The sequence below is a fragment of the Ectothiorhodospiraceae bacterium 2226 genome (genome assembly GCA_013348725.1).
In the GTDB taxonomy this organism is placed as follows: Bacteria; Pseudomonadota; Gammaproteobacteria.
This window is the reverse complement of sequence record CP054689.1, coordinates 1-56,761: the sequence shown is the minus strand read 5'-3', so window position 1 is coordinate 56,761 and position 56,761 is coordinate 1. Positions and strand designations below refer to the sequence as shown.

Annotated in this window: 53 protein-coding genes and 1 tRNA gene (1 of these 54 cut by a window edge); 39 read left to right on the top strand and 15 right to left on the bottom strand. The window is 68.8% G+C overall.

The features are described from left to right. The 9 genes from HUS23_00270 to HUS23_00230 form a co-directional block, all read left to right on the top strand. Positions 1-99, top strand: the end of a protein-coding gene (locus HUS23_00270; GenBank protein QKT02387.1) for an ABC transporter substrate-binding protein. It extends 1,191 nt beyond the left edge of the window; only the last 99 of its 1,290 coding nucleotides appear in the window; its start codon lies beyond the left edge, outside the window; it ends in the stop codon at positions 97-99. 44 nt (positions 100-143) lie between these two features. Next, entirely contained in the window at positions 144-1,058 is a 915-nt protein-coding gene (gene ntrB, locus HUS23_00265; GenBank protein QKT04903.1) for a nitrate ABC transporter permease, read from the top strand. Between the two features lie 25 nt (positions 1,059-1,083). Further along, positions 1,084-1,884 (top strand): ABC transporter ATP-binding protein, encoded by an 801-nt coding sequence (locus HUS23_00260; GenBank protein QKT02386.1) that lies wholly within the window; start codon positions 1,084-1,086, stop codon positions 1,882-1,884. Next, positions 1,881-4,343 carry an NAD(P)/FAD-dependent oxidoreductase gene (locus HUS23_00255; GenBank protein ID QKT02385.1) on the top strand — a complete coding sequence of 821 codons (2,463 nt, stop codon included), beginning with the start codon at positions 1,881-1,883 and terminating at the stop codon, positions 4,341-4,343. Before HUS23_00260 ends, HUS23_00255 begins: the two co-directional genes overlap by 4 nt. Beyond that, positions 4,340-4,672: a nitrite reductase small subunit NirD gene (gene nirD / locus HUS23_00250; GenBank protein QKT02384.1), complete on the top strand. Its 333-nt coding sequence runs from the start codon at positions 4,340-4,342 to the stop codon at positions 4,670-4,672. The genes HUS23_00255 and nirD overlap by 4 nt, the downstream gene beginning before the upstream one ends. Continuing rightward, complete coding sequence (locus HUS23_00245) at positions 4,669-7,332, top strand: molybdopterin-dependent oxidoreductase (protein ID QKT02383.1); 2,664 nt, start codon at positions 4,669-4,671, stop codon at positions 7,330-7,332. Before nirD ends, HUS23_00245 begins: the two co-directional genes overlap by 4 nt. Before the next feature lie 31 nt (positions 7,333-7,363). Further along, positions 7,364-8,779 carry a uroporphyrinogen-III C-methyltransferase gene (gene cobA, locus HUS23_00240; protein ID QKT02382.1) on the top strand — a complete coding sequence of 472 codons (1,416 nt, stop codon included), beginning with the start codon at positions 7,364-7,366 and terminating at the stop codon, positions 8,777-8,779. A 392-nt stretch (positions 8,780-9,171) separates the two neighbouring features. Then, positions 9,172-9,651, top strand: coding sequence for a hypothetical protein (locus HUS23_00235; protein QKT02381.1), 480 nt, complete (start codon positions 9,172-9,174; stop codon positions 9,649-9,651). A gap of 103 nt (positions 9,652-9,754) precedes the next feature. Continuing rightward, entirely contained in the window at positions 9,755-10,618 is an 864-nt protein-coding gene (locus HUS23_00230) for a dienelactone hydrolase family protein (GenBank protein QKT04902.1), read from the top strand. Positions 10,619-10,653: 35 nt separating this feature from the next. On the opposite strand, the gene HUS23_00225 is transcribed toward HUS23_00230, so the two are convergent. Beyond that, on the bottom strand, positions 10,654-11,649 hold the full coding sequence (locus tag HUS23_00225) for a zinc-dependent alcohol dehydrogenase family protein (GenBank protein QKT02380.1): 996 nt from the start codon (positions 11,647-11,649) through the stop codon (positions 10,654-10,656). A gap of 102 nt (positions 11,650-11,751) precedes the next feature. Between HUS23_00225 and HUS23_00220 the strand changes: the two genes are divergently transcribed. The 6 genes from HUS23_00220 to HUS23_00195 all read left to right on the top strand — a co-directional run bounded on the left by HUS23_00220 (position 11,752) and on the right by HUS23_00195 (position 15,598). Continuing rightward, positions 11,752-12,225, top strand: coding sequence for a CYTH domain-containing protein (locus tag HUS23_00220; GenBank protein ID QKT04901.1), 474 nt, complete (start codon positions 11,752-11,754; stop codon positions 12,223-12,225). Positions 12,226-12,236: 11 nt separating this feature from the next. Then, the gene (locus HUS23_00215) at positions 12,237-12,707 is read left to right on the top strand and encodes a L,D-transpeptidase (protein ID QKT04900.1); all 471 of its coding nucleotides are present in this window, start codon (positions 12,237-12,239) and stop codon (positions 12,705-12,707) included. Positions 12,708-12,718: 11 nt separating this feature from the next. After that, positions 12,719-13,726: a beta-N-acetylhexosaminidase gene (gene nagZ, locus HUS23_00210; protein ID QKT02379.1), complete on the top strand. Its 1,008-nt coding sequence runs from the start codon at positions 12,719-12,721 to the stop codon at positions 13,724-13,726. A gap of 183 nt (positions 13,727-13,909) precedes the next feature. Beyond that, complete coding sequence (locus tag HUS23_00205; GenBank protein ID QKT02378.1) at positions 13,910-14,278, top strand: DsrE family protein; 369 nt, start codon at positions 13,910-13,912, stop codon at positions 14,276-14,278. Between the two features lie 10 nt (positions 14,279-14,288). Continuing rightward, entirely contained in the window at positions 14,289-14,846 is a 558-nt protein-coding gene (locus tag HUS23_00200) for a hypoxanthine-guanine phosphoribosyltransferase (GenBank protein ID QKT02377.1), read from the top strand. Then, the gene (locus tag HUS23_00195; protein QKT02376.1) at positions 14,843-15,598 is read left to right on the top strand and encodes an S-methyl-5'-thioinosine phosphorylase; all 756 of its coding nucleotides are present in this window, start codon (positions 14,843-14,845) and stop codon (positions 15,596-15,598) included. The genes HUS23_00200 and HUS23_00195 overlap by 4 nt, the downstream gene beginning before the upstream one ends. Before the next feature lie 34 nt (positions 15,599-15,632). Here HUS23_00195 and HUS23_00190 read toward each other — a convergent pair whose 3' ends face one another. Next, positions 15,633-16,331: a peptidoglycan binding protein CsiV gene (locus HUS23_00190; protein QKT02375.1), complete on the bottom strand. Its 699-nt coding sequence runs from the start codon at positions 16,329-16,331 to the stop codon at positions 15,633-15,635. Positions 16,332-16,449: 118 nt separating this feature from the next. Further along, entirely contained in the window at positions 16,450-19,917 is a 3,468-nt protein-coding gene (mfd, locus tag HUS23_00185) for a transcription-repair coupling factor (GenBank protein QKT02374.1), read from the bottom strand. Between the two features lie 459 nt (positions 19,918-20,376). Here mfd and HUS23_00180 point away from each other — a divergent pair, with 459 nt between their 5' ends. Further along, the gene (locus HUS23_00180; GenBank protein ID QKT02373.1) at positions 20,377-20,856 is read left to right on the top strand and encodes an EF-hand domain-containing protein; all 480 of its coding nucleotides are present in this window, start codon (positions 20,377-20,379) and stop codon (positions 20,854-20,856) included. A gap of 150 nt (positions 20,857-21,006) precedes the next feature. Here the strand turns inward: HUS23_00180 and hflD are convergent, their stop codons facing one another. The 5 genes from hflD to HUS23_00155 form a co-directional block, all read right to left on the bottom strand. Next, the gene (gene hflD / locus HUS23_00175; GenBank protein QKT02372.1) at positions 21,007-21,639 is read right to left on the bottom strand and encodes a high frequency lysogenization protein HflD; all 633 of its coding nucleotides are present in this window, start codon (positions 21,637-21,639) and stop codon (positions 21,007-21,009) included. 115 nt (positions 21,640-21,754) lie between these two features. Next, positions 21,755-22,027, bottom strand: coding sequence for a hypothetical protein (locus HUS23_00170; GenBank protein ID QKT02371.1), 273 nt, complete (start codon positions 22,025-22,027; stop codon positions 21,755-21,757). Positions 22,028-22,132: 105 nt separating this feature from the next. Beyond that, complete coding sequence (gene mnmA / locus HUS23_00165; GenBank protein QKT02370.1) at positions 22,133-23,245, bottom strand: tRNA 2-thiouridine(34) synthase MnmA; 1,113 nt, start codon at positions 23,243-23,245, stop codon at positions 22,133-22,135. After that, positions 23,238-23,684 (bottom strand): NUDIX hydrolase, encoded by a 447-nt coding sequence (locus HUS23_00160; protein QKT02369.1) that lies wholly within the window; start codon positions 23,682-23,684, stop codon positions 23,238-23,240. The genes mnmA and HUS23_00160 overlap by 8 nt, the downstream gene beginning before the upstream one ends. After that, positions 23,587-24,237: a pseudouridine synthase gene (locus HUS23_00155; GenBank protein ID QKT02368.1), complete on the bottom strand. Its 651-nt coding sequence runs from the start codon at positions 24,235-24,237 to the stop codon at positions 23,587-23,589. The genes HUS23_00160 and HUS23_00155 overlap by 98 nt, the downstream gene beginning before the upstream one ends. Before the next feature lie 74 nt (positions 24,238-24,311). Between HUS23_00155 and HUS23_00150 the strand changes: the two genes are divergently transcribed. The 4 genes from HUS23_00150 to clpA all read left to right on the top strand — a co-directional run bounded on the left by HUS23_00150 (position 24,312) and on the right by clpA (position 29,549). Next, entirely contained in the window at positions 24,312-25,433 is a 1,122-nt protein-coding gene (locus HUS23_00150) for a site-2 protease family protein (GenBank protein QKT02367.1), read from the top strand. 106 nt (positions 25,434-25,539) lie between these two features. Then, positions 25,540-26,790 (top strand): NADP-dependent isocitrate dehydrogenase, encoded by a 1,251-nt coding sequence (gene icd, locus HUS23_00145; protein ID QKT02366.1) that lies wholly within the window; start codon positions 25,540-25,542, stop codon positions 26,788-26,790. Between the two features lie 147 nt (positions 26,791-26,937). Further along, entirely contained in the window at positions 26,938-27,261 is a 324-nt protein-coding gene (gene clpS, locus HUS23_00140) for an ATP-dependent Clp protease adapter ClpS (GenBank protein ID QKT02365.1), read from the top strand. Positions 27,262-27,290: 29 nt separating this feature from the next. Then, entirely contained in the window at positions 27,291-29,549 is a 2,259-nt protein-coding gene (clpA, locus tag HUS23_00135; protein ID QKT02364.1) for an ATP-dependent Clp protease ATP-binding subunit ClpA, read from the top strand. Between the two features lie 57 nt (positions 29,550-29,606). On the opposite strand, the gene infA is transcribed toward clpA, so the two are convergent. The 5 genes from infA to trxB form a co-directional block, all read right to left on the bottom strand. Next, on the bottom strand, positions 29,607-29,828 hold the full coding sequence (infA, locus tag HUS23_00130) for a translation initiation factor IF-1 (protein QKT02363.1): 222 nt from the start codon (positions 29,826-29,828) through the stop codon (positions 29,607-29,609). 190 nt (positions 29,829-30,018) lie between these two features. Continuing rightward, positions 30,019-30,747 (bottom strand): arginyltransferase, encoded by a 729-nt coding sequence (locus tag HUS23_00125; GenBank protein ID QKT02362.1) that lies wholly within the window; start codon positions 30,745-30,747, stop codon positions 30,019-30,021. Further along, positions 30,744-31,469: a leucyl/phenylalanyl-tRNA--protein transferase gene (locus HUS23_00120; GenBank protein QKT02361.1), complete on the bottom strand. Its 726-nt coding sequence runs from the start codon at positions 31,467-31,469 to the stop codon at positions 30,744-30,746. Before HUS23_00120 ends, HUS23_00125 begins: the two co-directional genes overlap by 4 nt. Positions 31,470-31,471: 2 nt before the next feature. Further along, positions 31,472-32,614 carry an N-acetyltransferase gene (locus HUS23_00115; protein ID QKT02360.1) on the bottom strand — a complete coding sequence of 381 codons (1,143 nt, stop codon included), beginning with the start codon at positions 32,612-32,614 and terminating at the stop codon, positions 31,472-31,474. Positions 32,615-32,645: 31 nt separating this feature from the next. Beyond that, positions 32,646-33,668: a thioredoxin-disulfide reductase gene (trxB, locus tag HUS23_00110; protein ID QKT02359.1), complete on the bottom strand. Its 1,023-nt coding sequence runs from the start codon at positions 33,666-33,668 to the stop codon at positions 32,646-32,648. Positions 33,669-33,750: 82 nt separating this feature from the next. On the opposite strand from trxB, the gene ald reads away from it, so the two are divergent. The 7 genes from ald to serS all read left to right on the top strand — a co-directional run bounded on the left by ald (position 33,751) and on the right by serS (position 41,175). Beyond that, positions 33,751-34,809: an alanine dehydrogenase gene (gene ald, locus HUS23_00105; protein ID QKT02358.1), complete on the top strand. Its 1,059-nt coding sequence runs from the start codon at positions 33,751-33,753 to the stop codon at positions 34,807-34,809. Between the two features lie 84 nt (positions 34,810-34,893). Beyond that, positions 34,894-37,200, top strand: a complete 2,307-nt coding sequence (locus HUS23_00100; protein ID QKT02357.1) for a DNA translocase FtsK 4TM domain-containing protein — start codon at positions 34,894-34,896, stop codon at positions 37,198-37,200. A gap of 7 nt (positions 37,201-37,207) precedes the next feature. Continuing rightward, a complete protein-coding gene (gene lolA / locus HUS23_00095; GenBank protein QKT02356.1) occupies positions 37,208-37,843 on the top strand; it encodes an outer membrane lipoprotein chaperone LolA in 636 nt (211 codons plus the stop codon). A gap of 8 nt (positions 37,844-37,851) precedes the next feature. Beyond that, complete coding sequence (locus tag HUS23_00090) at positions 37,852-39,177, top strand: replication-associated recombination protein A (GenBank protein QKT02355.1); 1,326 nt, start codon at positions 37,852-37,854, stop codon at positions 39,175-39,177. A gap of 12 nt (positions 39,178-39,189) precedes the next feature. Continuing rightward, the gene (gene crcB, locus HUS23_00085) at positions 39,190-39,561 is read left to right on the top strand and encodes a fluoride efflux transporter CrcB (protein ID QKT02354.1); all 372 of its coding nucleotides are present in this window, start codon (positions 39,190-39,192) and stop codon (positions 39,559-39,561) included. Further along, complete coding sequence (locus HUS23_00080) at positions 39,558-39,860, top strand: DUF190 domain-containing protein (protein QKT02353.1); 303 nt, start codon at positions 39,558-39,560, stop codon at positions 39,858-39,860. The genes crcB and HUS23_00080 overlap by 4 nt, the downstream gene beginning before the upstream one ends. A 46-nt stretch (positions 39,861-39,906) precedes the next feature. Next, the gene (gene serS, locus HUS23_00075; GenBank protein ID QKT02352.1) at positions 39,907-41,175 is read left to right on the top strand and encodes a serine--tRNA ligase; all 1,269 of its coding nucleotides are present in this window, start codon (positions 39,907-39,909) and stop codon (positions 41,173-41,175) included. A 104-nt stretch (positions 41,176-41,279) separates the two neighbouring features. Here serS and HUS23_00070 read toward each other — a convergent pair whose 3' ends face one another. Then, a complete protein-coding gene (locus HUS23_00070; GenBank protein QKT04899.1) occupies positions 41,280-41,930 on the bottom strand; it encodes a Bax inhibitor-1/YccA family protein in 651 nt (216 codons plus the stop codon). Between the two features lie 184 nt (positions 41,931-42,114). On the opposite strand from HUS23_00070, the gene HUS23_00065 reads away from it, so the two are divergent. The 12 genes from HUS23_00065 (at position 42,115) to HUS23_00010 (ending at position 56,159) form a co-directional block, all read left to right on the top strand. Then, positions 42,115-42,204 (top strand) — tRNA-Ser (locus tag HUS23_00065). A gap of 810 nt (positions 42,205-43,014) precedes the next feature. After that, positions 43,015-43,689 (top strand): ribonuclease HII, encoded by a 675-nt coding sequence (gene rnhB, locus HUS23_00060; protein ID QKT02351.1) that lies wholly within the window; start codon positions 43,015-43,017, stop codon positions 43,687-43,689. Between the two features lie 14 nt (positions 43,690-43,703). Next, on the top strand, positions 43,704-47,213 hold the full coding sequence (dnaE, locus tag HUS23_00055) for a DNA polymerase III subunit alpha (GenBank protein ID QKT04898.1): 3,510 nt from the start codon (positions 43,704-43,706) through the stop codon (positions 47,211-47,213). A gap of 65 nt (positions 47,214-47,278) precedes the next feature. Then, positions 47,279-48,238, top strand: a complete 960-nt coding sequence (gene accA, locus HUS23_00050) for an acetyl-CoA carboxylase carboxyl transferase subunit alpha (GenBank protein ID QKT02350.1) — start codon at positions 47,279-47,281, stop codon at positions 48,236-48,238. A 22-nt stretch (positions 48,239-48,260) separates the two neighbouring features. Beyond that, positions 48,261-49,619 (top strand): tRNA lysidine(34) synthetase TilS, encoded by a 1,359-nt coding sequence (tilS, locus tag HUS23_00045; protein ID QKT04897.1) that lies wholly within the window; start codon positions 48,261-48,263, stop codon positions 49,617-49,619. 88 nt (positions 49,620-49,707) lie between these two features. Then, positions 49,708-51,384: a CTP synthase gene (locus HUS23_00040; protein ID QKT02349.1), complete on the top strand. Its 1,677-nt coding sequence runs from the start codon at positions 49,708-49,710 to the stop codon at positions 51,382-51,384. A 15-nt stretch (positions 51,385-51,399) separates the two neighbouring features. Next, positions 51,400-52,233, top strand: coding sequence for a 3-deoxy-8-phosphooctulonate synthase (kdsA, locus tag HUS23_00035; protein QKT02348.1), 834 nt, complete (start codon positions 51,400-51,402; stop codon positions 52,231-52,233). Between the two features lie 105 nt (positions 52,234-52,338). Further along, the gene (gene eno / locus HUS23_00030) at positions 52,339-53,619 is read left to right on the top strand and encodes a phosphopyruvate hydratase (protein ID QKT04896.1); all 1,281 of its coding nucleotides are present in this window, start codon (positions 52,339-52,341) and stop codon (positions 53,617-53,619) included. 75 nt (positions 53,620-53,694) lie between these two features. Next, positions 53,695-53,967, top strand: coding sequence for a cell division protein FtsB (gene ftsB / locus HUS23_00025; GenBank protein QKT02347.1), 273 nt, complete (start codon positions 53,695-53,697; stop codon positions 53,965-53,967). Further along, complete coding sequence (ispD, locus tag HUS23_00020) at positions 53,964-54,674, top strand: 2-C-methyl-D-erythritol 4-phosphate cytidylyltransferase (GenBank protein QKT02346.1); 711 nt, start codon at positions 53,964-53,966, stop codon at positions 54,672-54,674. The genes ftsB and ispD overlap by 4 nt, the downstream gene beginning before the upstream one ends. Next, entirely contained in the window at positions 54,671-55,147 is a 477-nt protein-coding gene (gene ispF / locus HUS23_00015) for a 2-C-methyl-D-erythritol 2,4-cyclodiphosphate synthase (GenBank protein QKT02345.1), read from the top strand. Before ispD ends, ispF begins: the two co-directional genes overlap by 4 nt. Next, positions 55,140-56,159 carry a tRNA pseudouridine(13) synthase TruD gene (locus HUS23_00010; GenBank protein ID QKT02344.1) on the top strand — a complete coding sequence of 340 codons (1,020 nt, stop codon included), beginning with the start codon at positions 55,140-55,142 and terminating at the stop codon, positions 56,157-56,159. The genes ispF and HUS23_00010 overlap by 8 nt, the downstream gene beginning before the upstream one ends. A gap of 50 nt (positions 56,160-56,209) precedes the next feature. Here the strand turns inward: HUS23_00010 and HUS23_00005 are convergent, their stop codons facing one another. After that, the gene (locus HUS23_00005) at positions 56,210-56,761 is read right to left on the bottom strand and encodes a Smr/MutS family protein (protein QKT02343.1); all 552 of its coding nucleotides are present in this window, start codon (positions 56,759-56,761) and stop codon (positions 56,210-56,212) included.

Here is a 56,761-nt window from a genome sequence, read left to right as displayed (position 1 = left end):
TCGCGCGGCACCGAGACCTTCTTCGACGGCAAGACCTTCGATCCGGACAACCCCCAGGCGTATCTGGACAGCCTGGCGATCAAGCGGATCGCGTCATGACCCGCCCCGCGCCGTCCGTCGCCCAGCCGACCGAGGAGCCCACCATGTCCGCTACGGCCTCCACCGTCACCCCCTCGCGTCCCGAGCGTGGCCGCGCGCCGCAGGCGCCGGCCATTGCCGCGGCGCCGGCTGCCGCCGCGGGTGCGCCGCCCCCGCCACCGAGCCGCTGGCGGCAGCGCCTGCGCCATCTGGCCGGCACCATGCTCCCGCCGCTCATCGTGACCGCCGTTTTTTTGCTCATGTGGGAGATGCTCGCATCCTCCCCGGGGGCCACGTTACCGCCCCCGTCACTCGTCGTGACGGATACCTGGGAGTTGATCGTCAATCCGTTCTATGACCACGGCGGCAACGATGTCGGCATGGCGTGGCAGCTCTTGGCGAGCCTGGAGCGCGTCGCCTACGGCTACCTGCTGGCGGTGGTCGCGGGCATCGCGCTCGGTGTCCTGGTGGGGCAGTCGACCTGGGCGATGCGCGGGCTCGACCCGATCTTCCAGGTGCTGCGCACCGTGCCGCCCCTGGCCTGGTTGCCGATCTCGCTGGCCGCGTTTCAGGACAGCAATCCCTCCGCCATCTTCGTCATTTTCATCACCGCGATCTGGCCGATCATCATCAACACCTCGGTCGGTATCCGCAACATCTCCCAGGACTACGTCAACGTCGCCCGGGTGCTGCGCCTCAACGGCGTGGAGTACTTCACCCGCATCATGCTGCCGGCCGCCGCGCCCTACATCTTCTCGGGGCTGCGCATCGGCATCGGCCTCGCCTGGCTGGCGATCGTGGCGGCGGAAATGCTGATCGGCGGGGTCGGCATCGGCTTCTTCATCTGGGATGCGTGGAACGCCTCGATGCTCAGCGACATCGTGCTCGCGCTGATCTACGTGGGCCTGGTGGGCTTCATCCTCGACCGCCTGGTGGCCCTGGCCGGCAAGTGGGTCACCCACGGCACCCAACAAGGCTGACTGATACCGCACAAGGAGGCACATCATGACCAGCTATCTCTCCATCGAGAACGTGCACAAGCGTTTCGGCGCCGGCGCCGCGGCCACCGAGGTGCTGCGCGAGGTAAACCTACAGGTCGATCGCGGCGAGGTGATCGCCATCATCGGCCACTCCGGCTGCGGCAAATCCACCGTGCTGAACATCGTGGCAGGGCTGCTGGAGACCACCAGCGGCGCGGTGATCCTGGACGGCAAGGAGGTGAGTAGGCCCGGCCCGGACCGCAGCGTGGTGTTCCAGAATCACTCGCTGCTGCCATGGCTGACCGTGCGCGACAACGTGGCGCTGGCGGTGAACAAGACCTTCCGTGGCACCAAGTCGGCGGCCGAACGTCGCGAGTGGGTGGTGCACCACCTGGAGATGGTCGGCATGGGGCACGCGCTCGACAAGCGCCCCGACGAGATCTCCGGCGGCATGAAACAGCGCGTGGGGATCGCGCGCGCGCTGGCGATGCAGCCCAAGGTCCTGCTGATGGACGAGCCGTTCGGCGCGCTGGACGCGCTCACGCGCGCGCACCTGCAGGACGAGGTGATGCGCATCCAGACGCAGCTCGGCAACACCGTGCTGATGGTGACGCACGACGTGGACGAGGCGGTGCTGCTCTCCGACCGCATCGTCATGATGACCAACGGCCCGGCCGCCACCATCGGCGAGGTGCTGCAGATCGAGTTGCCGCGCCCGCGCGAGCGCCTCGCGATGGCCGACAACCCCCAGTACAACCACTACCGCAGCGAGGTGCTCCGCTTTTTGCACGAGCGCCATCGCAACCCGGCAGCGGAGGCGGCGTGATGAGCAGCGAACGCAAACCCCGTCTGGTGCTGGTCGGCAACGGCATGGCCGGCATGCGCACCATCGAAGAACTGATCGCGCGCGCGCCGGATGCATACGACATCACCGTCATCGGCGCCGAGCCGCACGTCAACTACAACCGCATCCTGCTCTCGCCGGTGCTGGCGGGCGAGAAATCGCTGGACCAGATCGAACTCAACAGCGAGGCCTGGTACGCCGAGCACGGCGTGCGCTTGCGCAAGGGCGTGCGTGTCGAACAGCTCGATCTTGGCGCGCGCCGTTGCACTCTGGCGGACGGCAGCAGCGAGGCCTACGACCGCTTGCTGCTCGCCACGGGCTCCGAGCCCTTCATCCTCCCGGTGCCCGGCGTCGAACTCGAGGGCGTGGTGAGCTTTCGCGACATCGCCGACGTGCAGGCGATGCAGCGGGCGGCGCGCCGCGGCGGCCGTGCCGTGGTGATCGGCGGCGGCCTGCTCGGCCTGGAGGCCGCGCACGGGCTCGCGCGTCAGGGTATGGACGTGACGGTGGTGCACATCGGCGCGACGCTGATGGAACGTCAGCTCGACGCCGCCGCCGGCGCGCTGCTGCACCGACACCTCGAGCAGAACGGGTTGCGCTTCGCGCTGGAGGCGCGTACCACGGCGCTGCTGGGTGAGGGCCCAGGTGAAAGTCGGGTGCGCGCCGTCGCGTTGGAGGATGGGCGTGAGCTGCCGGCCGACCTGGTGGTGATGGCCGTCGGCATACGACCCAACGCCGCGCTGGCGCACAGCGCCGGGCTCGCCTGCGAGCGCGGTGTGCTGGTGGACGATCAGCTGCGCACCTCGGCACCGGATGTCTACGCCGTCGGCGAGTGCGTACAGCACCGCGGCATCAGCTACGGCTTGGTCGCGCCGCTGTTCGAGCAGGCCAAGGTCTGCGCGGCGCAGTTGGCCGGCGAGGTGCAGGCGCGCTACGAGGGCTCGGCGACCGCCACCCGCCTCAAGGTCACCGGGGTGGATCTGTTCTCGGCGGGCGAATTCGAGCCCGCGGCGGGTGACGAGACCATCGTGCTGCAGGACCCGGGCCGCGGTATCTACAAGAAGCTGGTGCTGCGCGACAACCGGCTGCGCGGCGCCGTGTTGTACGGCGACGCGGGGGACGGCCCCTGGTACTTCCGCCTGTTGCGCGAGGCGACCGACCTCGCGCCGCTGCGCGCCACGCTCGCCTTCGGTCCCACCGAACCGGCGGGCGAGGGCGGCGGCGTGGCGGCCTTGCCGGACGATGCCGAGATCTGCGGCTGCAACGGCGTGTGCAAGGGCACCATCGTGGCCGCCATTCAAGCCGGCAAGCTGGACAGCCTGGAGGCGGTGCGCGCGCATACTAAGGCCTCGTCGTCGTGCGGGTCCTGTACCGGACAGGTGCAGGAACTGCTCGCGAGCGTCACCGGGCGGGCGCAGGAGGTGGTGGCCGACCCGCCGCTCTGCGCCTGCACCGACCTTGGCCACGACGCGGTGCGCGAGCAGATCGCCGCGCAGGGCCTCAACAGCATCCGCGCGGTGATGGACGCGCTCGGTTGGCGCAGCGAAGACGGCTGCCACCGCTGCCGTCCGGCGCTCAACTACTACCTGCTGGTGGCGTGGCCCGAGAGCTACACCGACGATGCCCAATCGCGCTTCATCAATGAGCGCGCACACGCCAACATCCAAAAGGACGGCACCTATTCGGTCGTGCCGCGCATGTGGGGCGGCATCACCACGCCGGCCGAGCTGCGCGCTATCGCCGACGTCGCCGAGCGCTTCAAGGTGCCCACCGTGAAGGTGACCGGCGGCCAGCGCATCGACCTGCTCGGGGTGCACAAGCACGACCTGCCCGCGGTGTGGGACGAACTCGGCCGCGCCGGGCTCGTTTCGGGACACGCCTACGGCAAGGCGCTGCGCACCGTGAAGACCTGCGTGGGCTCCGAATGGTGCCGCTTCGGCACCCAGGACTCGACCGGCATGGGCATCGCCCTGGAGCGCATGACCTGGGGCAGCTGGACCCCGCACAAGGTCAAACTCGCCGTCTCCGGCTGCCCGCGCAACTGCGCCGAGGCGACCATCAAGGACTTCGGCGTCATCGCGGTGGACTCGGGCTGGGAGCTGCACGTCGGCGGCAACGGCGGCATCAAGCTGCGCGGCACCGAGCTGCTGTGCAAGGTCGCCACGCCCGCCGAGGTGCTCGAGTACGCCGGCGCCTTCCTGCAGATGTACCGCGAGCAGGCGCGTTACCTCGAGCGCACCGCGCACTGGATCGAGCGCAACGGGCTCGCCGCCGTGAAGGCGGCGGTGGTCGACGACCCCGCCCAGCGCAAGCGCTACTACGAGCGATTCCTGCGCGCGCAACGCTACGCGCAGAAAGACCCCTGGCAAGAGCGTGTGCAGGATGCCGCGCGCCGGGAATTCACCCCCCTCGAACCGTTGGACATGGAGGAACGCGTATGAGCTGGCATTGTTTGGGTGATGTGGCGGAGATCCCGCAGCTGGGCGCCCGGGTAGTGCGCACCCCGGCGGCGGATGTGGCCGTGTTTCGCACCGCGAGCGACGAGGTGTTCGCGCTGTTGGACCGTTGTCCGCACAAGGGCGGGCCACTGTCGCAAGGCATGGTGCACGGGCGCACGGTGACCTGTCCCTTGCACAACTGGGGCATCGATCTGGCCACCGGGCAGGCGGTCGCCCCGGACAAGGGCTGTGCCGCGCGCGTGCCGGTGCGGGTGGAACAGGGCCGGGTGTGGCTCGACCTCGCCGGCCTGTTGCACAAGGCCAGCGCATGAGCGAGGTGCGCACCACCTGCCCGTACTGCGGCGTGGGTTGCGGCCTGGTCGCGCAGCGGGGGCCCGAGGGGCTCGCGCTGCGCGGCGATGCCGCGCATCCGGCCAACGCCGGGCGGCTGTGCGGCAAGGGCCAGGCCCTCGGCGACACCCTCGGCTTGCAGGAGCGCTTGTTGTATCCGACCCTGCACGGCGAACGCGTCGGCTGGGAGGCGGCGCTCGACGCCGTGGCGGCGGGCCTGCGCGACACCGCCGCGCGGCACGGCCCCGACGCGGTCGGGTTTTATGTCTCCGGTCAGTTGCTGACCGAGGATTACTACGTCGCCAACAAGCTGATGAAAGGCTTCATCGGCTCGGCCAATATCGACACCAACTCGCGCCTGTGCATGGCGGCGGCCGTGGCGGGCCAGACGCGCGCCTTCGGCGAGGACGTGGTGCCGGTGTCCTACCGCGATGTGGAACAGGCGGAGCTGGTGCTGATCGTCGGCTCCAACCTCGCCTGGTGCCACCCGGTGGTGCATCAACGGCTGCTGCAGGCGCGCGCCGAGCGCGGCGGTGGCCCCGAAGTGTGGGTGATCGATCCGCGTCGCACGGCCACCGTGGAGGAGGCGGACGGGCACCTCGCGTTGCGCCCCGACAGCGACGCGGTGCTGTTCAACGGCCTGCTGGTCTACCTGCATGCGCACGGGCATCTCGACGCGCGCTATATCGCGGCGCACACGCGCGACTTCGAGCACGCGCTGGCGGCGGCGCGCGAGGAGGCGCCCGACGTCGCCGCGGTGGCGGCCGCCACCGGCCTCGGCACCGACCAGGTCATCGATTTCTACCGGCGCTTTGCGCGCACCCGGCGCACCGTGACGCTGTACTCGCAAGGCATCAACCAGTCGGCGCGCGGGGCCGACCGCGTCAACGCCATCATCAACTGCCACCTCGCCACCGGGCGCCTCGGGCGCGCCGGGGCGGGGCCGTTCTCCATCACCGGCCAGCCCAACGCCATGGGCGGGCGCGAAGTCGGCGGCCTCGCCACGCAGCTCGCCGGCCACCGCGACTTCTCGCCCGCGGCGCGCGCCGAGGTGCAGCGCCTGTGGCGGGCGCCGCGTGTGGCCGAGCGCCCGGGCTTGAAGGCGGTGGACCTGTTCGAGGCGGTCGCCGACGGTCGGGTGCGGGCGCTGTGGATCATGGGCACCAATCCGCTGGTCTCCATGCCGGATACGGCGCGCGTGCGCCGGGCGCTGCGCGCTTGCCCGCTGGTGGTCGTCTCCGAGGTCAGCCGACGCAGCGAAGCGCTGCGCTACGCACACGTGGCGCTGCCGGCGCTGGCCTGGGGGGAGAAGGACGGTACGGTGACCAACTCCGAACGCTGCATCTCGCGCCAGCGGGCATTCCTACCGGCGCCCGGCGAGGCGCGGCCCGACTGGTGGGCGCTGGCGCGTGTCGGCCAGCGGCTCGGCTATCACGACGCCTTTCCCTACACGCGCCCGGCGCAGATCTTCCGCGAGCATGCGCGCCTCAGCGGCGCGCCGGGCCGCCTGTTCGACATACGCCCCTTCGCGCGACTCAGCGATGCCGACTACGAGCAGTTGGCGCCCACGCGTTGGCCGCTGAGCACCGGCGGCGCCCCGTTCGCGCAGGGGCAGTTCCCGACCGCCGACGGGCGCGCGCGCTTCGTGCCGGTGGCGACCGATGCGCCCGCACGGCTCCCATTGCATAGCACCGAAGTGGTGCTCAACACCGGCCGCACGCGCGACCACTGGCATACCCTCACGCGCACCGCGCTGTGCGCCCGCCTGAGCGCTCACCAGCTGGAACCGCGGATGAGCGTGCATCCCGACGATGCGGCGCGGGGGCGCCTCGCCGAAGGCGACTTGGCACGCCTATGCGGACCCGCCGGCTCGGTGGTCGCGCGCGTGGCGGTCGCCGATGCCGTGCCGCCCGGCACGGTGTTCCTGCCGATGCACTGGAGCGCGCCCTGGGGGAACGTCGGCGCGGTGAATGCGGCGGTGGCCGCCGTGGTGGATCCGGTCTCCGGGCAACCGGCGCTCAAGCACGCGCGGGTGCGGCTCGAGCGCGTCGCCGCGCGGTGGCACGGGTTCGCGCTCGCCACCGAACCACTGGTGTTCCCCGACGGCGTGTACTGGGCGGCGAGTCGGCTGCGCGCGGGCTATCGCTACGAGCTCGCCGGCACCGCCGCCGAGGGCGCGTGGGAGGCGTTCGCGCAGGCCCTGGTGGCGCCGCACACCGACCAGCGCTGGTTGAGCTATCGCGATGCGCAGGGCGAGCGTTGGGTGTGTCTCGAACGCGGTCGGGTGCGCTTGGTGTTGTGCGTCGATGCCCGCTGGGACGTCCTGCCGGCGCGGGCGTGGCTCGCGCAGCAGCTCGGCGCCCCGGTGGCGCCGGAGGCGGCGCTGCGGCTGTTGGGCGCGGCGGCGGGCGATGCGCGCTGGCAGGGGGCCTTGGTGTGTGCGTGCGCCGGCGTGCACGCGGGCGCGATCGCGCAGGCGCTGCAGGCCGGTGCGTGCGACCTCGCGGCCCTGGCGGCACGCACCGGCGCGGGCGGCGCCTGCGGGACCTGCCGGGGCGAGCTGGTGCGCCTGCTGCGCAGCCACGCGCGGGCGGAGGAAGGGGCGGCCGCGCTGGATGCGGCCGCGGTGGCGCCGGTCTAGTGCTGCGACCGGCTCGGAGCGAGGGGGAGACATGGATTACCTGCCGTTGTATGTCGATGTGAAAGGCGCACCCTGCCTGGTGGTGGGGGGCGGCACCGTCGCGGCCCGCAAGGCGGAGCGGCTGCTCGCCGCCGGCGCGCGGCTCACCGTGATCGCGCCGGGACTGGGCGAGGACTTGGCGGCGTGTGCGCAGCGCGGCGCGTTGGTGCACGTCGCGCGCGGGTTTCGCGATGCCGACGTGCACGGCTATCGGCTGGTGATCGCCGCCACCGATCAGCCGCTGTTGAACCGGCATATCGCGCGCCTGAGCGCCGAGGCCGGGGTGTGGGCCAACGCGGTGGACGACGGGCCGGCGAGCGCCTTCGTCATGCCGGCCTTGGTCGAGCGCGGCCCGCTGGTGGTGGCGGTGTCGAGCGGCGGCGCTTCGCCGGTACTCGCGCGGCGCACGCGGCTCGCCATCGAGCGGCTGCTGCCGCCGCGCTACGGGCGCCTCGCGGCCCTGGCCGCGCGCTACCGCGCCCACGTGAAGGCCGTACTGCCCGCACCCCTGCGCCGCCGCTTCTGGGAGCGCGTGTTCGACAGCCCCGTAGTGGAGCACGTACTCGCGGGCCGCGACGCCGACGCCGAGGGCGCGCTCGAGGCGTTGCTGCGCGACCAGGAACCGGCGCGCGGCGAGGTGTACCTGGTCGGGGCCGGGCCGGGCGACCCGGAGCTGCTGACGCTGCGCGCGCTGCGCCTCATGCAACAGGCCGACGTGGTGTTGTACGACCGGCTGGTGAGCGCCGAGGTGCTCGACCTGGTTCGCCGCGACGCTGAACGCGTGTATGTGGGCAAGCGCACCGGCGGGCGCGGGATGAGCCAGGCGGCAATCAACGCGCGCATGATCGAACTGGCGCAGGCGGGCAAGCGCGTGCTGCGCCTGAAGAGTGGCGACCCCTTCGTGTTCGGGCGCGGCGGCGAGGAGATGGAGGCCCTGGTGCAGGCCGCGACCCCGTTTCAGGTGGTGCCCGGTATCACCGCCGCCAACGGCTGTGGGGCGCTGGCCGGGATCCCGCTCACTCACCGGGGCAGCGCCCAAGCCTGCACCTTCGTCACGGCGCACGGCCGTAACGGGGAGTTGAATCTCGATTGGCGCGCGCTGGCACAGCGTGGCCAGACCCTGGTGGTGTACATGGGCCGCCCGGTGCTGGGGACGCTATGCACGCAGCTCGTCGCGCACGGTCTGTCCGCGTCGACCCCCGCGGCCTTGATCGCCGACGGCACGCGCCCCACGCAGACCGTGATCACCGCCCCGTTGGTCGAATTGCCGCAGCTCGCGCAGCGCCTCGATGCCGACGCACCGGTGTTGCTGGTGGTGGGGGAGGTGGTCCGCTTGCGTGAGGCGCTGAATGCTCGGGCGACGGACGGCGCCGCGCGCGATCCGGTACGCGCGGTCGGCACGCTGTGAGCGTCGCGTCCGACATCCATGCCTGCATTCAGGCCCTGGGCCGCGGCAAGCGCGGGGTCCGTGGTCTTAGCGCGGCGGAGGCCGAGGCCGCGATGGGCGCGTTACCGGCGGGTGAGGCATCGCCGGCGGCTTGCGCCACCTGAAACCGGCGCGTGTGGAGGTTGGCGCCCTGCGTCGGCTCTGGCCGGGAGCGGGATCCTACGGGGAGGCTGCGGTGGTCGGCACGGCGGCCATCGCCTTGCGCGCTGGGGCGCGCGGCGAGCCCGATCGATGCCCTGGCGCTGGCGCACCGTTGGTGGCGCGCACGCGCGCGAACCTGGTAACGCGCGCGGTGGAGCCGCCCTCGCGCCGTGTGCTAGCGTGTGCCTTTGTCCTCGCTGGAATCGCCGCGCGTGCCTCGCTCCTTTATCTGGCTGTTCGGGCTGTTGATCGTGCTCATGCTGGGCGGCCTGCTGGGTGCCTGGTGGCTGCGTGAGCAAGTGCCCGTGCACGGCAAGCCGCTGGTCGAGGTCGAACCCGTCACGGCCGAGGCGTGCGACCTGCACCGCGGGCCCTGCCGGAGCGCGGTCGACGGCGGCAGCGTGACGCTCACCCTGGCCCCGCGCCCCATCCGTGCCCTGCAGCCGCTCGACATCGACGTGCAGGTGGAGGGTGTGCCGGTGCAGGCGGCGGCGGTCTCGTTCAGTGGCGTGGACATGTACATGGGGCACAACCGGGTGCGCCTGCAATCCCTGGGGGCGGGCCGGTATGTCGGGGAGGGGACGCTGCCGGTGTGCGTCACGGGCCGCATGACCTGGAGCGCCGAACTCATCCTCGAGGGGCCGGACGCGGTGCGCGTGGTCCCGTTCCACTTCGACGTCGAGGGCCGCTGAGCGCGCGCGCGCTTCGCCGTCGGGTGGTACGGCTTGTTCGGTCGCGGGCGAGCACCCACAATGGGTTGCAGGTCCCACTGTTCAAAGAGGCGCCAGCATGCATATGCGTTATTTCTGGATCCCCTGTCTGGCCTTGCTGCTGCTCGCGCCCGTCGCCGCGGCGGCCGAGAAGGGCGGCGACCCTTGGTGGCTGGACAGCGCATGGTGGTACGAAGGACAACTGCCGCAGCCGCAGAACCACAGGGTCACGCAGGAATGGTCCAGCTATACCCACGAGGACGTGGAGGTGCCGACCCTGATTGTGCGCCCCGAGGGCGAGGAGCCGTTCCCGGGGGTGGTGTGGGTGCACGGCCGGCGCGGGCTGGACGACCTGGCGCAGATGCAGGTCCAGCGCCTGGCGGCGCGCGGCTTCACGGTGGTGGCGCCGGATCTGTACTCGGGGCGTTTCATTGCCGCCATGCCCATCGAGCACGATTACCAGTTGGAGGAAGATCTGGCCGCGGCGGTGGACTTCGCGCTCGAGCTGGAGGCCGTGCAGGGACCGGAGGTGTGTTTCGTGTCCATCACCCGCGGCGGCTATTACACGCTCAAGGCGGCGGTTACGCACGAGCGTCAACACAACGGTGTGGGCTGCATGGTGGCCTTTTATCCGCACCTGCAGGATCCCAACGCGCCCGAGCCGATGCAGGTCTACCGGCATGCGCCCGAGATCGGCGAGCTCACCATTCCCTTCCTGGTGTTCGTGGGCGAGCACGAACAGTATCAGCGCAAGCGCTCGATCGAGATGTCGGTGACCACCCTGGAGGCCGCCGGTCGGCCGGTGCGCCTGGTGGAGTACCCGGGCGTGGGCCGCGCCTTCGATTTTCGCGCGCCGCCCACCCGCACCTTCGCCGATGACCTGGCGTCGCGCGACGCGATCGTGCGTACTGCGGACTTCCTTCGCGAGCACCTCACGCAAGGCGACTGATCCCCGGGCAGGGCTCGTCGCAACACGCGGCGGGCTCAGTCGTCCATCAGCAGAGCGAGCTTGCCGAGGTGGCCGCGTTCGATGCGCCGATGGGCCTCGGCTGCCTCGCCGAGCGGCAGCGTGGCGCCGAGGTGGATGCGCAGTTGGCCGGTATCGAACAGGCGCGCGCACTGCTCGAGGATGCGGGCCTGATAGGCCCGCGCGGCCTCCATCTGGTAGTACATGGGCGTGAGCATGAGCTCGTAGCTCACGCGCAGATTGCGCAGGCGCGCTTCTTTCCAGTCCATCTCGGCCGGTTGGAGCAGGGTCACCACGTCGCCGTAGACCTTGACCGCCGCCATCGTGGCCGCGAAGGTGGCCCCGCCCACCGTGTCGAGCGCAAGGTCGACCCCCTGGTCGTTCGTCCAGGCGCGCGCGCTCTGCACGAAGTCCTCGTGCTTGTAATGGATGACGTGCTCCGCGCCCCATCGGTGCGCGAGGTCGGCCTTTTCCTCGTTGCCGACCGTGGTGGCGACGGCGGCGCCCGCCACACGGGCGAGTTGGATCGCCACGTGGCCGACGCCGCCGGCGCCGCCGTGGATCAATACGCGCATACCCTCGCCGATGCGGCCGCGGTCGTGCAGCGATTCCCAGGCCGTGATCGCCACCAGCGGCGCCACCGCCGCTTCGGCGAAACTCAGTGAGACCGGCTTGATGGCCGCATGGCGCTCGTCCAGCACCACGTACTCGGCGTAGGTGCCTTGTTCGTCGCCGATGCCGCCGGCGCAGAAATAGACTTCGTCGCCCACGCGAAAGCGCGCGACCTGCGGGCCGCAGGCCTCGACGACGCCGCTGCCGTCGCAGCCGAGCACGGCGGGCATGCGGTCGGGGAAGTAGGTGCCGCGGCTGCGTAGCTTGGTATCGACCGGGTTGGTGCCGGCCGCGCGCAGGCGCACCAGGATTTGGTTGGGGCGCTGGATGTGGGGCTTGGGCAGGGTGCGCGGCTGCAACACCTCCGGCCCGCCCGCCGTGGTCATGACGATCGCCTTCATGTCTGCCTCCGAAGCCTGCGCAAAACGCGCGCCCGGCACGGGTGTGCCGAGGGGATGTTGGTATCATATTACGCTTTGGCGACGTGAACGTGGGTGGCCGAGGTGGCGGTCGAGATCGAACGAAAATTCCTGGTGCGCGACGAGCGCTGGCGCGCGGGCGCCGACGCCGGCGCGGCGTATCGCCAGGGCTATCTGTGCGAACCGGGCAGGGCCTCGGTGCGGGTGCGCATCGCGGGCGAGTCCGCCAATCTCAATATCAAGAGCGCGCAGCTCGGCGTGCGGCGCAGCGAGTTCGAGTATCCGATCCCCGTGGACGAGGCGCAGGCCTTGCTCGCGCTGTGCGAAGGCGCGCTAATCGAGAAACGCCGCTACCACGTGCGCCACGGCGCGCATCTGTGGGAGATCGACGTGTTCGAGGGCGATAACGCCGGCCTGGTGGTGGCGGAGATCGAGCTGCAACACGAGGACGAGCCCTTCGAGCATCCGCCCTGGCTGGGCGAGGAGGTCTCGCACGATGCACGTTATTACAATGTGTGTCTGGTGACGCATCCGTACAAGGACTGGAGCGCAGGGTGAGCGCGCGCCGCATCCATGTCGACCTCGCTGCGCAGCGCCTGGTTTGCCGGCAGGGCGATGAGGTGCTGCTCGATGTGCGTGTGGCCACCGCGCGCAACGGGGCGGGCGAGACTTTTGGCAGCGAGCGTACCCCGCGCGGGCGGCACGTGATACGCGCCAAGATCGGCGCCGGCTGCGCGCCGAACACCGTGTTCGTCGGACGCCGCCCCACCGGAGAGGTGTACAGCCCGGCGCTCGGTGCAGCCCACCCGGGCCGCGATTGGATCCTCACGCGCATCCTGTGGCTGAGCGGGCTGGAGCCGGGGCGCAATCGGCTCGGGCGCGTGGACACCATGCGCCGCTATGTGTACATCCACGGGTGCCCGGATGAGCACCCGATGGGCGTGCCTTCGTCGCACGGGTGCGTGAAGATGCGCAACGAGGACGTGATGCGCCTGTTCGACTTGGTGCCCGTCGGCACCGAGGTCTTGATCGAAGCGTGATGGGAGAGGCAATGCTGGGACCGGTAATGGTGGATGTGGAGGGCCTCGCGCTCAGCGACGAGGACGTGGAGCTGCTGCGTCACCCGGCGGTCGGCGGCGTGATCCTGTTCGCGCGCAACTACCAGTCGCCGGCCCAGGTGCGCGAGCTGGTGACGGCCATCCATGGCGTGCGCAACCCGGCCTTGTTGGTGGCGGTGGACCAGGAGGGGGGGCGCATCCAGCGCTTCCAGGAGGGCTTCACGCGCCTGCCGGCCGCGCGCCGCGCCGGCGAGCGTTACGACCGCGACCCGGCCGAGGGCCTGGCGCTCGCCGAGGCGCTCGGCTGGATGATTGGCGCGGAGCTGCGCGCCGTGGGCGTGGACTTCAGCTTCGCGCCGGTGCTGGACCTCGACCGCGGCATCAGCGACGTCATCGGCGACCGCGCCTTCCATGCCCAGCCGGAAACGGTGGCGCAGCTCGCGGAGGCCTGCATCCGCGGCCTGCAGCGGGCCGGCACCATCGCGGTCGGCAAGCACTTTCCCGGCCATGGCGGCGTGGCGGCCGATTCGCACTTGGCGATCCCGGTCGACACGCGCCCGTTCGATGAGATTGCGCAGGCGGACCTGATTCCCTTTCAGCGCCTGGCGGGCGCCCTCGCCGGGGTGATGCCCGCGCACGTGGTCTATTCACAGGCCGCGCCTGAAGCGGCGGGCTTCTCGCCGTTCTGGCTGCAGGAGGTGTTGCGCGGGCGCCTCGGCTTCGACGGCGTGGTGTTCAGCGACGACTTGAACATGGAGGGGGCCCGTGTCGCGGGCGGCTATCTCGATAGCGCGCGGGCGGCGCTCGCCGCCGGGTGCGACATGGTGTTGGTGTGCAACAACCGGCCCGCCGCCGTCGAGGTGGTGGAGGGGCTGGGCGGGCGCTCCGATGGAGCGCTCAGCAAGCGCCTGGAGCGCCTGCATGGTGCGGGGCCGGAGCTCGAACTGGCCGACCTGCGCGCGGCAGAAAGCTGGTACGCGGCGGCCGAGGCGTTGGCCTGAGGTCTCCGGCGCGATGCGTTGGCGCGTGCCCGGCAATGCCACGTCGGAGGGTGTGTCTGGCTTTATTACCGTATTTTAAAATGATGATCTTGGCGCCGACGGCCGGCAGGCCTATAATCGACCGCTTTCAGCGGCCCAGCGCGCGGCCACCCCGCATCTAATACCCAAACCTGGAGACGAAAGATGGCTGATAAGCTGATGATTGTGATGGTGAACACGGACCCCAAGAACGGTTCCGAGCTGGGTGCGCCGTTCTTCCAGGCGACGGTTGCCGCGGCGATGGAATTCGATGTCGAAGTGATCATGACCGGCCGCGCCGGTGAGCTCGCCAAGAAGGGCGTGGCCGAGAACCTGTTCGTGCAAGAAGGCAGCCCGAAGAGCGTGTACGACTTCATCAAGGACGCGCACGAAGCCGGCGTGGTGTTCAAGGTCTGCACCCCGACCTTGGATCTGTGGGGCGACGACCTGATCCCCGAGATCGACGAGACCGTCGGCGGCGCGTACGTCATCAGCCAGGCGATGGACGACGACACGGTGACCTTCACCTACTAAGTCGTTCGGCATGGCAGTCAGCGCACAGCAGGCGTGGGCGGTCTACGAGGCCGCCGACTGTCTCTACGAGCAGGCGCAGGTCGAGCGCGCGTTCGACCGTCTGGCGGCGGAAATCACCGCTCGTCTCGGAGAGCGGGATCCACTGATACTGTGCGTCATGGCCGGCGGCGTAATTCCCGCCGGCCATCTTCTTACCCGCCTGCACTTCCCGTTGCAGGTCGACTATATCCACGCCACGCGCTACGGCCACCGCACCCGCGGCGGCGAGTTGGACTGGCGCGTGCGTCCCACGAATTCGCTGCAGGATCGGGTGGTGCTGGTGGTGGATGACATCCACGACGCGGGCATCACCCTGGCGGCTATCCTGGAGGCCTGCGAGCGCGCCGGCGCGCGCGAAGTCTACAGCGCCGTGCTGATCAACAAGCGACGCGAGGGCAAGCACCCGCGCGCCGCCGACTTCGTCGGCCTGGAAACCGAGGATCGCTATTTGTTCGGCTACGGCATGGATTACAAGGGCTACCTGCGCAACGTGCCGGGCATTTATGCCGTACACGAGGACCACGAATGAGCAAGGACGAACGGCCGGAACTCGCCATCATCGGCGGCACGGGACTGACCTCGATCAACGCGTTGGAGATCACCCGGCGAGAGATGATCCACACCCCATACGGCGAACCGTCCGGCCCGGTCACGCACGGCACGCTGTGCGGCCGCAATGTGGTATTCCTCGCGCGCCACGGTTACGGCCATACCATCCCGCCGCACAAGATCAACTACCGCGCCAACATCTGGGCCCTCAAGGAGACCGGCGTGGGCAACGTGCTGGCGGTCAACGCGGTGGGCGGCATTCGCGCGGACATGGTGCCCGGTACGCTGGTGTTTCCCGATCAGATCATTGACTACACCTGGTCGCGGGTGCAGACCTATTTCGACGAGGGCCTGACCTCGGTCACGCACATCGACTTCACGCAGCCTTACTGCGAGGCCCTGCGGCGCCAGCTGGTCGCGGCCGCGCAGGCGGCGGAGCTCGCGGTGGTGGAGGGAGGCACCTATGGCGCTACGCAGGGGCCGCGCCTCGAAACCGCCGCTGAGATCGTGCGCCTGGAACGTAACGGTTGCGACATGGTCGGCATGACGGGCATGCCGGAAGCGGCGCTCGCACGCGAATTGAACCTCTGCTATGCGTCCTGTGCCGTGGTCGCCAACTGGGCGGCCGGCAAGGGGGAGGGGGAGATCACCATGGAAGAGATCGACCGCTACCTGAAGCGCGGCATGGAAGAGGTCCGCAGCCTGCTCGGCGCACTTATTCCTCGCATGTGAGGCGGCGTCGTGCCGCGCGTGTGACTGCGGTTGCTTAGCTGCGCGGCGGCGTGTAGCGCTGCACGCTGACGATGACCCCGAACAAGGGGTGATCGAGATAGTGAATCTCGCCGCTGCGCATCCGCCGCGACTCGATCATGCGGAACGCGGCGAGGCTGGGGGTGAGTTCTTCCTCGTCCTGCTCGAACACGGCCGCTTGCGGGCGCGGCTGCGGGCGGTAATAGAGCAGGTCGGCTTCGATGTGCAAGAAGCGCGACAGCACCAGGCGCAGCACGCCCTCGACATCCGCTTCCCCGGTCGCCAGCCCCGCCTCGTGGCGCAACAGCCGATCCGCCAACAGCGCTTCCCCGCCGCGCGGGGCCAGCCGCACAGCGACCGCTTCCTCGGCGTCCAGCCCGGGTTGGCGCCACGCCAGGTGGCGTAGCACGTTGTAGGCCGGCGAGGCCCCCAGACCACGGGCGGCCTCGGCGAGGCGCAGTTCACCTTCCGGCAGGAGACGGAACGGCACTTGCGCCAGCGAGCCCCGGAACGGGGGCAGCAGCGGAGTCGCGGCGTCCACCGCCGGCACCGAGTCGAGCGGCGGCCAGACCTCGCCGGGCGCCTGAGCCCCGACGGTGCGCTCGAACACGATGACCTCGACGGTGTACCAGGTCGGTGACTGCTGTGCCATCAGGCCCGGCGCCATCAGCAGTAGTACCAAGCCCACCAGCATCCGCCCCATTGATCGCTTCACGCTTGCCTCCTCTCGCTGCAGCGGACTATACCACGCGGTCCCGGCCCGGCGCCGCGACAGGCGTCCGCAAAGGCGCCCGCGCGGGCCCAGCGGGAGCGGGCCGTTCTTCACCCGCTCGTCAGGCCGCATCGCGCGCGCCCAGGGTCTGAAGGAGGTCGTCCAGCGCGCGAATACGCGCCTCGGCATCGGGCAGCGGCGCCACCAGGCGGAGCTTGTTGCCGCCGTCGAGCTTGTAGATCTTCGGTTGCCCCTGGATCAGGTTGATGATGGCGACCGGGTCCACGTTCGGCTCGTCGCGGAACAGCACGCGGCCCCCTTGCGGGCCCACGTCGATCTTTTCGATACCGAGCGGCGTCGCCTTCAACTTCAGCTGGGTGACCTCGAACAGGCGCCGGGTCGGATCCGGCAGCAGACCGAAGCGGTCGATCATCTCCACCTGCAGCTCGCGCAACTCGTCGGCGTCCTTGGCGCTGGCGATACGCTTGTACATCACCAGGCGGGTATGCACGTCCGGCAGGTAGTCCTCGGGGATCAGCGCCGGCAGGTGCAGATCGATCTCCGCGCCGTGGTCCAAGGGGCGGTCGAGCTCGGGCTGGCGACCGGCCTTGAGGGCCTGCACCGCGCGCTCGAGCAGCTCGCTGTACAGGTTGAAACCGATCTCGTGCATCTGCCCGCTCTGCTCGTCGCCGAGCAACTCGCCGGCGCCGCGGATCTCCAGGTCGTGTGTCGCCAGGGTGAAGCCGGTGCCGAGTTCCTCGATGGCCTCGATGGCCTCCAGGCGCTTCACGGCGTCCGGCGTCATGCGCTTTTGCGGCGGGACCACCAAGTAGGCGTAGGCGCGGTGGTGCGAGCGGCCGACGCGCCCGCGCAGCTGGTAAAGCTGGGCGAGGCCGAAGCGGTCGGCCCGGTTGATGACGATGGTGTTGGCGGAGGGCACGTCGATGCCGGTCTCGATGATGGTGGTGCACACCAGCACGTTGTAGCGGTGGTGATAGAAGTCCGACATCACGCGCTCGAGTTCGCGCTCGCGCATCTGCCCATGGGCCACCGCCACCCGCGCCTGCGGCACCAGCGCCTCGAGCTCGCGCGCCTGGCGTTCGATGGTCTCCACGTCGTTGTGCAGGAAGTACACTTGGCCGCCGCGCTTGACCTCGCGCAGACAGGCCTCCTGGATCAGGTTGTCGTTCCACTCGTGCACGAAGGTCTTCACCGCCAGCCGGCGCGCGGGCGCGGTGGCGATGACCGACAGGTCGCGCAGGCTGGCCAGCGCCATGTTGAGGGTGCGCGGGATCGGGGTGGCGGTCAGCGTAAGCACGTCCACCTCGGCACGCAGCGACTTGAAGCGCTCCTTCTGGCGCACCCCGAAGCGGTGCTCCTCGTCGATGATCACCAGCCCCAGGCGCTTGAAGCGGATGTCCTCCTGCAGGAGCTTGTGGGTACCGATGACGATGTCCACCGTACCGTCGGTGACGGCACTGACCACCGCCTCCTGTTCCTTCTTGGAGCGAAATCGCGACAGCCCTTCCACGCGCACCGGCCAGTCCGCGAAGCGGTCGCGGAAGGTCTGGGTATGTTGCTGGACGAGCAGGGTGGTCGGCACCAACACCGCCACCTGGCGCCCGTCCTGCACGGCGACGAACGCCGCGCGCATCGCCACTTCGGTCTTGCCGAAGCCCACGTCGCCGCACACCAGGCGGTCCATCGGACGCGGCGCGCGCATGTCCTCCAGCACCGCATCGATGGCCGCCTGTTGGTCGGGGGTCTCTTCGAAGGGGAAGCCGGCGGCGAAGGCGGCGTACTGCCCGTCGTCCAGCTTGGCCGCATGCCCCTGGCGCGCCGCCCGGCGGGCGTAGATGTCCAGCAGTTCGGCGGCCACGTCGCGCACGCGCTCCGATGCACGGCGCTTGGCCTTTTCCCATTGGCCGCTGCCGAGCTTGTGCAGCGGCGCGCTCTCCGGCGCCGCCCCCGCATAGCGACTGATGAGGTGCAGCGAGGACACCGGCACGTACAGCTTGTCGCCGCCCGCATACTCCAGCGTCAGAAACTCGGTGGTGACGCCGCCGACGTCCAAGGTCTGGAGGCCCAGGTAGCGGCCGACGCCGTGATCCTCGTGCACGACCGGCGCGCCTTCGGTCAGCTCGGCCAGGCTGCGCACCACCTGCTCGCTGTCGCGTGAGCGGCCGCGCCGGCGCCGACGTTGTAGCACCCGTTCGCCGAACAACTGCGCCTCGGTCACCACCGCAATGGGCGGATGCTCGAGCACCAGGCCCTGTTCCAGCGGGGCGACGGTAATGGCGCAGTGCGCGTCCCCCGTGGCAAACGCGCGCCAATCCTCGACGAGGGTCGGCGTCACGTCGATCCCGCGCAGCAGTTCCAGCAGGCTTTCGCGCCGGCCCGCTGTCTCTGCGGCGAACAGGACGCGACCGGGGAACTCCGCGAGGAAGCTCTGCAATCGCGCGGCCGGCCGGGTGGCGCGCGCATCGATGGCCAGCGGCGGGGGGTGCTGGGTGGCGAGATTACTGCGTCCGGCACCGGCAGCCTGCTCGAAGCGCTGCGATTCGACGCGCGCGAACGCGCGCAGCGCGCCGAACAACTGATCGGTCGGCAGAAACATGTCCAGCGGCGGCAACAGCGGGCGTTGGGTGTCGTGGCGGCGCTGCTCGTACCGGTGGGCGATCTCCTCCCAGTAGGTTTCGGCCGCCCCATGCACGTCCTCGACCGTGACCGCGACCGTCCCGGTCGGCAGGTAGTCGAACAAGGTGGCGGTGGCATCGAAGAACAGCGGTAGGTAGTACTCGATACCCGCCGGCGCGTTGCCCTGACTTACCTCCCTATAAATAAGAGACCGCTGGGGATCGCCTTCGAAGCGGGTGCGGTAGGCGGCCCGGAAGCGGTTGATGGCCCCCTCGTCCAGGGGGAACTCCCGCGCCGGCAACAGCCGAGCCTGCGTGACCTTGTCGGCCGAGCGCTGCGTCTCCGGGTCGAAGGTGCGCAGGGTTTCCACCTCGTCGTCGAACAGCTCAATGCGGTAGGGCAGGGGCGCGCCCATCGGGTACAGATCGATCAGGCTGCCGCGCACGGCGAACTCGCCGTGTTCCATGACCTGCGAGACACAGCGGTAGCCGCTGTTCTCCAGCCGCTGGCGCAAGTCCTCCAGGTCGAGGCGCTGACCCACGTCCAGCACCAGGCTGTGCGCCTCGAGGTACTGGCGCGGCGGCAGGCGCTGCATAAGCGTGGAGACGGGAATGACCAGCAGACCGCGCGTCAGCGTCGGCAGGCGGTATAGCGTCGCGAGCCGCTCCGAGATGATGTCCTGGTGCGGCGAGAACACGTCGTAGGGCAGCGTCTCCCAGTCCGGAAAGGCGAGCGTGGGGCAGCAGTCGCCGGCATAGAAGCGTACCTCCTGCTCCAGGCTCTGGGCGGCCGCGGCATCCGGCGCGATAACCAGCAGGGGCGCGGCGAGTCGGCGGGCCGCCTCGGCCAGGGCGAGTGCCGCCGCGCTGCCATACAGCTGCCCCCAACGAACAACGTCGCCGGGGGCGCGCGGCAGTTGGGGCGCGAGGGTGGTGGGGTCGTTGTCGTCCATGCGGTGCCGATGCGGGAAAACGGCGTAGTTTAGCGCCTACGCCAATGCCGCGGTAGTTGACGGGTGTCGCGGCGCTGCGGGGCGCGCGCGGTGTCGTGATCCCGGGACGCTCCGCAGGGTTGGGAAGAGCCGGGCTGCAGGATACGTCGCGCGGTCGATATCGCACTCAATCGCGGACTTAGGCGCATATGGGGGTGCGGCGCACATTGACAACCGACCGACGGGCGTCGCCGCTGGGCAGGGGCGCAGGCCGCGCGGTCGGGAAAGCGGTAGATGTTGCGTGGCGGCGACGAAATCCGCGCCGCCGCCACGCTCTGGCGGGCGCCCAATCCCGTGAGTGTGCTCTATGTGATTGACTTCCCGGCTCGATGTTCGTACTGGCACGGCGATTGCTCTCCTGACCACGTCGGCCAAGAAGGCCCACGATTTACGACTACAGAAATTCAAGGAGGCACGAACATGGCATTTAAGGACAAGGCTGCGCTGGTACTGGCGCTCTCGATGTTTTCCGGCGCTTCGATGGCGGCGGGCATGGGCGGCGAAGATCCGGGCGCAGGTGCGGGGGCTGGCATGGATCAGCCCGGCATGGCGGAGCCCGGCGTCGGCATGAACGGCGAGGGGACCGCTGAGCTGACCGGGGAGGACCGCGACCGCTTTGAGCAGCTGGATCAGGCCGGCACGGGAGAGATCACCCGCGAAGAGGCTCAGGCCGATCCGCAACTGTCTCAGCAGTTCGATGAGATCGACCGCAATCAGGACGGCGTGATCGACGAGTCCGAGTTCGCGCAGTTCATGGAAGAGCAGGATGGCGCCGCGCCCGGCGTGGGCGAGGAGCCGACCACCCCTGGCATGGATGACCCCGGCGTCGGCGGTGAGCCCGGCACGGAGCCTGGCGGTGAGCCCGGCGGCGAGCCCGGCATGGGCGGTGGCGGCCTGTAAGGCACTGCCGAACTCGATCTAAAGAATTACGTTCCTCCCTCACCCCCCCTGGGTGAACTTTGCGCGGCGCCCCTCGCCGCGCTTTTTTTTTGCCCGCGCGCCGAGTTGTCGCCGGAAGGCGACGTTTGGCGCTGGGCAGCGGCAGAGGTCTCAGGCGGTGGGGGTGAGTAGTTGTCGGGCCTGTTGCACGTACTCGCCGCGGCGGAAGATGAGCTGCCAGCGACGCCCGCCGCACTGACGCCACAGCACCGCCGAGCGCATCGCAGCCAACAGCAGTGCGCGCACCTTGTTCACGTTGTCGGGATGCTGTAGGTGCCCGTGTTCCCCGCTCACCATCACGCGCGGTGTCAGTTGGCTGACCGTGTCGCTATAGATGCTGGCGAGGTTGGCGAGCACGTTGGCATGCGTGAGGCCGAAGTGATTGGCTTGCCCACGCGCCGCCTCGAGCCCCTCGGCGATGCGCGCCAGCATGGCCGGCTGCTTCGCCAGGCGCCGCTCCAGGTGCACCACGCTGATCGCGTAACGCGTCACCTCCATGGCCTCGGCGTCCTTGCGGCCTTGAAGCTGATCGACGAGGCCGCACAGACCCTGTTGCAGCGCCCCGACGCCGCCATACACCAGCGCCACATCCTCCGGCGGATTGAGTTCGAACAGGGTGTGCAGCACGCGCTCGAGCGCCGCGCTGTCGGTCATGCCGCGCCGGGCCACCTGTTGGACCAGTTGCACCGCCTCGAAGACGCCCGCCAGGGCGAGGGTGCGGTTACGGTAGGGATGCGTCGCCATGTGTATCTCGTCGCGCCTCAAAAGGCGCTTATGGTATCGGGTCGCGCCGGATGGAGGAAACGGCCCGGCGGAAACCGGCGGGAAGAAAGGGCGGAGGAAACGACCGGGTTAAGCCTCAGACGCGAGCGCGCTGGCGCTTGATGAACAGGATGGCCGCCGCCGGCACGTGGACCACGCCGAAGCCGGACAGGAACACCAGCCAGAAGCGCAGGCCCTCGGCTGGCAGATAGTGCGCCGCCATGACATAGCCGAACGCGACGCCGGTAACGACCAGGATCAGGCGTGCGCCCCACCCCTGACCGGGGGCGTGATGGGGGATGCGCAGGTGGGCGTAGATCGCGGCTGCCATACAGGCCACGGCGATGAGCAGGGGAACCAGCAGATCCATCAGGGGCACACGCGCAAATGGCGGAGCGAAGCTTTCATCGGACCTCCGGGTTATTGGTTCTTCGCTGGGAAGTCGCCGGCCGCGCGGGCGGCCGTTCCGTTGAAGTTAGCAGGTCGCGACCTCCGCGTCAGCGGGGGCGGATGCGGCGATGATCCCGCCGCCGAGGCATTCGTCGCCCGCATACAACACCACCGACTGCCCCGGGGTGATCGCCCACTGCGGGGCGTCGAAGCGCAGCGTCAGCCGCTCGGGCTCCGAGGTGGTGACCGTGCATGACTGGTCGGGCTGGCGGTAGCGCGTCTTGGCGGTCAGGCGCTGCCCGGCCGGCGGCGGCCCGCCACTGACCCAATGCAGGTCCGTGGCCACCAAGGCGTCGCGATAGAGCAGGGGGTGGTTCTTGCCCTGCACCACCATCAGTACATTGCGTTCAAGGTCCTTGCCCGCCACGAACCACGGTGCACCGCTGCCGCCGCGGCGTCCGCCGATGTTGAGCCCCTGACGCTGGCCGAGGGTGTAGTACATCAACCCGGCGTGTTCACCGACCACCTCGCCTTCGGGCGTCTCCATCAGCCCCGGCTGCGCGGGCAGGTAGCGCGCCAGGAAGGTGCGGAAATGCCGCTCGCCGATGAAGCAGATGCCGGTGCTGTCGCGTTTGGCGTGCGTCGGCAGTCGGGCCGCCGCCGCGCGGGCGCGCACCTCGGACTTGTGCAACTCGCCGACCGGGAACAGGCTGTGCGCGAGTTGGTGTTGATTCAGGGTGTAGAGGAAGTACGACTGGTCTTTCTCAGGGTCACGACCTTTGAGCAGGCGGTGGCGGCCCTCGACCTCGTCGCTGCGCACGTAGTGGCCGGTCGCAATGCGCTCGGCGCCGAGCCCGAGGGCGTGATCGAGAAAGGCGCGGAACTTGATCTCCTTGTTGCACAGCACATCGGGGTTGGGGGTGCGCCCGGCGGCGTACTCGTCCAGAAAGTGCTGGAACACGCGGTCCCAATAGGCCCGCGCGAAGTTCACCGCGTGCAGTGGGATCTCCAACACCTCGCACACGGCGCGCGCGTCCGCGTAGTCCTCGGCCGCCGTGCAATGGCCGTCGCGGTCGTCGTCCTCCCAGTTCTTCATGAACAGGCCTTCGACGCGGCGCCCCTCGTTCTGTAGCAGCAGGGCCGCGACCGAGGAGTCGACGCCGCCGGACAGGCCGACCATGACCGGCCGCTTACTCATCCCCGATCTCGTTGATCACCGTGAGCGGGTAGCGCTGCCCGTCGAGGTAGTCGTCCACACAGCGCAGCACCAGCGGACTGCGCCGGTTGTCGCGCTGCGCCAGCTCGTCGCGGGAGAGCCACAGCGGGCGCAGAATCCCCTCATCCAGAGTCCGCTCGGCCGATTCCCCGGCCAAGTGGCCGCTAAATGCCAGGCGCACATACACGCGGCCATCGTCCGTGGCCCACTGGTAGACCCCGACCAGGGCCTCCGGCACGAAGTGAAAGCGGGTCTCTTCCAGCGTCTCGCGCACCACCGCCTCCAGCAGGGTCTCGCCCGCCTCCAGGTGCCCGGCAGGCTGGTTAATCACCACGGCGTCGTCCGCGCGCTCCTCCACCAGCAGGAAGCGGCCGTCTTGTTGGGCGATGGCCGCCACGGTCACGGCCGGTTTGTCGGGCATAGGCATCAGCTTCCTCCATGGGTACCGTGCGCCAGGCGCCGGGGGCAAGGCCTTCGAGGGTCCAGGGTCCCACCGCCCAGCGCACCAGGCGCAGGGTCGGGTGGCCCACGGACGCCGTCATGCGCCGTACCTGACGGTTGCGCCCCTCGCGAAGGGTGAGGGCAATCCACGCGGTGGGGATGCTGGCCCGGTAACGCACCGGCGGTTCGCGCGGCCACAGGTCGGGCGACGCCAGCCGCTGCGCCTGCGCCGGCGCCGTGACGCCGTCCTTCAGCGCGACCCCGCTCGCGAGCCGGGCGAGGGCGGCGGCGTCCGGCTCACCCTCCACCTGCACCCAGTACGTCTTCGGCCACTTGTGCTGCGGCGCGCTGATGCGCGCCTGTAGCCGGCCGTCGTCGGTTAGCACGACCAGGCCTTCACTGTCGCGGTCGAGTCGCCCGGCGGCGTAGACTGAAGGCAGGGACACATAGTCGGCCAGGGTGGGACGCCCCGCGGCATCCGTGAATTGGCACAGCACGCCATAGGGCTTGTTGAACAGCACCACCTGGGACATGAAGTCATTATACGGGGCGGGCGGTGTGGCCGCTTGCCTCTTGCCGCGGCGTCGCAAGGCCGCAGGAGGCGTGAATGCTGGAGTCGGCGGTGACCATCGGGCGTGTGGCGGGAATCCGCATCGGGATCCACTACACCTGGTTCATCATCTTCGCCCTGTTGACCCTGTCCCTGATGCTGTTGTTCCAGGCCGGCTACCCCCACTGGCCGCAGGCGCAGGTGACGACCACGGCCGTGGTGACCTCGCTGCTGTTCTTTCTCAGCATCGTGCTGCACGAGCTCGGGCACAGCCTGGTGGCGCTGCGCAAAGGCATCCCCGTGCGCTCCATCACCCTGTTCATCTTCGGCGGCGTGGCGCAGACCGAGCGGGATGCCGAGCGCGCCCAGGACGAGTTCTGGATCGCCATTGCGGGGCCGCTGGTCAGCCTGGCGCTGGCCGCCGCGTTCTATGTCTTGAGCGCGCTCATGCAGGGCCTGAGCGAGCCGGCGGCCGTGGCCTTCGGCTGGCTGGCGTTCATCAACCTGGTGGTGGCGGTGTTCAATCTGATCCCCGGCTTTCCACTCGACGGCGGGCGTGTGTTTCGCGCCACTGTGTGGGGCTTGTCCGGCAACCCCGCCAAGGGCATGGCCTGGGCGGTGATGGGCGGACGGCTGGTGGCCTACGGCTTGCTCGGGGTAGGGGCATGGCTCGCGATCATGCACGGGCTGCTGCTGAACGGCCTGTGGCTCGCGGCGATCGCCTGGTTCCTGTTGAGCGCGGCCGAGGCGAGTTCGCGCGACTTCACCCTGGGGCAGCTGCTGCGCGGGGTCAGCGCGCGGCAGATTCTGCGCCCGGACGTGCCGCAGGTCGCCGCGGGCACCGCGCTGCAGAATTGGGTCGACGCGGGCGCGCTGGCCGGGGGCGAGCGCGCGGCGGTGGTGACGCGCGGCGCCGACGTGGTCGGTTTGGTGACCTTGAGCGACGCGCGCAAGGTGGCCCGCGAGCGCTGGGGGCTGGTGGCGGTGGACGAGGTCATGACCCCGCGCGAGCGTCTGCAGGTGGTGGCACCCGACACCGGACTGGAGGACGTGCTGCGGGCGATGGAGCGCCAGAGCCTCAATCAGGTGCCGGTCATGGAAGGGGAGCGGCTGGTCGGGTGGATCGACCGCGAGCGCCTGATGCGCGCCATCCGCGTGCGCAGCGAGGCGGCCGGCTGAGCCGACGGGCACGGCGCGCCAAGCGGCGTGTTAAACTGGGCCCTTCGGCAGCCGCCGGTCCTGGGCTGCCGGTCATCCAGTCGTCGTCCCGTTATTTGGAGCCATCATGACCCAATCCAAGCTCGTGCGCCCGGAGGGCGAACGCATCACTGTGCGTCCGGATCAGTCGCTGGACGTCCCCGACCGGCCCATCATCCCCTTCATCGAAGGTGACGGGATCGGCGTGGACATTACGCCGGTGATGCGCCACGTGCTGGATCAGGCGGTGGCCAAGGCCTACGGCGGCAAGCGCGCCATTGCATGGATGGAGATCTACGCGGGCGAGAAGGCCAACGGCGTCTACGGCGAGGGCGTCTGGTTGCCCGAGGAGACGCTGGCGGCGGTGCGTGATTACGCGGTGTCCATCAAGGGGCCGCTGACCACCCCGGTCGGCGGCGGCATGCGCTCGCTGAACGTCGCCCTGCGCCAGGAACTGGACCTGTACGTGTGTCTGCGCCCGGTGCGCTATTACGATGGCACGCCGAGTCCGCTGAAGGAGCCGGAGAAGACCGACATGGTCATTTTCCGCGAGAACTCCGAAGACATCTACGCCGGCATCGAGTGGGCGGCCGAAACGCCGGAGGCGCAGAAGGTGATCGCCTTCCTGCAGGAGGAGATGGGGGTGCGCAAGATCCGCTTCCCGGCCACCTCCGGCATCGGCATCAAGCCGGTCTCGCGCGAGGGTACCGAGCGGCTCGTGCGCAAGGCGATCCGCTACGCGCTGGACAACGGGCGCGACTCGGTGACCCTGGTGCACAAGGGCAACATCATGAAGTTCACCGAGGGCGCCTTCAAGAACTGGGGCTACGAGTTGGCGCAGCGCGAGTTCGGCGCCGAGCCGATCGACGGCGGACCGTGGTGCCGCATCAAGCGCCCCGACGGCGGCGAGGTGGTGGTCAAGGACGTGATCGCCGACGCCTTCCTGCAGCAGATCCTGCTGCGTCCCGCGGAGTACGACGTGATCGCCACCCTGAACCTGAACGGCGATTACATCTCCGACGCCCTGGCGGCTCAGGTGGGCGGCATCGGCATGGCGCCGGGGGCGAACCTCTCGGACGGCGTGGCCATGTTCGAGGCGACCCACGGCACCGCGCCACGCTACGCCGGGCAGGACAAAGTGAACCCTGGTTCGCTAATTCTGTCTGGTGAGATGATGTTGCGCCATATGGGGTGGACCGAGGCCGCCGACCTGGTGGTCAAGGGCGTCTCGGGCGCGATCGCCGCCGGCACCGTGACCTACGACCTGCACCGCCTGAAGGAGGGTGCGCAGTTGGTCAGTTGCTCCGGCTTCGGCGAGGCCGTGGTCGGGCGGATGTGAACGGATGGAACCGCAGGGGACGGGGCGGCGTGTGATGAAACGCTTCGCGGCCTTGGATAGAATGAAACCGAGGCGAGGGCGTCGGGGCGGCGGGAACAGCCGCCGGGCGCGGCGCTGGATTGCGGCTGGGCTAGACTTGATTCGACGATGAAAGACCACGATCAGCAAACCCGACACGATGACGGGTTGGCCGTCGAGGAGGCGAAGCCGAAGCTCAAACGGCCGCCGATGTATAAGGTCGTTCTGTTGAACGACGATTACACACCCATGGAGTTCGTGGTACACATTCTCGAGTACTTCTTCGGCATGGAGCGGGAGAAGGCGGCGCGCATCATGTTGCACGTCCACACCCGGGGGAAGGGAGTCTGCGGGGTGTTCCCGCGGGAAATCGCGGAGACGAAAGTGGCCCAGGTGAACGAGTATTCGCGGCAGCATCAGCACCCGCTGCTGTGCACCATGGAGGCCGCTTAGCGTCCGCGCTTGAGCGAGCGAGGTACGTCATGCTGAGCAAAGAACTGGAAGTCACGCTGAATCTCGCCTTCAAGGAAGCGCGCGAAAAGAACCACGAATTCATGACCGTGGAGCATCTGCTTCTGGCCTTGCTGGACAACGCCTCGGCCACCACGGTGCTGCGCGCATGCGGCGTGGATTTGGAGCGGCTGCGACAGGACCTGCGGGCCTACCTCGAGGAGACCACGCCGGTCATCGACCCGCGCGACGAACGCGAGACCCAGCCGACGCTCGGCTTCCAGCGCGTGCTGCAGCGCGCGGTGTTCCACGTGCAGTCCTCCAACAAGCGCGAAGTGACCGGCGCCAACGTGCTGGTGGCGATCTTCAACGAGCAGGAGTCGCAGGCGGTCTACTTCCTGAACAAGCAGAACGTCACCCGCCTGGACGTGGTGAATTACATCTCGCACGGCATCTCGAAGGTCCGTCAGGAGCAGAATCCCGACGCCATGCCCTCGGGCACGGAGGACGAGGGCGGTCCGCAGGCCGGCAAGTCGCCGCTGGAGAGCTTCGCCACCAACCTGAATGAGCTCGCGCGCCAGGGCAAGATCGATCCGCTCATCGGGCGCAAGCTCGAGCTCGAGCGCACCATCCAGGTGCTGTGCCGCCGCCGCAAGAACAATCCCTTGTTGGTCGGGGAGGCGGGCGTGGGCAAGACCGCGCTGGCCGAGGGTCTGGCCAAGAAGATCGTGGACGACGACGTGCCCGAGGTGCTGGAGAACTGCACGGTGTACGCGCTGGATCTCGGGGCACTGCTCGCCGGCACCAAGTACCGCGGCGACTTCGAGAAGCGCTTCAAGGCGGTGATCGGCCAGCTCAAGCGCGACAGCGGCGCGATCCTGTTCATCGACGAGATCCACATGATCATCGGCGCGGGCGCCGCCTCGGGCGGGGTGATGGACGCCTCCAACCTGATCAAGCCCGTGCTGTCGTCCGGGCAGCTCAAGTGCATCGGCTCCACGACCTATCAGGAATACCGCGGCATCTTCGAAAAGGATCGCGCGCTCGCGCGCCGCTTCCAGAAAATCGACATCGCCGAACCCACGGTGGAGGAGACGGTGCAGATACTGGAGGGGCTCAAGACCCGCTTCGAGGAGCACCACAGCGTGCGCTACACCCGCCAGGCGCTGCGCGCGGCGGCGGAACTCGCGGACCGGTACATCAACGAGCGCTTTCTGCCCGACAAGGCCATCGACGTGATCGACGAGGCGGGCGCCAACCAGCGTATGCAGCCGCCCTCGAAGCGCAAGAAGACCATCGGCCTGCGCGAGATCGAGGCCATCGTGGCCAAGATCGCGCGCATCCCGCCCAAGAGCGTGTCCTCGTCCGACAAGGACATCCTGCGCAACCTGGAGCGCGACCTGCGGCTGGTGATCTTCGGCCAGGACGAGGCCATCGGCACGCTGTCCACCGCGATCAAAATGGCGCGCGCGGGCCTGCGCGGTGACGAGAAGCCGATCGGTTCGTTCCTGTTCGCCGGGCCGACCGGCGTCGGCAAGACCGAGGTGAGCCGCCAGCTTGCGCGTACGCTGGGGATCGAGCTGATCCGCTTCGACATGTCCGAGTACATGGAGCGTCACACGGTCTCGCGCCTGATCGGTGCCCCGCCGGGCTACGTGGGGTATGACCAGGGCGGCCTGCTGACCGAGGCGATCAGCAAGCACCCGCACGCGGTGCTGCTCCTCGACGAGATCGAGAAGGCGCACCCGGACGTGTTCAATCTGCTGCTGCAGGTCATGGACCACGGCACGCTGACCGACAACAACGGGCGCAAGGCGGACTTCCGCAATGTGATCGTCATCATGACGACCAACGCCGGCGCGGAGCAGGCGGCGCGTCCCTCGATCGGCTTCATGGAGCAGGATCACGCGCCGGACGCGATGGAGGTGATCAAGCGCACGTTTACCCCCGAGTTCCGCAACCGCCTCGACGCCGTCGTGCAGTTCCACGCGCTGACCAGCGCGACGGTGGCGCAAGTGGTGGACAAGTTCATCGCCGAACTCGAGGCGCAGCTGGACGAGAAGAAGGTGTCGCTGACGGTGGACGACACCGCGCGGGCATGGCTGGCCGAACACGGTATCGACGTCAAGATGGGCGCGCGCCCGATGACGCGCATCATCCAGGAGCACATCAAGCGCCCGCTGGCGGAAGAGCTACTGTTCGGCAAGCTCGCCGAGGGCGGCCACGTCGAAGTGACCGAGCGGGACGGCAAGCTGCAGTTCGATATCGAGGGCGTGGAGCAGCCCGCCTAGCGCAGGCGGGGTGCGCTCCGGCGCCGCGCCCCGTCCGGCGCGCGGCGACGGGGGCGGCTAGGTGCGACCGCGGAAGACGACGCGGCCCTTGCTCAGATCGTAGGGGGTGAGCTGCACCGTGACCTTGTCGCCGGTCAGGATGCGGATGTAGTGCTTACGCATCTTGCCGGAGATGTGCGCGGTCACCACGTGGCCGTTCTCCAGTTCGACGCGGAACATGGTATTCGGCAGGGTCTCGATGACCGTGCCTTCCATTTCGATATGATCTTCCTTCGCCATTCTTACCTCTGGGTGAAAAGAAGCGATTATACCAAAGGCGCCCGGCACCGGCAGCAGCACGACGACGGGGGAGCGCCGGCCGGCCGTGGCACGTCAGCGAAGCTCTGATTAACCCAGCGCTTTCCGTGGCACAGGGTGGTGCGGCGTCGCGTGGACTGGTAACGCCGGGATGGAGTTGTACGGACCTGCCTTAGGGGGTGAACGGCTGCCAACGTCCGCTGCGGTAGGCCTCCACGGGCTCGAAGGCGGTCTTATAGCGCATCTTGGGGCTGTCGGCGATCCAGTAGCCGAGGTACAGCCAGGAGTATCCCAGCCGGCGGGTTTCTTCGATCTCCCACAGGATTGCGTAGGTGCCGAGACCGCGCTTTGCCTCGCGCGGATCAAAAAAGGTATACACCGCCGACAGGCCTTGGCTCAGTTCGTCCACCACCGCCACGGCCTTAAGCGCGCCGCGCTCGCGAAATTCGTACAGCCAAGTCTGCGCCCAGCTGCTGTTGATGAAGTGCCGGTAGGAGGCGGGATCGGCCGTATCCATGCCGCTGCCCGCGTGGCGGGTCGAGATATAACGCCGGTAGAGGTCGAAGTGCTCGGCGCGGTAGCCGGCCGGCAGGCGCGTGATCTCCAGTCCCGCATTGCGCTGCCAGGTGCGCCGTTGGCTGCGGTTGGGTGCGAATTGGGCCACCGGCACGCGCAACGGAATGCATTCGTCGCAGGTGGGGCAGCGGGGACGGTAGACGTACTCGCCGTTGCGCCGAAAGCCGTAGTCGGCCAAGCGCGAATACAGCTCCATGGTCATCGGCTTGGCCGGATCGGCGAACAGATTGACGCTGCTGCGGCTGTCCAGGTAACCGCAGGCGCTCGGTACGGTGGCGTAGAAGGTCAGACTCGCCGAGCGACGTCGGTTGAGTACGTCCTTCATGCACTGACCTCCTCGAGCCGAAAGTCGTTGTCGAAGCGCCACGGCGGCGGCCGCGACGACCGGTCGCAGGCACTCCCCAGCCACTTGGCGAACGCCTCACGCGGGATACAGCGCGCCCCCAGGCTGTCGAGGTGTTCGGAGCGAACCTGACAGTCGATGAGTTCGAAGCCCCAGCGGGCCAGTTGGCGCACCAGGTACACCAGCGCGATCTTGGAGCCGTCGCGCGCCCGGCTGAACATCGATTCGCCGAAGAACACCCGCCCCAGCGCCACACCGTACAGGCCGCCGATCAGCTCCTCGTCGCGCCACACCTCGATGGAATGGGCGTAGCCGAGCGCGTGCAGCCGGGCATACGCCGCGGCCATCTCGGCGGTGATCCAGGTACCCAGCCCGTCGCCGCGCGGTGCGGCGCACGCTTGGACTACCTGTTCGAACGCCGTGTCCAGCGTGACGCGGTAGTCGCCTCGGCGCAGTGCCTTGCGCAGGCTGCGCGAGACACGCAACTCCCCGGGCAGGAGCACCGCGCGCGGGTCCGGGGACCACCACATAATGGGCTGACCTGCGCTGTACCAGGGGAATATGCCCTGGCGGTAGGCCCGCAACAGGCGTTCCGGGTGCAGGTCGCCGCCTAGTGCCAGCAGGCCGTCGGGTTCCCGCAGCGCGTAGGAGACGTCCGGGAACGCCGCATCGTGATGGGGGTCCAGCCACCGGAGCTGCTGCATGTTCAGTCCGCCTGCCGATAGGGACTGTGGCGACCGAGCTCGGCCATGTACTGTTCCATCGCCTCCCGCTCGCGCTGCACATAATCGGCGAGGGCGTGACCGAACGCCGGGTGCGCGATCCAGTGCGCCGACCAGGTGCGCGTGGGGAGAAAACCGCGACTGACCTTGTGTTCGCCCTGGGCGCCCGGCTCGAAGCGCTGCAATCCCTGGGAAATACAATAGTCGATGCCCCGATAGTAGCAGGCCTCGAAGTGCAGGCTGTGGAAGTCGGCTTCCGCCCCCCAATGGCGGCCGTACAGCACGCCGCCGCCGGCGAAACTGAGCGCTCCGGCGATGTACCGGCCCCGGAAACTGGCGAGCACCAGCACGACCGCCTCGGGCATGTCGTGCGCCACCGCCTCGAAGAAGGCGCGGCTCAGGGTGGGCACGCCGCCCTTGCGGTCGAAGGTCTGGGTATAGAAGCGGTGGAACACCGCCCAGTGCTCGGGTTCGATTTGCGCACCCTGCAGGGTCGTCAGTTCGACGCCCTGTTCGGCCACCCGTCGGCGCTCGCGGCGCAGCTTCTTGCGTTTGTCGGCCGACAGGGCGGCGAGAAAGGCCTCGAAGTCGCTGTAGCCGCGGTTCTCCCAGTGGAACTGACAGCCGAGGCGGGGCAGGAATCCCCGTGTCGCGACCAAGTGCTCGGTGTCGTCGCGGTTGGTGAACAGCCAGTGCGCCGACGAGGCGCGCAGGTCACGGGCAAGCGCCAGAGCGCCGTCGATCAGGGCATCGACGACCGCGCCGCGGGCGGCCTCGGGGTGTACCAGCAGCCGCGGCCCGGTCGCCGGCGTGTAGGGCGCGGCACCTACCAGCTTGGGGTAGTAAGCCAGGCCCTCGCGCGCATAGGCATCCGCCCAGGCCCAGTCGAACACGAATTCGCCATAGGAGTTGGTCTTGGCGTAGAGCGGCGCGGCGCCGATCAGGCGCCCGCCGTCGTCGTGGACCAACAGATGATGGGGTAGCCAGCCGTAGCGCGGTCCGAGGCAGCCGTGGCGCTCCAGTGCGCATAGGAACTCGTGCCGCAGGAACGGATTGCCGTGCGGGTTGAGCGCGTTCCACGCCGGCGCGGCGACCTCGTCGAGGCGCTTGCAAACGGTGAGTTGCATCGGTCGCGTGGCCTCCTGCCGCGCGCGCGGGCTATTCGACGTCGGATTTGGCGTTGGTTTCCGCTTTGGCTGCGGCTTTGCCCTCACCAATGGGCTGCTCCTTGCCCAAGTGTTCCAGATAGCGCTCGGCGTCCAGCGCGGCCATGCAGCCCGAGCCCGCCGAAGTGATCGCCTGGCGGTACACGTGGTCGGCCACGTCGCCGGCGGCGAACACGCCGGGAATGCTGGTGGAGGTCGCGCCGCCGCTGGTGCCGCTCTTGATGCGGATATACCCGTTGTCCATGTCGAGCTGCCCCGTGAACAGCTCGGTGTTGGGGCGGTGGCCGATGGCGATGAAGATGCCGGTCACCTCGAGTTCCTTGGTGGCCCCGTCGACGGCGCTCTTGAGGCGCATGCCGGTGACCCCGCTGTCGTCACCCAGCACCTCGTCCAGGGTGTGATTCCATTCGATGGACACATTGCCGCTCGCGGCTTTCTCCATCAACTGGTTGCTGAGGATCTTCTCGGAGCGGAAGTGGTCCCGGCGGTGCACCACGGTGACGTGCGCGGCGATGTTGGACAGATACAGCGCCTCCTCGACCGCGGTGTTACCGCCGCCGATCACCGCCACGCGCTGACCCTTATAGAAAAACCCGTCGCAGGTGGCGCAGCCCGAGACGCCGCGCCCCTTGAACTTCTCCTCGGAGGGGAGGCCGAGGTACATGGCCGAGGCGCCGGTGGCGACGATGAGTGCATCGCAGGTGTAGACGCCGGCGTCGCCGGTGAGGCGGAAGGGCCGCTCGGTCAGTTCGGCCTTGTTGATGTGGTCGAACACGATCTCGGTGTTGAAGCGCTCGGCGTGGCGACGCATGCGGTCCATCAGATCGGGGCCTTGCAGGCCCTCGACGTCGCCCGGCCAGTTGTCCACCTCGGTGGTGGTCATCAGCTGCCCGCCCTGTTCCAGGCCGGTCACCAGCACCGGGTTCAGGTTCGCGCGCGCCGCATACACGGCGGCGGTGTAGCCGGCGGGGCCCGAGCCCAGGATCAACAGGCGGCAGTGCTTCGCTTCACTCATCTACAGGCGCTCCAGTTCGGTCTGGGGTTTACCCGGGATGTTATCATTTCTGGCCACACGATTGACGCCCAGAGGAGTTTCGATGCGCATTGGTATCCCCACCGAGCTGAAGATCATGGAGGGGCGCGTCGCGCTGATTCCGGCGGCGGCCGGTGAGTTGGTCAAGCGCGGCCACGAGGTCTATGTCCAGGCCGGCGCGGGGCTGCAAAGCGGCTACAGGGACGCGGATTACAGCGCCCTGGGCGTGCATGTCCTCGACGATGCCGCCGCCGTCTACGGGGCGGGGGAGTTGATCGTCAAGGTGAAGGAGCCCCAGGTCGAGGAGCTGGCGCTGCTGCGCGCCGACCATCTGTTGTTCTCCTATCTCCATCTGGCCGCCGACCCGGCGCTCACCGAGGCCTTGTGCCGGATCGGCCTCACCGCGGTCGCCTTCGAGACCGTGGCGGAAGGCGCGCGCCTGCCGCTGCTGGCGCCCATGAGCGACATCGCGGGGCGGCTCGGCGCCCAGGTCGGCGCGCATCTGTTACACGCGCCGCAGGGCGGCCGCGGTGTATTGCTCGGCGGGCTGCCGGCGGCCGAACGCGGACGGGTGGTGGTGATCGGGGCCGGCGTGGCCGGTGGCAGCGCGGTGCGCGTGGCGGCCGGTCTCGGCGCCGAGGTGGTGGTGTTCGACCTGAACCGCGACCGCCTGGAGGCGATGCGGGCGTTCGGGCCGAACGTCACCGCGCTCTATCCTTACGAGGAGTCCGTGCGCAAGGCCGTGCTGGGCGCCGACCTGGTGATCGGCGCGGTGCTCATTGTCGGGGCGCGCGCGCCGCACGTGCTGGACGCCGAGACGGTACGGCGCATGCAGCCCGGCAGCGTGATCGTGGATATCTCGGTGGATCAGGGCGGGTGCGTGGAGACCACGCGCCCCACCGACTATCGGGCGCCGACCTATGTGTGGGAGGACGTGGTGCACTTCGCGGTGACCAATATGCCGGGGGCGGTGCCGCGCAGCGCCTCGCAGGCGTTGTCGGCCGCACTGATCCCCTATGTCGCGGCGTTGGCGCAGGGGGAATGGCGCGACAATTTCGCGCTGCGGGCAGGCATCAACGTGGCGGATCACAAAGTGGTGCACCCGGCCTTGCTCGACGCCTGAGAACCTCTATAGAATGGTCTGAGCTTTCTATTCTAAGAATCTGAAACAAAAGGACTGTCCAAGACGGTCAAGCATAGGGCTCCCATGTCGCAGGCAAGTCGCAAGAAGAATCCCCCCGTGCCGCTGGCGGCGCACATCCGCCGCGGTCTGCGCGAGGGCGCCCTGTTCGTCTTCGGCTTTACCGCCCTGTACCTCATCCTGGCGCTCGGCACCTATCACCCCGAGGACCCCGGCTGGTCCTACAGCACCAACGCGGAGCGGGTGGCCAACCTCGGCGGACCGGTGGGCGCCTGGTTCGCGGACGTCTTTCTGCACCTGTTCGGCTATATGGCCTTCGTGTTCCCGGTCATCGTGGGCTACGTCGGCTGGGTGCTGTTTGCCGGGCGCAAACGCGACGCCGGTGACGAGCACGAGGGCGCCGGCACCGGCTTTCGCCTGCTCGGCTTCGCGCTGACCCTGGGCGCCGGCAGCGGCCTCGCGGCATTGCACGTCGCGGAGGGGCATTTGGCGCTGCCGCAAGGGGCCGGCGGCATCCTCGGGAGCGTGATCGGCGCGGGCCTGGTGAACACGGTCGACCTGTTGGGCGCGACCCTGTTCCTGCTGGCCTTGTTCCTGACCGGCGTGACCCTGGCCACCGGCATCTCCTGGTTCGGGGTGATGGATCGCACCGGCGCCGCGGCGATCGCCTTCTGGCGCGGCCTGCAGGCGCTGCGCGCGGGCATGCGCGAGCGTCGCCTCGCGCGCCAAGCGCGTCAGACCCGCGAGACGCATGTCGAGGAAGAGAAAAAGAAGCGCGAGAAGCGCCAGCCGCTGCGTATCGAACCGGTGATCAAGGCGACGCCGATCAGTGCGCGCGCCGCGCGTGAGCGTCAGGTGCCGCTGTTCAAGCTGCCGGCCGACAGCGCACTGCCGCCCTTGTCGCTGCTGGATCCGCCGCAGCCGGCCACCCACGCGCTGTCCAAGGAGGCGCTGGAGGCGATCTCGCGCCAAGTCGAGATCAAGCTCAAGGACTTCAACATCGAAGTGGAGGTGGTGGCGGCGCATCCGGGGCCGGTCATCACGCGCTTCGAAATGCAGCCCGCGCCGGGGGTGAAGGTCAGCCAGATCAGTAACCTCGCCAAGGACCTCGCGCGCGCCCTGTCGGTGGTCAGCGTGCGCATCGTCGAGGTCATCCCGGGCAAGTCCACCGTGGGCCTGGAGATCCCCAACGAGCACCGCGAGACGGTGTCGCTGGTCGAGACGCTGCAGTCGCGCGAGTACGCCGACGCCTCCTCGGCGCTCACCCTGGCGCTCGGCAAGGACATCGCCGGGCGACCGGTGGTGGCGGACCTCGGCAAGATGCCGCATCTGCTGGTGGCCGGTACCACCGGTTCCGGTAAGTCGGTCGGCATCAACGCGATGATCCTCAGCCTGCTGTTCAACGCCACGCCCCAGCAGGTGCGCCTGATCATGATCGACCCCAAGATGCTGGAACTGTCGGTCTACCAGGGCATCCCGCACCTGCTCGCGCCGGTGGTCACCGACATGAAGGAGGCCGCCAACGCGCTGCGCTGGTGCGTGGCGGAGATGGAGCGCCGCTACCGGCTGATGTCCTCGGTGGGAGTGCGCAACCTCGCGGGCTTCAACCGCAAGGTGAAGGACGCGCAGGACGCCGGCAAGCCGCTGGTGAACCCGTTCGCGCCGCCGCCCGGCGAGGACGAGGAACCGGAGACGCTGGAGCCGCTGCCGTACATCGTGGTGGTGATCGACGAGTTCGCCGACATGATGATGATCGTCGGCAAGAAGGTCGAGGAGCTGATTGCGCGCCTCGCGCAGAAGGCGCGCGCGGCCGGCGTGCACCTCATCCTCGCCACGCAGCGGCCGTCGGTGGACGTCATCACCGGCCTGATCAAGGCGAACATTCCGACCCGCATCTCGTTCCAGGTGTCCTCGCGGGTGGACTCGCGCACCATCCTCGACCAGAACGGGGCGGAGCACCTGCTCGGCCACGGCGACATGCTCTACCTGCCGGCGGGCACAGGCCTGCCGCAGCGCGTGCACGGCGCGTTCGTCGCGGACCAGGAGGTGCACCGCGTCGCCGATCACCTCAAGGAGCACGGCGAACCGGATTACCTGGACGAGATCCTGCAGGGCGGCGAGAGCGACGGTGGCGGCAACTTCCCGGGCGATATGGCGTCTGATGAAGAGGCCGATCCGCTATACGATCAGGCGGTGCGGATGGTCACCGAGACCCGCCGGGCCTCCATCTCGGCCGTGCAGCGCCGCTTGAAGATCGGCTACAACCGCGCGGCGCGCATGGTCGAGGTCATGGAGCAACAGGGCGTCGTGGGTCCGTTGCAGTCCAACGGCAGCCGCGAGGTGCTGGCACCGCCGCCACCCCCCATCGACTGAGGTGTGTATGAAGAGATTTCCGCTGGGCACCGCGCTCTGGGCGGGTTTGTTGGGCCTGCTCGCGAGCCTGCCGGTGGCCGCCGGCGAGGCGCGCCTGGATGCCTTCTTCGACGGCCTGCAGAGCGTGCACGCCGAGTTCAAACAGACCGTGCTCGGCCCGCAGGGGCGGGTGCTCGATCAAAGCTGGGGCACCATGGCGGTACAGCAGCCCGGGCTTTTCCGCCTCGATTACCACCGCCCCCACGAGCAGCAGTACGTGGGTGACGGCCAGCGCCTGTGGGCCTACGACCAGGACCTGGAACAGGTCACCGTGCGCGAACAGGAGTCCGGCCTGGATGACACGCCGGCCCTGCTGCTCGCCCAACCCGAAGCGGTGCGCGACACCTTTTCGGTGCACGCGATCGGCGCCCGTGACGGCAGCGAGTGGGTTGAGTTGCGCCCGCGCCGCGGGGAGGGCGGATTCGAGTTCGTGCGCCTGGGCTTTCGCGGCGACACGCTGCACATCATGGAGTTGAAGGACAACTTCGGCCAGACCACCCGCCTCGAGTTCTCCCAGTTGCAGCGCAACCCGCGCCTGGACCGCGCCTTGTTCCAGTTCGAGCCGCCGCCCGGCGTCGACGTGGTCGGCGACCCGGGCAGCTAAGGCCTTCCATGGATGCCTACCGCCCGCTCGCGGACCGCATGCGGCCGGCGGACCTCGCCGAGTACGTCGGCCAGCCGCACGTGCTCGCCCCCGGTCGGCCCCTGCGCGAGGCGCTCGAATCGGGGCACCTGCATTCCTTCGTGTTGTGGGGCCCGCCCGGCACCGGTAAGACCACGCTCGCGCGCTTGGTCGCGCAGCGGGTGGAGGCGGATTTCCTGAGTCTCTCGGCGGTGCTGGCCGGGGTGAAGGACATCCGCGCCGCGGTGGAGTCCGCCGAGCGCCTGCGCAACCTGGAAGGACGCGCCACCGTGTTGTTCGTGGACGAGGTGCACCGCTTCAACAAGGCCCAGCAAGACGCTTTCCTGCCGTTCGTGGAGAACGGCACCGTGACCTTCATCGGCGCCACCACCGAGAATCCGTCCTTCGAGCTCAACAGCGCGTTGCTCTCGCGCGCCCGCGTCTATGTGCTGAAGCGCCTGGATGAGGGCGACCTGGAGGCCCTGCTCGAGCGGGCGTTGGCGGACCCCGAGCGCGGTCTCGGCGCCCTGGATGTCAATTGCGAGGCGGAGCAGCGGGCGCGCTTGGCACGCGCCGCCGACGGCGACGCCCGGCGCGCGCTCAACCTGCTCGAGCTGGCCGCCGACCTCGCCAGCGCCGAGCCTGGCCGCCGCATCGACGAGACGGTGGTCGATGCCGTGCTCACCGATACCCTGCGCCGCTTCGACAAAGGGGGCGACCTTTTCTACGACCAGATCTCCGCACTGCACAAGGCGGTGCGCGGCTCCGCGCCGGATGCCGCCCTGTACTGGCTGGCGCGCATGCTCGACGGCGGCTGCGACGCGCTGTACATCGCCCGCCGCGTGGTGCGCATGGCCAGCGAGGACATCGGCAATGCCGATCCGCGCGCGCTGCAACTCGCGCTACAGGCCTGGGACGTGCAGGAGCGGCTCGGCAGCCCCGAAGGCGAACTCGCCATCGCGCAGGCGGTGGTCTACCTCGCTTGTGCAGCCAAAAGTAACGCTGTGTACAATGCCTTCGGCGCGGCGCGGGCCGATGCGCGCTCCGGCGGCTCGCTGGACGTGCCCATGCATCTGCGTAACGCGCCCACCAAGCTAATGAAGAACCTCGGGCACGGCAGTGGCTATCGCTACGCGCACGACGAACCCGAGGGCTATGCGGCCGGCGAGACCTATTTCCCGCCGGAGCTGGGGGAGCGGAGCTATTACCAGCCTGTCGATCGGGGTCTCGAGCAGCGCATCGCCGAGAAGCTGCGCCATTTGCGCGCGCTCGACCGGCAGTGGCGGGCGACCCATAAGGCGCGCAAGCCCGACTGAAGGGCCGGGCGCATGACGCTGGTGGCGATTGCCCTGGGCGGCGCGCTCGGCTCGGTGTTGCGCTACGGCTTGGCGCTACAAGTGCACCAGTGGCTCGGCCGCGGCTTCCCCTACGGCACCCTGGCCGTCAATGTGTCGGGTTGTCTCGCCATCGGTCTGTTGTACGTGCTGCTGACCGAGCGCTACGCGGTCGCCCCCGAATGGCGCGCCGCGTTGTTGATCGGGGTGCTCGGCGGTTTCACCACCTTTTCGACCTTTTCCCTCGAGACGCTGGCCCTCGTGGACGGCCGCGAGTACGGTAAGGCCTTGGCCAATATCATGCTGAGCCTCGTCCTGTGCTTGTTGGCTACCTGGCTCGGGCTCGCGTTGGGGAGGCGGCTGTGAACGGACGGCAAGCGGTGCGCGTCGCAAGGCTCTATCTGTCGGAGAGGGAGGGGCAGGTCGACGCCCTGACTGCGTCGCTGCGCGAGGCGGGCCTGCGCGGCGTGACCGTGCTGCGCGGCATCGCCGGCTTCGGTGAGCATGGCGTGCTGTCGGCCCGGCTGCTCGACCTGTCGCTGGACCTGCCGGTGGTGGTGGAGTTCTTCGACGCTCCCGAGAAGGTCGACGCCGCGCTGGCGGCGGTTGCCGATCGCGTCCCGCCCGGCCATCTTGTGGTCTGGGACGCGTCCACCAACCTTTGACAGGCGCTCGCGCGCCCACATCTGAACCGCGAACTGAAGGGAGACCATGCTCGACCCACGCCTGATACGCAACGACCTCGATGCCGTCGCCGCCGCCCTTGCGCGCCGGGGCGTGCACCTCGACCGCGAGCGGCTGAATGCCTTGGAAGTGCAGCGTAAGGACCTGCAAGTGCGTATGCAGGAGCTGCAGAACACGCGTAATACGCGCTCCAAGGCGATCGGGCAGGCCAAGGCCAAAGGGGAGGACGTCGCGCCGCTGTTGGCCGAAGTGGCCGATCTTGGTGAGCGTCTGAAGGCGGCCGAGGGCGAATTTCACGCCGTGCAAGGTGAACTCGACGGGCTGTTGCTCGAGCTGCCCAACGTGCCGCATGAGTCGGTGCCCGATGGCGCGGACGAGACGCACAATGTCGAGGTGCGCCGCTGGGGCACGCCGGCGGAGTACGACTTCGAGGTGCGCGATCACGTCGCGCTGGGCGAGGCGCTCGGCCAGCTCGATTTCGCCACCGCCAGCAAGATCGCCGGGGCGCGCTTCAGTGTGATGTCGGGCGGGCTCGCGCGCCTGCATCGGGCGCTGATCCAGTTCATGCTCGACCTGCACACGCGCGAACACGGCTATACCGAGCTGTACGTGCCGTATCTGGTCAACAGCGCGAGCCTGGTCGGTACCGGTCAGTTGCCCAAGTTCGAGGAGGACCTGTTCGCCACCGGCGGCGGCTATTACCTGATCCCCACCGCCGAGGTGCCGGTCACCAACACCGCGCGCGACACGATCCTCGAGGCCGACACGCTGCCGCGCCGCTATGTGGCGCACACGCCCTGCTTTCGCAGCGAGGCGGGCAGCCATGGCAAGGACACCCGCGGCATGATCCGTCAGCACCAGTTCGAGAAGGTGGAGCTGGTGCAGATGGTGCGCCCGGAGGAGTCCTACGCGGCGCTGGAGGCGCTGACCGGCCACGCCGAGGCGGTGCTGCAGCGCCTGGAGCTACCGTATCGGGTGGTCGCCCTCTGCACCGGTGACATGGGTTTCGCCGCCGCCAAGACCTACGACATCGAGGTGTGGCTGCCGGGCCAGCAGGCCTACCGGGAGATCTCCTCGTGCAGCAACTTCGAGGACTTTCAGGCGCGGCGCATGCAGGCCCGTTGGCGTAACCCCGAGACCCGCAAGCCCGAACTGCTGCATACCCTGAACGGCTCGGGGCTGGCGGTCGGGCGTACCTTGGTCGCGCTGATGGAGAACGGCCAGCAGGGCGATGGGCGCATTCGCATTCCCGAGGCGCTGCGCCCTTACGTCGACGGACTGGACTACCTCGGCTAAGCGGCGCGCCGGACCACGCAAGGCGCACCGTCGAAACGAAAATCCCCCGCCGAAGCGGGGGATTTTCTTTTTTTCCCGAGCCTGCCCGGAGGCAGATGCGGCGCTTAGTCGTTGTTGAACGCGCCGAGCAAGTGCAGCAGGCTGGTGAAGAGGTTGTAGATGGACACGAACAGCGTAATCGTGGCCATGATGTAGTTGGTCTCGCCGCCGTTCACGATCTGGCTGGTCTGCCATAGGATCAGACCGGACATCAGCAGCACGAACATGGCGGAGACAGCCAGCGACAGGCCGGGCATCTGGAAGAAGTATGCCGCCAGACCGGCCAGGAAGGCGACCAGGATGCCCACCATCAGGAAGCCGCCCATGAAGCTGAAGTCCTTGCGCGTGCTGAGCGCGTAGCCCGACAGCCCCAGGAAGATCGCGGCGGTGCCGCCCATGGCCAGCATCACGATCTGATCGCCGTTCGGCAGCGCGAGGTATGCGCTGATGATCGGGCCGAGGGTGTAGCCCATGAAGCCCGTCAAGGCGAACACGAACAGCAGACCCAAGCCGCTGTCGCGGAACTTGGTGGTCAGGAACAGCAGACCGAAGAAGCCCACCAGAGTGATGACCAAGCCCGGATGCGGGAGCCCCAACGCCATGGAGACGCCGGCCATGAATGCCGCGAACAGCAAGGTCATGGACAGGAGCGTGTAGGTGTTGCGGATCAGTTTGTTGGTCGCTTCGGTGCCGAGCACACCGCCGCGGGCAACCATCTGCGGATTCGGATTCATCGTTGAGCCTACCTCGTACGTTGGCTGTAAGTTGTTCTTTACGCGGACTTTGACCGGGCGCAGCGCGCTTGGTTCCCTAGCATACCCTAAGGCCGTTGAATATCAAGACGGTGGCCTCGCGCACTGCTTTTTCCGACGCCCCTGGGGTATTCTACGGCCTCACTCGGGAGGGTTGGCCGAGCGGTTGAAGGCACTGGTCTTGAAAACCAGCAGGGGCGAAAGCCCCTCCAGGGTTCGAATCCCTGACCCTCCGCCACTGCACCGCGGAGGCGCGGCACAGGCGGCACAGGGATGTGCCGCCGTGATCGACGGCTGCAAGCCGTTGATCACGAAGCGAAGCGAAAACCACGCTTTTCGCTGAGCGTGGTCTGAGCCATCCAGGATGGATGGATTCAGACCCTATAACAGCGCCGCCGTGATCGACGGCTGCAAGCCGTTGATCACGAAGCGAAGCGAAAACCACGCTTTTCGCGCACCGTGGTCTGAGCCATCCAGGATGGATGGATTCAGACCTACCCGCGGCACAGGGATGTGCCGCCGCGATCGACGGCTGCAAGCCGTTGAGCACGAAGCGAAGCGAAAACCACGCTTTTCGCGCAGCGTGGTCTGAGCCATCCAGGATGGATGGATTCAGACCTACCCGCGGCACAGGGATGTGCCGCCGTGATCGGCGGCTGCAAGCCGTTGAGCACGAAGCGAAGCGAAAACCACGCTTTTCGCGCAGCGTGGTCTGAGCCATCCAGGATGGATGGATTCAGACCTACCCGCGGCACAGGGATGTGCCGCCGTGATCGACGGCTGCAAGCCGTTGAGCACGAAGCGAAGCGAAAACCACGCTTTTCGCTGAGCGTGGTCTGAGCCATCCAGGATGGATGGATTCAGACCCTATAACAGCGCCGCCGTGATCGGCGGCTGCCAAGCCGTTGATCACGAAGCGAAGCGAAAACCACGCTTTTCGCGCAGCGTGGTCTGAGCCATCCCGGATGGATGGATTCAGACCTAGGTTCATACAGAAGCGCACGGCGCGCGCCCCGCGTGGCAGCGACCCGAAGGCATCGAGACGCGGATGGCACGAAGAAGAACGCAGCAGTTTCAACTCGATTTCGCCTCCGGCGTCACCTTGCTCGCGGGCGTGGACGAGGTCGGGCGCGGCCCGCTCGCGGGCCCGGTGGTCGCCGCCGCCGTCATCCTGCCCGATCGCCCGCGCATCCGCGGGTTGACCGACTCCAAGTTACTGAGCGCCGAGCAGCGTGAGGCGCTGGCGGTGAAGATCCGCGCGCGCGCGCTGGCCTGCGCGCTGGGGCGCGCCGAGGTGGAGGAGATCGACCACCTGAACATCTTCCATGCGTCCCTGCTGGCCATGCGCCGCGCAGTGGAGGCGCTCGCGACGGTGCCCGAGTACGCCGTGGTGGACGGTAACCGCTGCCCCGAGCACCTGCCGTGTCCCTCCGAGGCGGTGGTGCAGGGCGATCTGCGCGTGCCCTGCATCAGCGCCGCCTCCATCCTCGCCAAAGTCGCGCGCGATGCCGAAATGGCCGCGCTGGATGCGGCTTATCCAGGCTACGGTTTTGCCCAGCACAAGGGCTATGCCACTGCCATGCACCTCGAGGCGCTGCGGGCGCTGGGCCCCTGCGCCATCCACCGGCGCTCCTTCGCGCCGGTGCGCGCGGCCCTCGGTTTGGACGTGGTCGGTGCCACCGCGCCGGTGGCCATGGCGTCTGAAGAAGGGGCGGTCCCGTGAGCGAACCCCGTTCCGTGCCCGGTTTCGTTCATCTGCACCTGCACACCGAGTATTCCTTGGTGGACGGCCTGGTGCGGATCAAACCGCTGGCCAAGGCCGTGGCGGCGGCGGGCATGCCGGCGGTGGCGGTGACCGACCAGAGCAATCTGTTCGCCATGGTGAAGTTCTATCGGGCGGCAATGGCGGCCGGCGTGAAGCCGATCATCGGCGTGGATCTATGGGTGCACAACCCGGACAAGCCGGCGCAGCCGAGCCGCGTGGTGTTGCTCTGTAAGGACGGCACGGGTTATCGCAACCTGACCGAGTTGGTGTCGCGCAGCTACACCGAGGGCCAGCATCGCGGTCTGCCCATGGTGGAGAAGGCGTGGTTCGCGGGTGCCACCGACGGGCTCATCGCGCTCTCCGGCGGGCGCGAGGGCGACATCGGGCTGGCCTTGCGCGCCGGCAATCGCGAGCGCGCGGTCGAACTGTTGCGCGAGTGGCAGGCGCTGTTTCCGAACCTCGGCGACTTCTACCTCGAGTTGCAACGCACGGGGCGCGAGGGCGAGGAGATCTACCTCCACGGCGCCGTCGCGCTGGCCGCCGAGCATGGGCTGCCGGTGGTCGCCACCAACGACGTGCACTTCCTGCGCGAGGAGGAGTTCGAGGCGCACGAGACGCGGGTGTGCATCCACGACAGCCGCACGCTGGATGATCCGCGCCGCCCCAAGCGCCACAGCCCGCAGCAGTACCTGCGCTCCCCCGAGGAGATGCAGGCCCTGTTCGCCGACATCCCCGAGGCGCTGGAGAACACGGTCCACATCGCCGCGCGCTGCAACCTCGAACTGACGCTGGGCAAGAACTTCCTGCCGGACTTCCCTGTGCCGGCGGGGATGACCATGGACGAGTTCTTCTGTCAGGAGGCGCGCGCGGGGCTCGAGAAGCGATTAGCGGTGATCCTGGACGGGCGCCCGGATGCGGCCGAGGCACGCCAGGCCTACGAGGCGCGCCTGGAGATCGAACTCGGGGTCATCCTCAAGATGGGTTTCCCCGGCTACTTCCTGATCGTGGCGGACTTCATCCAGTGGGCCAAGCGCAACGGCGTGCCGGTGGGGCCGGGGCGCGGCTCCGGCGCGGGCTCGCTGGTGGCCTACGCGCTTACCATCACCGACCTCGACCCGCTGCAGTACGAGCTGCTGTTCGAGCGCTTCCTGAACCCCGAGCGCGTGTCCATGCCCGACTTCGACGTCGACTTCTGCATGGAAGGGCGCGACCGGGTGATCGAGTACGTGGCCGAGCGCTACGGGCGCGACAAGGTGTCGCAGATCATCACCTACGGTTCGATGGCCGCCAAGGCCGTGGTGCGCGACGTGGGCCGCGTGCTCGGCCATCCCTACGGTTTCGTGGACCAGATCGCCAAGCTCATTCCGTTCGAGATCGGTATGACGCTGGACAAGGCCCTGGAGCAGGAGGAGGCGCTGCGCGAGCGCTACGAGCAGGACGAGGAGGTGCGCGCGCTGATCGACATGGCGCGTCAGCTCGAGGGCCTCGCGCGCAACGCCGGCAAACACGCCGGCGGCGTGGTGATCGCGCCGTCGAAGCTTACCGACTTCACGCCGCTGTACTGCGAGCATGGCGCGCCCGGCGTGCTCACCCAGTTCGACAAGGACGACGTGGAAGCGGTCGGCCTGGTCAAATTCGACTTCCTGGGTCTGCGCACCCTGACCATCATCGACTGGGCGCTGCAGACCGTGAACGCCGTGCGCGCCGAGAAGGGCGAGGGGCCGCTCGACATCGAGCGCATCCCGCTGGATGACAAGGACGCCTTCGACCTCTTGAAACGCTGCGCCACCACCGCGGTGTTCCAGCTCGAATCGCGCGGCATGAAGGACCTCATCAAGCGCCTGCAGCCTGACTGTTTCGAGGACATCATCGCGCTGGTGGCGCTGTTTCGCCCTGGTCCGCTGCAGTCGGGCATGGTGGACGACTTCATCAACCGCAAGCATGGGCGCGCCAAGGTCGAGTACCCGCACCCGGAACTCGAGCCGATCCTGAAGCCCACCTACGGCATCATCCTGTACCAGGAGCAGGTGATGCAGATCGCGCAGGTGCTGGCCGGCTACACGTTGGGCGGCGCCGACCTGTTGCGCCGCGCCATGGGCAAGAAGAAGCCCGAGGAGATGGCCAAGCAGCGCGAGATCTTCATGCAGGGCGCGACGCAGCGCGGCGTGGAGGCGGGCACCGCCACCTACATCTTCGACTTGATGGAGAAGTTCGCCGGCTACGGCTTCAACAAGTCGCACTCCGCCGCCTACGCGCTGGTGTCCTACCAGACCGCCTGGCTGAAAGCGCACTATCCGGCGGCCTTCATGGCCGCGGTGCTGTCCGCCGACATGGACAACACCGACAAGGTGGTGACCCTGATCGACGAGTGCAGCACCATGGCACTGGAGGTGCTGCCGCCGGACGTCAACACCTGCATGCACCGCTTTACCGTCACCCCCGAGGGTGCGATTCGCTATGGCCTCGGCGCGGTGAAGGGCGTCGGCGCCGGCGCCATCGAGGGCATCGTGCAGGGGCGCGCCGAGGATGCTTATCGCGACCTGTTCGACTTCTGCCGCCGGGTGGACATCAAGCGTCTGAACCGCCGCGCCATCGAGGCCTTGATCCGCGCGGGGGCGCTGGATGCGCAGGGGCCGAACCGCGCCACGCTGATCGGCGCCCTGGATGAGGCGCTGCTCGCGGCCGATCAGCACTTGCGCGATCTGGAGGCGGGGCAGAACGACCTGTTCGGCGGCGCCGCCAAGCCCGAGCGCGCGCACCAGTATCGCGTACTGCCCGAGTGGTCGGACGAGGAGCGCCTCGCGGGCGAGAAGGAGACCCTGGGGCTGTACCTCACCGGGCACCCCATCGAGCGCTACGAGGCGGAACTCGCCAGCATCGTGAGCTGCCGCATCGCCGACCTCAAGCCGACCCGCGACCAGAGCCTGACCGTGGCGGGGCTGGTGATCGCGGTGCGTACCATGAACAACCGGCGCGGCGACCGCATGGCGTTCATCACCCTGGACGACCGCAGCGGTCGGGTAGAACTCGCTTTGTATTCCGAAGTTTATGAAGAATACCGCAACCTAATTGTGAAGGACGGCTTGGTGGTCGTGGAGGGGGAAGTCAGCGTCGATGAGTACTCCGGCGGCTTCCGCGTGCGCGGCCGGCGACTGTACGACATCGATCAGGCCCGCGCCGCCCTGGCCCGTCGTCTGCTACTGTGCGTGCGCCCGGCGGCGCCCGCGGCGGCGCGCGCCGCCGGCAGCGACGTGACCCAGCCGGCGCCCGCCGACTTGCCGCGCACGCTCGCCGAGGCCTTGGCACCGTTTCGCGATGGCCCCTGTCCGGTGGTGCTGCGCTACCGCAACGAGGCGGCCGAGGCACTGCTCGCGCTCGGTCCCGACTGGCGGGTGCAACCGGCCGATGCGCTGCTCGCACGGCTGCGCGAGCTGCCCGGCGTGGACGACGTGCAGGTTGACTACGGCGCCCGCGGGCGCTGAGCTGCCGGTACCGCGCGCCCGCGCCAGACGCTACAATGACCCGCTTATAACAATCGTGATTGACAATGAACCTGAATTTTCTTGAATTTGAACAGCCCATCGCCGAGCTCGAGGCCAAGATTCGTGAGCTGCGCTACGTCAGCGACGACAACGACCTCAACATCAGCGAAGAGATCGCGCGCCTGCAGGCGAAGAGCCGCGAGCTGACCAAGTCCATCTTCGCCTCGCTGACGCCCTGGCAGGTCGCGCAAATGGCGCGACATCCGCAGCGGCCCTATATGCTCGATTACGTCGAGAGGATCTTCACCGAGTTCGAGGAGCTGCACGGCGACCGCAGCTTCAGCGACGACCCGGCCATCGTCGGCGGCGTGGCGCGCCTCGAGGGGCGCCCGGTGATGCTGATCGGCCAGCAGAAGGGGCGCGACACCAAGGAGAAGGTGCGGCGCAATTTCGGCATGCCGCGCCCCGAGGGCTACCGCAAGGCGCTGCGCCTGATGCAGATGGCCGAGCGCTTCAAGCTGCCCATCTTCACCTTCATCGACACCCCGGGCGCCTTCCCCGGCCTGGACGCCGAGGAGCGCGGCCAGAGCGAGGCAATCGCCCGCAACCTGTTCGTCATGGCCGGCCTGCGCACGCCGATCATCGCCACCGTGGTGGGCGAGGGCGGCTCTGGCGGCGCGCTCGCCATCGGCGTGGGCGACCGTGTGCTGATGCTGCAGTACAGCACCTATTCGGTCATCTCCCCGGAGGGCTGCGCTTCCATTCTGTGGAAGAGCGCGGAGAAGGCCTCCGAGGCCGCCGAGGTCATGGGCATCACCTCCGAACGGCTCATGGAGCTGGGCCTGATCGACGAGGTGGTGGACGAGCCCCTGGGCGGCGCTCACCGCGACGTCAACAGCATGGCGCAGCGGCTGAAAGAGTCCTTTTTGGCAAACCTCGCGCAACTCGAGGACCTGAGTCTCGATCAGCTCATGGCGCAGCGTTACGAGCGCCTGATGAGCTACGGCAACGTCGCCGAGGGTTAAGAGGGCGGAGGGCGCGATGCCGATGCCGCCCCCGTCCGATCCCTCGCCTACCGTGTCCACCGGGCTGCTCGCCGGCCTGCGGGCGGTCCCCGACGCCAGCCGTTACTGGGTCGCCTACAGCGGCGGCCTCGATTCCACCGTACTTCTGCACGCCGCGCGCGCGCTCCTCGGCGAGCGCGTCGCGGCGCTGCATGTGCACCACGGACTGCAGGCCGCGGCCGACCAGTGGGCCGAACGCTGTCGTGCGACGGCCGCGGCGTGGGGGATCGACTGCCGCGTGCGGGAGGTCGATGCCCGTGCCGCGCCCGGCGAGAGCCCGGAGGCCGCCGCGCGCCGCGCGCGCTACGCCGCCTTGCGCGCGGCGGTCGGTCACGGGGAGTGCGTGCTGCTCGCCCACCATCAGGAGGATCAGGCCGAGACGGTGCTGTTGCAGCTGCTGCGCGGCGGCGGCGCGCGCGGACTGGCGGCCATGCCGGCCGAGGCACCGTTCGGCGCGGGTCGGCTCGCGCGCCCTTGGCTCGGCCAGCCGCGGGCGGCACTCGAGGCCTATGCCGCCGAGCACGCACTGTCCTGGATCGACGACCCCAGCAACCGCGATCTGCGCTACGACCGCAACTACCTGCGTCACGAGATCATGCCGCGCCTGGGCGCGCGCTGGCCCGCGGCGGCCGCGTCACTGGCGCGTTCGGCGCGCCATGCGGCGCAGGCGGCGGAACTGGCCGACGCCCTCGCCGCGATCGATCTGGCCACGGTGGCGGAGGGCGCCGCGCTGCGCATCCCGGCGCTGCAGGCGCTCACCCCCGCGCGGCGCGACAACGCCCTGCGTCATTGGCTGCGCACGCGCGGGCTCGCCCTGCCGGACCCGGTGCACTTGGCCCGGGTGGTGAACGAGGTGCTGGGCGCCGCGCCCGATCGCGCGCCCTATGTGCACTGGGGGCAGGTGGAGGTGCGTCGCTTTCGTGACCGCCTGTACGCCACGCCGTCGCTGCCGCCGCATCAGCCCACCTGGCGGGTCGCCTGGGATCTGCGTGCGCCGCTGGAGCTGCCCGGCGGCGGGCGTCTGACGGTACAGACGGTGCGCGGCGCCGGGCTGCGCGTGGGCGCGCTGGAGGCGGGCGTCACGGTCGGCTTCCGGCGCGGCGGCGAGGCCTGCGCGCTACCGGGCCGCGCCGGTACCCGCCCGGTGAAGAAGTTGCTGCAGGAGGCGGGGCTGCCGCCGTGGGTGCGCGAGCGCCTGCCGCTGGTGTGGGTGGACGAGCGCCTCGCGCAGGTGGGCGATCGCTGGCGCTGCGCGCCCTGGGCCGTCGCCGATGGCGAACCGGGTCTCGAAATCCGCTGGGAAGCGCCGCCGGCGCTGCGGCCATTTCTGCCTGCCGATTGAAACCCACCGGCAAAAAGCCGAAAATAGCTCGGCTTTCCTCGCCGCGCCCGCGCTCAGCGCATCCTGCAGCACAACGAAACGGTACTCCATGACGAAGTACATCTTTATCACCGGCGGTGTCGTCTCGTCCCTGGGCAAGGGCATCGCATCGGCCTCCCTGGCGGCAATCCTGGAGGCCCGCGGGCTGAAGGTCACGCTGCTCAAGCTCGATCCCTACATCAACGTCGATCCCGGCACCATGAGTCCCTTCCAGCACGGCGAGGTGTTCGTCACCGAGGACGGCGCCGAGACCGACCTGGACCTCGGGCACTACGAGCGCTTCGTGCGCACCACCATGACCCGGCGCAACAACTTCACCACCGGGCGCATCTACGAGAACGTGATTCAGAAGGAGCGCCGCGGCGACTACCTCGGCGGCACCGTGCAGGTCATCCCGCACATCACCGACGAGATCAAGCGCTGCATCCGTGCCGGCGCAGGTGACGCCGACGTCGCCATGGTCGAGATCGGCGGCACGGTGGGCGACATCGAGTCGCTGCCGTTTCTGGAGGCCATCCGCCAGATGGGCGTGGAGCTCGGCCACCGCGACGCGCTGTTCATGCACCTCACGCTGCTGCCCTACATCCCCACCGCCGGCGAGCTCAAGACCAAGCCGACGCAGCACTCGGTGAAGGAGCTGCGTTCCATCGGTATCCAGCCCGACATCCTGCTGTGCCGCTCCGACCGCCCGCTGCCGGCGGACGAGAAGCGCAAGATCGCGCTGTTCACCAACGTGGAGGAGCGCGCGGTCATCTCCGCGGTGGACGTGAAGAGCATTTACACCATCCCCCTCGGGCTGTACGAGCAGGGCCTCGATGAGATCGTGGTCGACAAGCTGCGCCTCGCCGCGGGGGAGGCGGATCTCTCCGAGTGGAAGGCCTTCGTGCACGCCCTGGAGCACCCCGAGGGCGAGGCCACGGTGGCCATGGTCGGCAAGTACGTGAACCTCACCGAGGCCTACAAGTCGCTGTCCGAATCCTTGATGCACGCCAGCGCGCGCACGCGCACCCGCGTCAACATCGTGTACGTCGACTCGGAGGCCATCGAGCGCCACGGAACGAGCTGCCTGGACGGGATGGACGCCATCCTGGTGCCGGGCGGCTTCGGCGAGCGCGGCGTGGAAGGCAAGATCGCCGCGGCACGCTACGCGCGCGAGCAGGGGATCCCATATCTCGGCATCTGCCTTGGCATGCAGGTCGCGGTGATCGAGTTCGCGCGTCACATGGCGGGCCTGGAGGGGGCGCACAGCACCGAGTTCGACCGCGATACCCCGCACCCGGTGATCGCACTCATCACCGAATGGATGAGCGCCGACGGCCAGCGCGAGGTGCGCAGCGAACAGAGCGACAAGGGCGGCACCATGCGCCTCGGCGGGCAGCCGTGTCACCTCGCGTCCGATTCACGTGCCCGCGCGCTGTATGGCAAGGACGTGATCGTGGAGCGCCATCGCCACCGCTACGAGTTCAACAACGCCTACCGCGATCGCCTGCAACAGGCGGGTCTCCAGATCGTCGGCGAATCGCACGACGGCACGCTGGTGGAGGTGGTGGAACTCGCCGACCACCCGTGGTACGTCGCCTGCCAGTTTCACCCCGAGTTCACTTCCACGCCGCGCGACGGCCACCCGCTGTTCGAGGGTTTCGTACGCGCGGCGCGCGCTCGCCGCGACGCAGGCGATGACGCGAACGCGACGCACGCGGATGCCTCGCGCGCGCCGTCCGCTTAACGACTAGGAGCGCCCATGCAGCTTTGCGGTTTCGAGGTCGGCCTGGACCGACCGTTCTTCCTGATCGCCGGCCCGTGCGTGATCGAGAGCGAGCAACTCGCGCTCGACACCGCCGGCGAACTCAAGGAGATCGCGGCGCGCGTCGGCGTGCCGTTCATCTACAAGTCCTCCTTCGACAAGGCCAACCGCACCTCCACCAGCAGCTATCGCGGTCCCGGCATGGAAGAGGGGCTGCGTATCCTGGAGACCGTGCGCGCGCAGCTCAAGGTGCCCGTGCTGACCGACGTGCACGAGGACACGCCGCTCGACGAGGTGGCCGCGGTGGTGGACGTGCTGCAGACGCCGGCGTTTCTGTGTCGCCAGACCAACTTCATCCAGAACGTCGCGCGTCAGGGCAAGCCGGTGAACATCAAGAAGGGCCAGTTCCTGGCGCCGTGGGACATGAGCAACGTGGTGGACAAGGCCCGCGCCACCGGCAACGAGCAGCTCATGGTCTGCGAGCGCGGCGTGTCGTTTGGCTACAATACGCTGATCTCGGACATGCGCGGCCTGGCCGTGATGCGCGAGACCGGCTGCCCGGTAGTATTCGACGCCACCCACTCGGTGCAGCAGCCGGGCGGCCGCGGCGCCAGTTCCGGCGGCCAGCGCGAGTTCGTGCCGGTGTTGGCCCGCGCGGCGGTCGCCGCCGGCATCGCCGGCCTGTTCATGGAGACGCATCCGCGTCCCGACGAGGCACTGAGCGACGGCCCCAACGCCTGGCCGCTGGGGCGTATGGAACGCCTGTTGGGCGTGCTGCGCGAGTTGGACGCGGCGGTGAAGGCCCGCCCCTTCGACGAGCTGGAACTGTAGCCTCCGCCCGACCTTTCGCTCTGGTGGCCTGTTTTGAATCGCCCAGTTGTTTTGGATAGCCCAGTCGTTAAACAAGCTTGGAGTAGGACGTTGGAAAACGCACAAATAACGGACGTACGCGCGCGCGAGATCCTCGATTCGCGCGGTTTCCCTACCGTCGAGGCCGACGTGATTCTGGAGTCGGGCGCCATCGGGCGCGCGGCCGTGCCGTCGGGCGCCTCCACCGGCACGCGCGAGGCGATCGAGTTGCGCGACGGGGATGCCACGCGTTACGGCGGTAAGGGTGTGCGCAAGGCGGTGGAGAACGTCAACGACGCCATTCGCCGCGCGCTGATCGGCAAGGAGGCCACCGCCCAGGCGGATATCGACAACACCATGATCGAGCTGGACGGCACCGAGAACAAAGGGCGCCTGGGCGCCAATGCCATCCTGGCGGTGTCGCTGGCAGTGGCCAAGGCGGCCGCCAAGCAGGCCGAGGTGCCGCTGTTCCGTTACCTCGGCGGCAAGGGCCCGTTCCGTATGCCGGTGCCGATGATGAACATCATCAACGGCGGCGCGCACGCCGACAACAGCGTCGATCTGCAGGAATTCATGATCTTGCCGGTCGGGGCGCCCAGCCTCACCGAGGCCGTGCGTTACGGGGCCGAGGTGTTCCATGCCCTGAAGAAGGTGCTGAGCGAGCAGGGCTTGAGCACCGCCGTCGGCGACGAGGGCGGCTTTGCGCCGAACCTGTCGTCCAACGAGGCGGCGCTCGAGGTCATCATGCAGGCCATCGAGCGCGCCGGCTATCGCCCGGGCGAGGACATCTACATCGGCCTGGACGCGGCCAGCTCCGAGTTCTACCAGGACGGCCGTTACGTGCTCGGCTCGGAAGGGCGCAGCATGGAGGCGGGCGAGTTCGTCGACTACCTCGCCGCGTGGGTGGACAAGTACCCGATCATCAGCATCGAAGACGGCATGGCCGAGGACGACTGGGCCGGCTGGAAGCTGCTCACCGAGCGCCTCGGCCAGCGCGTGCAGCTGGTGGGCGACGACCTGTTCGTGACCAACACCGAGATCCTCAAGCAGGGCATCGACCGCAGCATCGCCAACTCCATCCTCATCAAGGTGAACCAGATCGGCACGCTGAGCGAGACGCTGGCGGCGATCGAGATGGCGCGTGCCGCGGGCTACACCGCAGTGATCTCGCACCGCTCGGGCGAGACCGAGGACACCACCATCGCCGACCTGGCGGTGGCCACCGGCGCCGGCCAGATCAAGACCGGTTCGCTGTCGCGCTCCGACCGCGTGGCCAAGTACAACCGTCTGATGCGTATCGAGGAGTTGCTCAAGGACAAGGCGACCTACCCGGGCAACCAGGCGTTCTACAACCTGGCGCGCCCGTGACCGCTCGCGGCGTGCGTGGCGGGCCTGTGCGTGCCGCCACGCACGCCGCGGTCAGGGCTGGGGTAGGCTAGGGACATGAAGCCGATCGTCGCAACGCTCGCGGTTTTGCTGCTGCTGCTCCAATACACGTTGTGGGCGGGGCAGGGCGGGCTGCGCGACGTGTGGCACTACAAGCAGCAGATCGCCGAGCAGCAGGAGGAGAACCGTGTGCTCTCGGAGCGCAACCGTGCGCTGGAGGCCGAGGTGCTGGACCTCAAGCAAGGCCTGGAGGCGCTGGAGGAGCGGGCGCGCAGCGAGCTCGGCATGGTGAAGGAGGGCGAGACCTTCTTTCAGGTGATAGGCGAGTGAACGACACACCCCTGTGGGCAGTAGTCCCCGCGGCCGGCAGCGGCGCGCGCATGGGCACATCCATCCCCAAGCAGTACCTTCCCCTGCACGGCAAGACGGTCATCGAACACACCGTGGAGCGGCTGCTCGCGCACCCGCGCGTGGCCGGTGTGGTGCTGGCGCTGGCGGCCGACGATGGGCACTGGGCCGCCCTGCAGCGCGTATTCGACAAGCCGGTATGGCTGGTGGCGGGCGGCGCCGAACGCAGTGACTCGGTGCGCAACGCCCTGATGCTCCTCGGCGAGCAGGCGAGCGCGTCGTCGTGGGTATTGGTACACGACGCGGCGCGTCCCTGCCTGCGCGCGCAGGACATCGACCGCCTGATCGACGCCGCCGCCGACCACGCCGTGGGCGCTCTGCTCGGGGTGCGGGTGAACGACACGGTCAAGCGCAGCGATGCGCGCGGCAGCGTGACCGCCACGGTCAGCCGCGAGGGGCTGTGGCGCGCCCTTACCCCGCAGATGTTTCGCCTGGGTGCGCTGCGCGAGGCCTTGGAGGCCGCGCAGCGCGCGGGCGAGCCGATCACCGACGAGGCCGGCGCCATGGAGCGCCTGGGCTTGCAGCCGCTCATGGTTGAAGGTCACGCCGACAACATCAAGATCACCCGCCCGCAGGACCTCGCGCTCGCCGCGCTGTTCCTGCGCCAACAGCAGGAGCAGGAGGCATGAGGATCGGGCACGGCTACGACGCGCACCGCTTCGGTGCGGCGCGCGCCTTGATTCTGGGCGGGGTGGAGGTGCCGCATACCGAGGGCCTGCTGGCGCATTCCGACGGCGACGTGGTCATCCACGCGCTGTGCGATGCGCTGCTCGGCGCCGCGGGCCTCGGCGACATCGGCCGCCACTTCCCGGACACCAGTGCCGAGTTCAAGGACGTCGACAGCCGGGTATTGCTGCGCCGCGTGGTGGCGAGCCTGGCCGAGGCCGGCTGGCAGGTGGGCAACATCGACCTCACGGTGGTCGCCCAGGTGCCGAAGCTCGCGCCGCACATCGCCGCCATGCGGCGTCTGCTGGCGGCGGACCTGCAGGTCGCCGAGAGCCAAGTCAACGTGAAGGCCACCACCACCGAGGGCATGGGTTACATCGGCCGGCGCGAGGGTATCGCGACGCACGCCGTGGCCCTCATCCTGCCACGTGGCTGAGCTCGCGGCGCGTCTCGCCGGCCCGTTCCCTCCCGATCCCTACGCCTACGGCGGGCCGCGCGTGCGTGGGCGCGTGCGCGCGCGTCCGGAGCACTTTCAGGTCGACGAGGAGCCACTCGAGCCGCCGCTGGGCGAGGGACAGCACCTGTGGGTGCAGGTGCGCAAGCGCGGCGCGAACACCGAGTGGGTCGCGCGCCAACTGGCGCAGGCCGCCGGCGTACCCCCGCTGGACGTCGGCTACGCCGGGCTCAAGGACCGCCACGCGGTTACCACGCAGTGGTTCAGCATCGATCTCGCCGGCCGCGATCCCGACCCCGCCGGGCTGGCAGGCGAGGACTACGAAGTGCTCGCGGTGGGCCGCCATCCGCGCAAGCTGCGTCGCGGGGAGCTCGCGGGCAACCGCTTCACCCTGCAGCTCACCGATCTCGCGGGCGATCTGGATGCGCTCGAGACGCTGCTGCCGGTACTCGGTGAGCAGGGCGTCCCCAACTACTTCGGTCCGCAGCGCTTCGGCCGCGGCGGCGACAACCTGCGCCGCGCGGCGCTGATGCTGGCGGGGGAGTTGCGCCCGCCGCGCCACCAGCGGGGACTGTATCTCTCGGCGGCACGCTCGTTTCTGTTCAACCAAGTGCTGGGCGCGCGCGTCGCCGCGGACACTTGGCGCACCGCGCTGGCCGGGGAGGCGCCGTTCTACGGCGGCCAGGGCTACCGACGCGGGCCGAGCGGACCGCTGTGGGGGCGTGGGCGCAGCCCGGTGTTCGGGGCCGCCGCGCAGGTGGAGCGGGATGCCCTTGCGCCGTACGCGGCGCTCTGCGAGGCGCTGGAGCATGTGGGGCTCAAGCAGGAGCGCCGCGCACTCGCCTTGCCCGTGGCGGACCTGGCCTGGCAGCGCACGGAGGAGGGGTGGCAGCTGAGCTTCTGGCTGCCGGCCGGCGCTTATGCGACCAGCGTGCTCAGGGAGTTGGTCGAGTTGGTGGACCAGCCAGCGGCCGAGGACACCTCCGCCGCTTAGGGCAGGCGCGCGAGGCAATCCAATGTGGCGCGGAACGCTCTAGCGGCGCGTCAGCCCGACTTGGGCCGCCGCAACAGCACGTACACCGCGCCGGTACCGCCGTCCACCGGCTGGGCCGAGGCAAACGCGAGCACGTCGTCCCACTGGCGCAGCCAACCGTTCACCTTCACCTTCAGCACCGGCTGCTTGCCGCGCGAGCCGTGTCCCTTGCCGTGGATGACGCGCACGCAGCGCGCGCCTTGCGCCCGGCAATCGAACAGGAACGCCGCAAGCTCCGCGCGCGCCACCGGCACCGTCATGCCGTGCAGATCGAGCTCGCCCTGCACCACGTAGTGCCCGCGGCGCAGCCGGCGCATCACCGTCTGCTGGATACCGGGGCGCTGAAACAGCAGCTCTTCGCCGGTCTCGACCTCGGCAAGGTCGTACTCGTCCGAAAGCAGGTCGCGCAACACCTGCTGCTCGTCGGCCTCGAGCTGCCGCGGGCGCGGCGGCACCGACGTGGCGGGCGGCGGCACGCGGTCGTGGCGCAGCGGGATCACGTCCGCCACCGCGGCACGAAACAGCGCGCGTTCGTCCTCGTTGATGGAATCGTCGTCCGTCAT

What these genes read in the sequence shown, in the direction of transcription:
- ntrB (QKT04903.1), top strand. Translation starts at nt 144, where the DNA reads ATGTCCGCTACGGCCTCCACCGTCACCCCCTCGCGTCCCGAGCGTGGC.
- HUS23_00260 (QKT02386.1), top strand. Translation starts at nt 1,084, where the DNA reads ATGACCAGCTATCTCTCCATCGAGAACGTGCACAAGCGTTTCGGCGCC.
- nirD (QKT02384.1), top strand. Translation starts at nt 4,340, where the DNA reads ATGAGCTGGCATTGTTTGGGTGATGTGGCGGAGATCCCGCAGCTGGGC.
- HUS23_00245 (QKT02383.1), top strand. Translation starts at nt 4,669, where the DNA reads ATGAGCGAGGTGCGCACCACCTGCCCGTACTGCGGCGTGGGTTGCGGC.
- cobA (QKT02382.1), top strand. Translation starts at nt 7,364, where the DNA reads ATGGATTACCTGCCGTTGTATGTCGATGTGAAAGGCGCACCCTGCCTG.
- HUS23_00230 (QKT04902.1), top strand. Translation starts at nt 9,755, where the DNA reads ATGCGTTATTTCTGGATCCCCTGTCTGGCCTTGCTGCTGCTCGCGCCC.
- HUS23_00225 (QKT02380.1), bottom strand. Translation starts at nt 11,649, where the DNA reads ATGAAGGCGATCGTCATGACCACGGCGGGCGGGCCGGAGGTGTTGCAG.
- nagZ (QKT02379.1), top strand. Translation starts at nt 12,719, where the DNA reads ATGCTGGGACCGGTAATGGTGGATGTGGAGGGCCTCGCGCTCAGCGAC.
- HUS23_00205 (QKT02378.1), top strand. Translation starts at nt 13,910, where the DNA reads ATGGCTGATAAGCTGATGATTGTGATGGTGAACACGGACCCCAAGAAC.
- HUS23_00200 (QKT02377.1), top strand. Translation starts at nt 14,289, where the DNA reads ATGGCAGTCAGCGCACAGCAGGCGTGGGCGGTCTACGAGGCCGCCGAC.
- HUS23_00195 (QKT02376.1), top strand. Translation starts at nt 14,843, where the DNA reads ATGAGCAAGGACGAACGGCCGGAACTCGCCATCATCGGCGGCACGGGA.
- mfd (QKT02374.1), bottom strand. Translation starts at nt 19,917, where the DNA reads ATGGACGACAACGACCCCACCACCCTCGCGCCCCAACTGCCGCGCGCC.
- HUS23_00180 (QKT02373.1), top strand. Translation starts at nt 20,377, where the DNA reads ATGGCATTTAAGGACAAGGCTGCGCTGGTACTGGCGCTCTCGATGTTT.
- hflD (QKT02372.1), bottom strand. Translation starts at nt 21,639, where the DNA reads ATGGCGACGCATCCCTACCGTAACCGCACCCTCGCCCTGGCGGGCGTC.
- HUS23_00170 (QKT02371.1), bottom strand. Translation starts at nt 22,027, where the DNA reads ATGGATCTGCTGGTTCCCCTGCTCATCGCCGTGGCCTGTATGGCAGCC.
- mnmA (QKT02370.1), bottom strand. Translation starts at nt 23,245, where the DNA reads ATGAGTAAGCGGCCGGTCATGGTCGGCCTGTCCGGCGGCGTCGACTCC.
- HUS23_00160 (QKT02369.1), bottom strand. Translation starts at nt 23,684, where the DNA reads ATGCCCGACAAACCGGCCGTGACCGTGGCGGCCATCGCCCAACAAGAC.
- HUS23_00155 (QKT02368.1), bottom strand. Translation starts at nt 24,237, where the DNA reads ATGTCCCAGGTGGTGCTGTTCAACAAGCCCTATGGCGTGCTGTGCCAA.
- HUS23_00150 (QKT02367.1), top strand. Translation starts at nt 24,312, where the DNA reads ATGCTGGAGTCGGCGGTGACCATCGGGCGTGTGGCGGGAATCCGCATC.
- icd (QKT02366.1), top strand. Translation starts at nt 25,540, where the DNA reads ATGACCCAATCCAAGCTCGTGCGCCCGGAGGGCGAACGCATCACTGTG.
- clpS (QKT02365.1), top strand. Translation starts at nt 26,938, where the DNA reads ATGAAAGACCACGATCAGCAAACCCGACACGATGACGGGTTGGCCGTC.
- clpA (QKT02364.1), top strand. Translation starts at nt 27,291, where the DNA reads ATGCTGAGCAAAGAACTGGAAGTCACGCTGAATCTCGCCTTCAAGGAA.
- infA (QKT02363.1), bottom strand. Translation starts at nt 29,828, where the DNA reads ATGGCGAAGGAAGATCATATCGAAATGGAAGGCACGGTCATCGAGACC.
- HUS23_00125 (QKT02362.1), bottom strand. Translation starts at nt 30,747, where the DNA reads ATGAAGGACGTACTCAACCGACGTCGCTCGGCGAGTCTGACCTTCTAC.
- HUS23_00120 (QKT02361.1), bottom strand. Translation starts at nt 31,469, where the DNA reads ATGCAGCAGCTCCGGTGGCTGGACCCCCATCACGATGCGGCGTTCCCG.
- HUS23_00115 (QKT02360.1), bottom strand. Translation starts at nt 32,614, where the DNA reads ATGCAACTCACCGTTTGCAAGCGCCTCGACGAGGTCGCCGCGCCGGCG.
- trxB (QKT02359.1), bottom strand. Translation starts at nt 33,668, where the DNA reads ATGAGTGAAGCGAAGCACTGCCGCCTGTTGATCCTGGGCTCGGGCCCC.
- ald (QKT02358.1), top strand. Translation starts at nt 33,751, where the DNA reads ATGCGCATTGGTATCCCCACCGAGCTGAAGATCATGGAGGGGCGCGTC.
- HUS23_00100 (QKT02357.1), top strand. Translation starts at nt 34,894, where the DNA reads ATGTCGCAGGCAAGTCGCAAGAAGAATCCCCCCGTGCCGCTGGCGGCG.
- lolA (QKT02356.1), top strand. Translation starts at nt 37,208, where the DNA reads ATGAAGAGATTTCCGCTGGGCACCGCGCTCTGGGCGGGTTTGTTGGGC.
- HUS23_00090 (QKT02355.1), top strand. Translation starts at nt 37,852, where the DNA reads ATGGATGCCTACCGCCCGCTCGCGGACCGCATGCGGCCGGCGGACCTC.
- crcB (QKT02354.1), top strand. Translation starts at nt 39,190, where the DNA reads ATGACGCTGGTGGCGATTGCCCTGGGCGGCGCGCTCGGCTCGGTGTTG.
- serS (QKT02352.1), top strand. Translation starts at nt 39,907, where the DNA reads ATGCTCGACCCACGCCTGATACGCAACGACCTCGATGCCGTCGCCGCC.
- HUS23_00070 (QKT04899.1), bottom strand. Translation starts at nt 41,930, where the DNA reads ATGGTTGCCCGCGGCGGTGTGCTCGGCACCGAAGCGACCAACAAACTG.
- rnhB (QKT02351.1), top strand. Translation starts at nt 43,015, where the DNA reads ATGGCACGAAGAAGAACGCAGCAGTTTCAACTCGATTTCGCCTCCGGC.
- accA (QKT02350.1), top strand. Translation starts at nt 47,279, where the DNA reads ATGAACCTGAATTTTCTTGAATTTGAACAGCCCATCGCCGAGCTCGAG.
- tilS (QKT04897.1), top strand. Translation starts at nt 48,261, where the DNA reads ATGCCGCCCCCGTCCGATCCCTCGCCTACCGTGTCCACCGGGCTGCTC.
- HUS23_00040 (QKT02349.1), top strand. Translation starts at nt 49,708, where the DNA reads ATGACGAAGTACATCTTTATCACCGGCGGTGTCGTCTCGTCCCTGGGC.
- kdsA (QKT02348.1), top strand. Translation starts at nt 51,400, where the DNA reads ATGCAGCTTTGCGGTTTCGAGGTCGGCCTGGACCGACCGTTCTTCCTG.
- ftsB (QKT02347.1), top strand. Translation starts at nt 53,695, where the DNA reads ATGAAGCCGATCGTCGCAACGCTCGCGGTTTTGCTGCTGCTGCTCCAA.
- ispF (QKT02345.1), top strand. Translation starts at nt 54,671, where the DNA reads ATGAGGATCGGGCACGGCTACGACGCGCACCGCTTCGGTGCGGCGCGC.
- HUS23_00005 (QKT02343.1), bottom strand. Translation starts at nt 56,761, where the DNA reads ATGACGGACGACGATTCCATCAACGAGGACGAACGCGCGCTGTTTCGT.